Annotated in this window: 61 protein-coding genes (1 of these 61 running past the window's edge); 28 read left to right on the forward strand and 33 right to left on the reverse strand. The window is 34.6% G+C overall.

Translation table 11 applies throughout. The features are described from left to right. Window positions 1-219 precede the first annotated feature (219 nt). Entirely contained in the window at window positions 220-615 is a 396-nt protein-coding gene (locus tag Q0951_RS12700) for a DUF423 domain-containing protein (protein WP_299337393.1), read from the reverse strand. Window positions 616-694: 79 nt separating this feature from the next. Here Q0951_RS12700 and Q0951_RS12705 point away from each other — a divergent pair, with 79 nt between their 5' ends. After that, complete coding sequence (locus tag Q0951_RS12705) at window positions 695-2,059, forward strand: saccharopine dehydrogenase C-terminal domain-containing protein (protein WP_299337395.1); 1,365 nt, start codon at window positions 695-697, stop codon at window positions 2,057-2,059. A 51-nt stretch (window positions 2,060-2,110) separates the two neighbouring features. Continuing rightward, on the forward strand, window positions 2,111-2,581 hold the full coding sequence (locus Q0951_RS12710; protein WP_299337396.1) for an Lrp/AsnC ligand binding domain-containing protein: 471 nt from the start codon (window positions 2,111-2,113) through the stop codon (window positions 2,579-2,581). A 70-nt stretch (window positions 2,582-2,651) separates the two neighbouring features. Here Q0951_RS12710 and Q0951_RS12715 read toward each other — a convergent pair whose 3' ends face one another. From Q0951_RS12715 to Q0951_RS12730, 4 genes are all read right to left on the reverse strand, one after another. Continuing rightward, the gene (locus tag Q0951_RS12715) at window positions 2,652-3,677 is read right to left on the reverse strand and encodes a T9SS type A sorting domain-containing protein (RefSeq protein ID WP_299337398.1); all 1,026 of its coding nucleotides are present in this window, start codon (window positions 3,675-3,677) and stop codon (window positions 2,652-2,654) included. A gap of 171 nt (window positions 3,678-3,848) precedes the next feature. Further along, window positions 3,849-4,883 (reverse strand): T9SS type A sorting domain-containing protein, encoded by a 1,035-nt coding sequence (locus tag Q0951_RS12720; protein WP_299337400.1) that lies wholly within the window; start codon window positions 4,881-4,883, stop codon window positions 3,849-3,851. Window positions 4,884-4,973: 90 nt separating this feature from the next. Beyond that, the gene (locus tag Q0951_RS12725) at window positions 4,974-5,528 is read right to left on the reverse strand and encodes a phage tail protein (protein WP_299337401.1); all 555 of its coding nucleotides are present in this window, start codon (window positions 5,526-5,528) and stop codon (window positions 4,974-4,976) included. A gap of 98 nt (window positions 5,529-5,626) precedes the next feature. After that, a complete protein-coding gene (locus Q0951_RS12730) occupies window positions 5,627-6,181 on the reverse strand; it encodes a phage tail protein (protein ID WP_299337403.1) in 555 nt (184 codons plus the stop codon). A 181-nt stretch (window positions 6,182-6,362) separates the two neighbouring features. Here Q0951_RS12730 and Q0951_RS12735 point away from each other — a divergent pair, with 181 nt between their 5' ends. The 3 genes from Q0951_RS12735 (at window position 6,363) to Q0951_RS12745 (ending at window position 8,851) form a co-directional block, all read left to right on the forward strand. Further along, window positions 6,363-6,755: a hypothetical protein gene (locus Q0951_RS12735; protein WP_299337405.1), complete on the forward strand. Its 393-nt coding sequence runs from the start codon at window positions 6,363-6,365 to the stop codon at window positions 6,753-6,755. Window positions 6,756-7,377: 622 nt separating this feature from the next. Continuing rightward, window positions 7,378-8,184, forward strand: coding sequence for an ATP-binding protein (locus Q0951_RS12740; RefSeq protein ID WP_299337407.1), 807 nt, complete (start codon window positions 7,378-7,380; stop codon window positions 8,182-8,184). Next, the gene (locus Q0951_RS12745) at window positions 8,174-8,851 is read left to right on the forward strand and encodes a response regulator transcription factor (protein ID WP_299337409.1); all 678 of its coding nucleotides are present in this window, start codon (window positions 8,174-8,176) and stop codon (window positions 8,849-8,851) included. Before Q0951_RS12740 ends, Q0951_RS12745 begins: the two co-directional genes overlap by 11 nt. A 55-nt stretch (window positions 8,852-8,906) precedes the next feature. Here the strand turns inward: Q0951_RS12745 and Q0951_RS12750 are convergent, their stop codons facing one another. The 5 genes from Q0951_RS12750 to Q0951_RS12770 all read right to left on the reverse strand — a co-directional run bounded on the left by Q0951_RS12750 (window position 8,907) and on the right by Q0951_RS12770 (window position 15,264). Next, window positions 8,907-9,632 (reverse strand): Bax inhibitor-1 family protein, encoded by a 726-nt coding sequence (locus Q0951_RS12750; RefSeq protein WP_299337411.1) that lies wholly within the window; start codon window positions 9,630-9,632, stop codon window positions 8,907-8,909. Between the two features lie 82 nt (window positions 9,633-9,714). After that, window positions 9,715-10,413 (reverse strand): zinc metallopeptidase, encoded by a 699-nt coding sequence (locus Q0951_RS12755; RefSeq protein ID WP_299338006.1) that lies wholly within the window; start codon window positions 10,411-10,413, stop codon window positions 9,715-9,717. Between the two features lie 106 nt (window positions 10,414-10,519). After that, on the reverse strand, window positions 10,520-11,620 hold the full coding sequence (gene ald / locus Q0951_RS12760) for an alanine dehydrogenase (RefSeq protein ID WP_299337413.1): 1,101 nt from the start codon (window positions 11,618-11,620) through the stop codon (window positions 10,520-10,522). A 207-nt stretch (window positions 11,621-11,827) separates the two neighbouring features. After that, window positions 11,828-12,187, reverse strand: a complete 360-nt coding sequence (locus tag Q0951_RS12765; protein WP_299337415.1) for a hypothetical protein — start codon at window positions 12,185-12,187, stop codon at window positions 11,828-11,830. A gap of 5 nt (window positions 12,188-12,192) precedes the next feature. Further along, a complete protein-coding gene (locus Q0951_RS12770; protein ID WP_299337416.1) occupies window positions 12,193-15,264 on the reverse strand; it encodes a leucine--tRNA ligase in 3,072 nt (1,023 codons plus the stop codon). Window positions 15,265-15,501: 237 nt separating this feature from the next. On the opposite strand from Q0951_RS12770, the gene Q0951_RS12775 reads away from it, so the two are divergent. The 6 genes from Q0951_RS12775 (at window position 15,502) to Q0951_RS12800 (ending at window position 19,951) form a co-directional block, all read left to right on the forward strand. Then, window positions 15,502-16,380, forward strand: a complete 879-nt coding sequence (locus Q0951_RS12775) for a permease-like cell division protein FtsX (protein WP_299337417.1) — start codon at window positions 15,502-15,504, stop codon at window positions 16,378-16,380. Window positions 16,381-16,392: 12 nt separating this feature from the next. After that, window positions 16,393-17,049, forward strand: a complete 657-nt coding sequence (locus tag Q0951_RS12780; RefSeq protein ID WP_299337419.1) for a hypothetical protein — start codon at window positions 16,393-16,395, stop codon at window positions 17,047-17,049. Window positions 17,050-17,293: 244 nt separating this feature from the next. Continuing rightward, the gene (locus tag Q0951_RS12785; RefSeq protein WP_299337421.1) at window positions 17,294-17,557 is read left to right on the forward strand and encodes a DUF3098 domain-containing protein; all 264 of its coding nucleotides are present in this window, start codon (window positions 17,294-17,296) and stop codon (window positions 17,555-17,557) included. A gap of 63 nt (window positions 17,558-17,620) precedes the next feature. After that, on the forward strand, window positions 17,621-18,418 hold the full coding sequence (locus Q0951_RS12790) for an undecaprenyl-diphosphate phosphatase (RefSeq protein ID WP_299337423.1): 798 nt from the start codon (window positions 17,621-17,623) through the stop codon (window positions 18,416-18,418). 4 nt (window positions 18,419-18,422) lie between these two features. Next, the gene (gene truB, locus Q0951_RS12795) at window positions 18,423-19,121 is read left to right on the forward strand and encodes a tRNA pseudouridine(55) synthase TruB (protein ID WP_299337425.1); all 699 of its coding nucleotides are present in this window, start codon (window positions 18,423-18,425) and stop codon (window positions 19,119-19,121) included. Between the two features lie 74 nt (window positions 19,122-19,195). Continuing rightward, window positions 19,196-19,951 carry a hypothetical protein gene (locus Q0951_RS12800; RefSeq protein ID WP_299337427.1) on the forward strand — a complete coding sequence of 252 codons (756 nt, stop codon included), beginning with the start codon at window positions 19,196-19,198 and terminating at the stop codon, window positions 19,949-19,951. On the opposite strand, the gene Q0951_RS12805 is transcribed toward Q0951_RS12800, so the two are convergent. Continuing rightward, on the reverse strand, window positions 19,952-20,572 hold the full coding sequence (locus tag Q0951_RS12805) for a thioredoxin family protein (protein WP_299337429.1): 621 nt from the start codon (window positions 20,570-20,572) through the stop codon (window positions 19,952-19,954). Window positions 20,573-20,716: 144 nt separating this feature from the next. Here Q0951_RS12805 and Q0951_RS12810 point away from each other — a divergent pair, with 144 nt between their 5' ends. Genes Q0951_RS12810 through Q0951_RS12820 form a run of 3 tightly spaced genes read left to right on the forward strand, consistent with a single transcriptional unit; the run spans window position 20,717 to window position 22,518 of the window. Then, on the forward strand, window positions 20,717-21,280 hold the full coding sequence (locus Q0951_RS12810) for a DNA-3-methyladenine glycosylase I (protein WP_299337430.1): 564 nt from the start codon (window positions 20,717-20,719) through the stop codon (window positions 21,278-21,280). After that, a complete protein-coding gene (locus Q0951_RS12815) occupies window positions 21,267-21,854 on the forward strand; it encodes a hypothetical protein (RefSeq protein ID WP_299337432.1) in 588 nt (195 codons plus the stop codon). Before Q0951_RS12810 ends, Q0951_RS12815 begins: the two co-directional genes overlap by 14 nt. Beyond that, window positions 21,835-22,518 (forward strand): DUF2490 domain-containing protein, encoded by a 684-nt coding sequence (locus Q0951_RS12820; RefSeq protein ID WP_299337433.1) that lies wholly within the window; start codon window positions 21,835-21,837, stop codon window positions 22,516-22,518. The genes Q0951_RS12815 and Q0951_RS12820 overlap by 20 nt, the downstream gene beginning before the upstream one ends. On the opposite strand, the gene aat is transcribed toward Q0951_RS12820, so the two are convergent. From aat to Q0951_RS12835, 3 genes are all read right to left on the reverse strand, one after another. Beyond that, window positions 22,515-23,141, reverse strand: coding sequence for a leucyl/phenylalanyl-tRNA--protein transferase (gene aat, locus Q0951_RS12825; RefSeq protein WP_299337435.1), 627 nt, complete (start codon window positions 23,139-23,141; stop codon window positions 22,515-22,517). The genes Q0951_RS12820 and aat overlap by 4 nt on opposite strands. 252 nt (window positions 23,142-23,393) lie before the next feature. Further along, window positions 23,394-23,765 carry a DUF3127 domain-containing protein gene (locus Q0951_RS12830; RefSeq protein WP_299337437.1) on the reverse strand — a complete coding sequence of 124 codons (372 nt, stop codon included), beginning with the start codon at window positions 23,763-23,765 and terminating at the stop codon, window positions 23,394-23,396. A 40-nt stretch (window positions 23,766-23,805) separates the two neighbouring features. Next, complete coding sequence (locus tag Q0951_RS12835) at window positions 23,806-24,675, reverse strand: flavin reductase family protein (RefSeq protein ID WP_299337439.1); 870 nt, start codon at window positions 24,673-24,675, stop codon at window positions 23,806-23,808. 150 nt (window positions 24,676-24,825) lie between these two features. On the opposite strand from Q0951_RS12835, the gene Q0951_RS12840 reads away from it, so the two are divergent. Then, window positions 24,826-26,031, forward strand: coding sequence for a HAMP domain-containing sensor histidine kinase (locus Q0951_RS12840; protein WP_299337441.1), 1,206 nt, complete (start codon window positions 24,826-24,828; stop codon window positions 26,029-26,031). 9 nt (window positions 26,032-26,040) lie between these two features. Continuing rightward, window positions 26,041-26,397, forward strand: coding sequence for a hypothetical protein (locus Q0951_RS12845; protein ID WP_299337442.1), 357 nt, complete (start codon window positions 26,041-26,043; stop codon window positions 26,395-26,397). Here the strand turns inward: Q0951_RS12845 and Q0951_RS12850 are convergent, their stop codons facing one another. Together Q0951_RS12850 and greA are read right to left on the reverse strand one after the other, a co-directional pair. Beyond that, on the reverse strand, window positions 26,398-26,787 hold the full coding sequence (locus Q0951_RS12850) for an HIT family protein (protein ID WP_299337443.1): 390 nt from the start codon (window positions 26,785-26,787) through the stop codon (window positions 26,398-26,400). Between the two features lie 167 nt (window positions 26,788-26,954). Next, complete coding sequence (gene greA / locus Q0951_RS12855; protein WP_299337445.1) at window positions 26,955-27,428, reverse strand: transcription elongation factor GreA; 474 nt, start codon at window positions 27,426-27,428, stop codon at window positions 26,955-26,957. Window positions 27,429-27,630: 202 nt separating this feature from the next. On the opposite strand from greA, the gene Q0951_RS12860 reads away from it, so the two are divergent. After that, entirely contained in the window at window positions 27,631-28,056 is a 426-nt protein-coding gene (locus Q0951_RS12860; protein ID WP_299337447.1) for a hypothetical protein, read from the forward strand. Window positions 28,057-28,137: 81 nt separating this feature from the next. Here Q0951_RS12860 and Q0951_RS12865 read toward each other — a convergent pair whose 3' ends face one another. From Q0951_RS12865 to Q0951_RS12900, 8 genes are all read right to left on the reverse strand, one after another. Continuing rightward, entirely contained in the window at window positions 28,138-30,375 is a 2,238-nt protein-coding gene (locus tag Q0951_RS12865; RefSeq protein WP_299337449.1) for a TonB-dependent receptor, read from the reverse strand. 268 nt (window positions 30,376-30,643) lie between these two features. Beyond that, on the reverse strand, window positions 30,644-31,051 hold the full coding sequence (arfB, locus tag Q0951_RS12870; protein WP_299337450.1) for an alternative ribosome rescue aminoacyl-tRNA hydrolase ArfB: 408 nt from the start codon (window positions 31,049-31,051) through the stop codon (window positions 30,644-30,646). 2 nt (window positions 31,052-31,053) lie between these two features. Beyond that, complete coding sequence (locus Q0951_RS12875; protein ID WP_299337452.1) at window positions 31,054-32,610, reverse strand: DUF4301 family protein; 1,557 nt, start codon at window positions 32,608-32,610, stop codon at window positions 31,054-31,056. Next, on the reverse strand, window positions 32,607-33,182 hold the full coding sequence (locus Q0951_RS12880) for an ATP-binding protein (RefSeq protein ID WP_299337454.1): 576 nt from the start codon (window positions 33,180-33,182) through the stop codon (window positions 32,607-32,609). The genes Q0951_RS12875 and Q0951_RS12880 overlap by 4 nt, the downstream gene beginning before the upstream one ends. Further along, window positions 33,134-33,775 carry a nicotinamide riboside transporter PnuC gene (gene pnuC / locus Q0951_RS12885; protein ID WP_299337455.1) on the reverse strand — a complete coding sequence of 214 codons (642 nt, stop codon included), beginning with the start codon at window positions 33,773-33,775 and terminating at the stop codon, window positions 33,134-33,136. The genes Q0951_RS12880 and pnuC overlap by 49 nt, the downstream gene beginning before the upstream one ends. Further along, window positions 33,759-34,019: a hypothetical protein gene (locus Q0951_RS12890; protein ID WP_299337457.1), complete on the reverse strand. Its 261-nt coding sequence runs from the start codon at window positions 34,017-34,019 to the stop codon at window positions 33,759-33,761. The genes pnuC and Q0951_RS12890 overlap by 17 nt, the downstream gene beginning before the upstream one ends. After that, window positions 34,016-34,747: a geranylgeranylglyceryl/heptaprenylglyceryl phosphate synthase gene (locus tag Q0951_RS12895; protein ID WP_299337459.1), complete on the reverse strand. Its 732-nt coding sequence runs from the start codon at window positions 34,745-34,747 to the stop codon at window positions 34,016-34,018. The genes Q0951_RS12890 and Q0951_RS12895 overlap by 4 nt, the downstream gene beginning before the upstream one ends. Further along, window positions 34,748-35,374 carry a 4'-phosphopantetheinyl transferase superfamily protein gene (locus Q0951_RS12900; RefSeq protein ID WP_299337461.1) on the reverse strand — a complete coding sequence of 209 codons (627 nt, stop codon included), beginning with the start codon at window positions 35,372-35,374 and terminating at the stop codon, window positions 34,748-34,750. It lies immediately after the preceding gene. A 140-nt stretch (window positions 35,375-35,514) separates the two neighbouring features. Between Q0951_RS12900 and ahcY the strand changes: the two genes are divergently transcribed. Continuing rightward, a complete protein-coding gene (gene ahcY, locus Q0951_RS12905) occupies window positions 35,515-36,828 on the forward strand; it encodes an adenosylhomocysteinase (protein WP_299337464.1) in 1,314 nt (437 codons plus the stop codon). A 57-nt stretch (window positions 36,829-36,885) separates the two neighbouring features. On the opposite strand, the gene Q0951_RS12910 is transcribed toward ahcY, so the two are convergent. Both Q0951_RS12910 and Q0951_RS12915 read right to left on the reverse strand, forming a co-directional pair. Then, window positions 36,886-37,071, reverse strand: coding sequence for a hypothetical protein (locus Q0951_RS12910; RefSeq protein ID WP_299337467.1), 186 nt, complete (start codon window positions 37,069-37,071; stop codon window positions 36,886-36,888). Between the two features lie 12 nt (window positions 37,072-37,083). Further along, window positions 37,084-37,854, reverse strand: coding sequence for a hypothetical protein (locus tag Q0951_RS12915; RefSeq protein ID WP_299337469.1), 771 nt, complete (start codon window positions 37,852-37,854; stop codon window positions 37,084-37,086). Window positions 37,855-37,952: 98 nt separating this feature from the next. On the opposite strand from Q0951_RS12915, the gene Q0951_RS12920 reads away from it, so the two are divergent. Further along, a complete protein-coding gene (locus Q0951_RS12920; protein ID WP_299337472.1) occupies window positions 37,953-38,417 on the forward strand; it encodes a DUF1569 domain-containing protein in 465 nt (154 codons plus the stop codon). A gap of 51 nt (window positions 38,418-38,468) precedes the next feature. Here Q0951_RS12920 and Q0951_RS12925 read toward each other — a convergent pair whose 3' ends face one another. Continuing rightward, the gene (locus Q0951_RS12925; RefSeq protein ID WP_299337475.1) at window positions 38,469-40,556 is read right to left on the reverse strand and encodes a S46 family peptidase; all 2,088 of its coding nucleotides are present in this window, start codon (window positions 40,554-40,556) and stop codon (window positions 38,469-38,471) included. A 51-nt stretch (window positions 40,557-40,607) separates the two neighbouring features. Beyond that, complete coding sequence (locus Q0951_RS12930) at window positions 40,608-41,324, reverse strand: hypothetical protein (RefSeq protein ID WP_299337476.1); 717 nt, start codon at window positions 41,322-41,324, stop codon at window positions 40,608-40,610. Window positions 41,325-41,467: 143 nt separating this feature from the next. Between Q0951_RS12930 and Q0951_RS12935 the strand changes: the two genes are divergently transcribed. The 3 genes from Q0951_RS12935 to Q0951_RS12945 all read left to right on the forward strand — a co-directional run bounded on the left by Q0951_RS12935 (window position 41,468) and on the right by Q0951_RS12945 (window position 43,703). Then, window positions 41,468-42,610, forward strand: coding sequence for a methionine aminotransferase (locus Q0951_RS12935; protein WP_299337479.1), 1,143 nt, complete (start codon window positions 41,468-41,470; stop codon window positions 42,608-42,610). Window positions 42,611-42,672: 62 nt separating this feature from the next. Continuing rightward, the gene (locus Q0951_RS12940) at window positions 42,673-43,200 is read left to right on the forward strand and encodes a hypothetical protein (RefSeq protein ID WP_299337482.1); all 528 of its coding nucleotides are present in this window, start codon (window positions 42,673-42,675) and stop codon (window positions 43,198-43,200) included. An 11-nt stretch (window positions 43,201-43,211) separates the two neighbouring features. Beyond that, window positions 43,212-43,703, forward strand: a complete 492-nt coding sequence (locus tag Q0951_RS12945; RefSeq protein WP_299337485.1) for a hypothetical protein — start codon at window positions 43,212-43,214, stop codon at window positions 43,701-43,703. 74 nt (window positions 43,704-43,777) lie between these two features. Here the strand turns inward: Q0951_RS12945 and Q0951_RS12950 are convergent, their stop codons facing one another. Then, the gene (locus tag Q0951_RS12950; RefSeq protein ID WP_299337488.1) at window positions 43,778-44,935 is read right to left on the reverse strand and encodes a serine hydrolase; all 1,158 of its coding nucleotides are present in this window, start codon (window positions 44,933-44,935) and stop codon (window positions 43,778-43,780) included. 74 nt (window positions 44,936-45,009) lie between these two features. Between Q0951_RS12950 and Q0951_RS12955 the strand changes: the two genes are divergently transcribed. Continuing rightward, a complete protein-coding gene (locus Q0951_RS12955) occupies window positions 45,010-45,789 on the forward strand; it encodes an amidohydrolase (RefSeq protein ID WP_299337491.1) in 780 nt (259 codons plus the stop codon). Here the strand turns inward: Q0951_RS12955 and Q0951_RS12960 are convergent. Further along, entirely contained in the window at window positions 45,776-47,380 is a 1,605-nt protein-coding gene (locus Q0951_RS12960) for an Ig-like domain-containing protein (RefSeq protein WP_299337494.1), read from the reverse strand. The genes Q0951_RS12955 and Q0951_RS12960 overlap by 14 nt on opposite strands. 73 nt (window positions 47,381-47,453) lie before the next feature. Then, window positions 47,454-48,134: a ComF family protein gene (locus Q0951_RS12965; RefSeq protein WP_299337497.1), complete on the reverse strand. Its 681-nt coding sequence runs from the start codon at window positions 48,132-48,134 to the stop codon at window positions 47,454-47,456. Window positions 48,135-48,203: 69 nt separating this feature from the next. Between Q0951_RS12965 and Q0951_RS12970 the strand changes: the two genes are divergently transcribed. Then, entirely contained in the window at window positions 48,204-49,088 is an 885-nt protein-coding gene (locus Q0951_RS12970; protein WP_299337499.1) for a hypothetical protein, read from the forward strand. 63 nt (window positions 49,089-49,151) lie between these two features. Continuing rightward, window positions 49,152-50,693: a glycine--tRNA ligase gene (locus Q0951_RS12975; RefSeq protein ID WP_299337501.1), complete on the forward strand. Its 1,542-nt coding sequence runs from the start codon at window positions 49,152-49,154 to the stop codon at window positions 50,691-50,693. A 67-nt stretch (window positions 50,694-50,760) separates the two neighbouring features. Here Q0951_RS12975 and Q0951_RS12980 read toward each other — a convergent pair whose 3' ends face one another. Together Q0951_RS12980 and Q0951_RS12985 are read right to left on the reverse strand one after the other, a co-directional pair. Next, the gene (locus Q0951_RS12980; RefSeq protein WP_299337503.1) at window positions 50,761-51,315 is read right to left on the reverse strand and encodes a hypothetical protein; all 555 of its coding nucleotides are present in this window, start codon (window positions 51,313-51,315) and stop codon (window positions 50,761-50,763) included. Window positions 51,316-51,403: 88 nt separating this feature from the next. Further along, window positions 51,404-54,814 (reverse strand): hypothetical protein, encoded by a 3,411-nt coding sequence (locus Q0951_RS12985; RefSeq protein ID WP_299337506.1) that lies wholly within the window; start codon window positions 54,812-54,814, stop codon window positions 51,404-51,406. A gap of 111 nt (window positions 54,815-54,925) precedes the next feature. Here Q0951_RS12985 and Q0951_RS12990 point away from each other — a divergent pair, with 111 nt between their 5' ends. From Q0951_RS12990 to Q0951_RS13000, 3 genes are all read left to right on the forward strand, one after another. After that, window positions 54,926-55,684: an exodeoxyribonuclease III gene (locus Q0951_RS12990; RefSeq protein ID WP_299337509.1), complete on the forward strand. Its 759-nt coding sequence runs from the start codon at window positions 54,926-54,928 to the stop codon at window positions 55,682-55,684. A gap of 61 nt (window positions 55,685-55,745) precedes the next feature. After that, a complete protein-coding gene (locus Q0951_RS12995; RefSeq protein WP_299337511.1) occupies window positions 55,746-56,705 on the forward strand; it encodes an OmpA family protein in 960 nt (319 codons plus the stop codon). 239 nt (window positions 56,706-56,944) lie between these two features. Beyond that, on the forward strand, window positions 56,945-57,671 hold the 5' portion of the coding sequence (locus Q0951_RS13000; protein ID WP_299337513.1) for an aldo/keto reductase. 311 nt of this gene lie beyond the right edge of the window; the window shows 727 of its 1,038 coding nt (coding positions 1-727); the start codon lies at window positions 56,945-56,947; its stop codon lies beyond the right edge, outside the window.

Here is a 57,671-nt window from a genome sequence, read left to right on the forward strand (position 1 = left end):
ATTTATCGCCAGTGTGCCATTACTGGTCTCTTTTCCCATGCCTTTTTCAACAGTAATACGTTGAAGCTCTTCTGGAGATAATTGATACTTAACTTTAGCATTTTTAATGCCGTATGATTCTAACGAAATCGTTTTCGTAGTTTGTGTATGGTTTACCATAATTTGTTTGTGTTGTTTAAGATGCAAAATTACACATTATTTTAAAGTAGCCTGTTAATTTTAAGATTTATCGGTATTGATTTTTAAAAACTTTATTAACAATATTGCCCAAGCAATAATTAGCATGAGTCCGCCAATTGGTGTTACAAAACCAATGGTTTTGAAATCAAAACCTGAAAGCTCATTAGTTGCCAACCCATAGATAGAGCCTGAAAAAAATAAAACTCCAAAAACTGTTAGATAAAAAATAATTTGCTTGGACTTTATGTTAAGTGCCGAGTAACTTCCAACAAATAACAAAAATAGCGCATGATACATTTGATAACGTACACCTGTCTCAAAGGTTTGTTGTGATTCAACAGAAATCAAGGCCTTCAATCCATGAGCGCCAAAAGCACCGAGAGCAATTGCAGTAAGACCTAAAACACTTCCAGTAATGAGAATTTTTTTGTTCATATATTAATTTAATTTAGGTTTTTATAACCCATTGTATTTAGTAAATTCGTGAACACAAAACTACTCAACAAAACCCATTATGCGAAAGATTTTAGTTATTGGATCAGGAAAATCTGCTTCATACCTTATAAAGTATTTATTAGATAAATCTGTAGAAGAGGAATTACATATTATCGTTGGAGACATTAATATCTCAAATGCAAAAAAGCTCATTGGTGATCATGAGAATGCAAATGCAATTACGCTAGACGTTTTTGATAAATCATCAAGACAAGATGCTATTGAAAATTCAGATATTGTGATTTCGATGCTTCCTGCAAGATTTCATATTGAAGTTGCTAAAGACTGTATTACCTTCGGAAAAAACATGGTCACTGCGTCTTATGTAAGCGATGAAATGCAAAAATTAAACCATCGTGTTACCGAAAAAGGATTAGTCTTTATGAATGAAATTGGAGTAGACCCTGGAATAGATCATATGAGTGCTATGCAAGTTATAGACAAAATTCGTGATAAAGGAGGCAAAATGATTTTATTTGAATCGTTTACAGGTGGCTTAGTCGCTCCTGAAAGCGACAATAATTTATGGAATTATAAATTCACCTGGAATCCAAGAAATGTTGTGGTTGCCGGACAAGGTAGTGCCGCAAAGTTTTTGCAAGAAGGGGCTTATAAATATATTCCATACCACAGACTGTTTAGAAGAACAGAGTTTTTAGAAATTGATAATTTTGGCCGTTTTGAAGCCTATGCCAACAGAGATTCTCTTAAATATCAGTCGGTTTACGGATTAAATGATGTCAAAACCTTATATAGAGGTACAATGCGAAGAGTAGGTTTTAGTCGTGCTTGGAATATTTTTGTACAATTAGGAATGACAGATGACAGCTATACTATTGATGATAGTGAGAACATGAGTTATCGCGACTTCGTCAACTCCTTCTTATCGTATAGTCATACTGATTCTGTAGAATTAAAGTTTAGACATGCACTTAAAATCGACCAAGATGATATTGTTTGGGACAAGCTAGAGGAGTTAGATATTTTCAGTAAAACAAAAATGGTCGAACTTAAAAAAGCGACTCCAGCTCAAATTCTTCAAAAGATATTAATGGATAGCTGGACGCTTGAAACAGATGACAAAGACATGATTGTGATGTACCACAAATTTGGATACGAATTAGACGGTAAAAAGCATCAAATTGATTCAACTATGGTTACCATTGGTGAAGACCAAACCTACACTGCAATGGCGAAAACGGTTGGATTGCCTGTGGCTATGGCTACGCTAGATATCTTAAATGGAAAAATTACAACACCTGGTGTTCAAATCCCAATTACCAAAGAAGTGTATGAACCTATTCTTGACGAATTGAAAGATTATGGTATTGCGTTTACCGAAAAAGAAGTGCCTTATTTAGGTTATAATCCGTTGAATAACTAAATTCAAACCATTATTACTGAAATGAGCCAGGCATACATTATTTAAATCATCATGAAAATAGTTAACCAAAATATTCAAATTGACGGTATCGATAAAAAGATATTGCGCGCTTTGATGGCCGATGCCAGAACACCTATTTTAGAAATTGCCAGATTAGTTGGTATTTCTGGTGCTGCGATACATCAGCGACTTAGGAAATTGGAAAAATCGGGTCTCATCTCTGGTTCAAAATTTGTGATCAATCCAAAAGTATTAGGCTACACAACGATGGCTTTTATTGGCATATACTTAGACAAAGCCATTAGTAATCCGCAAGCTGTAAAACAATTACAAAAAATTCCTGAGGTCTTAGAATGTCATTATACTACTGGAAATTGGAGTATTTTCATAAAGGTCTTATGTAAAGACAATGAACACTTGATGTATGTTCTTAATCATGATATTCAATCCATAACAGGTGTCTCAAGAACTGAAACTTTTATTTCACTGGATCAACAAATTGAGCGTCAAATAAAGATCTAAAAATCGACAATAACAAAAAAAGGCAATCTCATAAGATTGCCTTTTTTTGTATTATATAATAAATATATTTTTATTGGATTACCAGCTTTTTAACAGTTGAAGCATTGTTGGAAGAAATGGTCATAAAATACATTCCTGTAGATAACACAGATCGTAAATCCAATTCTTTATCTACAGTTGTTCCTTCTAAATTAATAGACGATACTGTACGACCGTTAACATCAGTAACAGTAACCATTTCAAGCGCTACACCTGAATTTTTAATTGTAATTCTACCATTAGAGGGATTTGGAAATACCGAAACTGCAGCATTTAAATCAAACTCATTAGTTGATAAATTTGGAATATTCAATTTTAAGGGTATTGCTGCTACTAAAGCATCATAAGTAGCATCTAAACCTGGTGGATTAGGATCTGTACCATAATAATTAGCAGGATTTGTTAATGCTATTTTGGCCTCTTCTATTGTAGTAAATGTATAAGTTCCATTATAAATAGTATTATCAAATTCTACATCAACACCAGAACCAGCTCCAACACCTAAAGCCGTTCTAGGTAAACCTGTATCAGTCAAACCAAAAGGTAAAGATGTTTCATTACTATCATTTGGATCTCCAGCAAATTGAGTAGAGGCATTGTGAATCACAAAAATATAGGTCGGATTATTTGCCGCATTTGTTCCTCCAGCAGCATCAGTAGCATCTTGAAATACTACAACCTGATCTCCCGATGTTGCTAATCCAAAAGTGCCCGTAATTCTAGAATCAGTGTAAGGTGCAAAATTTGGATTTCCTTGAAACTTAATAATTTCACCAGCATCATGACCTCCAGCAGGTACTGTATATTTCTGTGCACCTTCTGTACAAGCAGGCGTTCTAAATCCGTCTGCTAAAGTTGTGGTACCGCAATCTGTAAAATAAATTCCTGTCCCTTCTGCCAAGTCGACATAAGTCACAAAAGCAAAATTGTCAGGTGTATCGGCTTGGTTCCATAATACACCAATATCACCTGCAGCTAATGTAGTTTGCGCATTTGTTTTCACACTAAACAATAGTGCACTAACACTAAATGTTAATAAAAGTAGTTTTGTTTTCATAATTCAATGGTTTAAGTTAGATACTAAATGTACTGTATATCAGCACATTATTGCTATTTTATTTGGTTTATTCTACGAATTACACAATTCGACGATAAAACCTTCCTTTGCTATTAAACAATTAAACTACATAACACAATTAGTTGCAGGTAATAGGAGATAGATTTAAGATTATTGTATAATTAATTTCTTAGTTATTGATGCGTCATTAGAACGAATTGTTACTAAATACAAACCAGACGTTAACGCATTGGTTAAATTGATTTCTTTATCTTGAGTTGCCCCTTCCAAATCAATAGTACTCACAATACGACCATTAATATCAGCTACTTGCATAGACTCTAAAGCTACTCCTTCACTTTTAATAGTTATAAGCCCGTTTGAAGGATTAGGGAATAAGGTCACACTGGCGTTTAAACCCAACTCATTAGTTGACAAAGTTGTAATAGTTAATGCTGCTGGTATAGCAGCTACAGCTGCATCATAAGTAGCATCTAAACCTGGTGGATTAGGGTTAGATCCGTAGTAATTAGCTGGATCTGTCAATGCTATTTTTGCATCTTCAATAGTTGTAAAGGTATAGCTTCCTGTATACACAGTGTTGTCAAACTCCACATCTACTCCTGGACCTGCACCAACTCCTAAAGCCGTTCTTGGCAATCCAGTATCGGTTAATCCAAATGGTAAAGAGGTTTCATTACTATCGCTAGGATCTCCCGTAAATAGTGTAGAAGCATTGTGGATTACAAAAAGATAAGTTGGAGTATTCCCTGCATTAGTTCCACCTGCTGCGCTTGTAGCATCTTGGAATACAACCACTTGATCTCCTGATGTCGCTAAGCCTAGGGATCCAGTAATTCTAGAATCGCTATATGGAGCAAAATCTGGACCAGCTGCTCCATCTACATACTGAATAATGTCACCTGCTGATAAACCTCCAGATGGTGCAGTATATTTTACGGCTCCTTCAGTGCAAGCAGGCATTCTAAACCCATCAGCTAATGTTGTAGTACCACAATCGGTAAAGTAGATTCCTGTCCCAGCTACAATATCTACAAAAGTCACAAAGGCAAAACTATCAGGCGTATCAGCTTGATTCCAGAATACAGCAATATCACCAGGCGCTAGTGTTGTTTGCGCATTGGTATTAGTGTTAAACATAAAAGCACTTACAATAAATGCTAAAGAGAGTAGTTTTGTTTTCATAATAATTAGTTTTTAAAAAGTTGAAAACCAAAGGTACTGAATGCGATTCCAGTACCTCAGGTATAATATGGATTTTCGATAAACGGTATCTTAGCTTCTCGAAGGATATATTCCCTGTAGTGCAATAATGTAGTTTACAGCCTGATACGGGTTTCTTATTGAAAACGGCTGACTTGCACCATTTATACTTGTTGCTCCAGACATACTAACCGTATTTCCTGTCATTGATTTATCAGGTGCATCAGTATTGAAATGCATTCCAGTAGTAGCCACACCAATAGTTTTACCTTGAGGATCCTCAGAAGTTCCATCCTCCTCATTTACACCAAGTGTTCCTTTCAACTGTCCTGCATCGTGACCATGATTAGCCATTTCTAAAGAGTTTAAGTAGTGTACTTCCGCTCCACCTTTTTGCCCTAATACTATTGGCGATAAACCTGGTCCATTTCCTGCACTAACAGCCTCACGCCCTCTCAAATCAGGTAATGCAAAAGTTGTTCTTCCATCACCTCCGTAAGTGGTTCCTAAGATTGAAAATAATGCTGTATATTGATTGATCGGTAATAATTGTCCTGCACATATTGCCCAACCGCGTGGTGCAAAATTACCTCCGAATATTTCAATTTGTCCTATCATTGGATTCATAATAATGTATGTTTTTAAATTGGTTATTTGTTTAATTTATATGGTACGTTCATCTAAATATTAATTCAATTTCGAACGTAACCAAAGCACACATCTATTTAGTTTCTTGATGGGAATGTTCCTTGAACTGCAATGATATAGTTAACAGCTAGATAAGGATTTCTTATAGAAAATGCTTGATTACCACCAGTATTCCCTGTATTTCCAGATACACTCACTGTGTTAGCTGTCATTGTTTTGTCAGGTGCATCAGTATTGTAAAGCAATCCATCTGTAGCAACACCAATCGTTTTTCCTTGTGGATCTTCAGAAGTTCCATCTTCTTCATTCACTCCTAATGTTCCTTTCAACTGACTTCCATCATGGCTATGAGCAGGTAATTCAGGTACAGTAAGCGTATGCGTTTCTGCTCCTCCTTTTGCGCCTAATCTAAAATCAGCTAATCCTGGTCCATGACCTGCACTAATAGGTGCACGACCTCTTAAATCTGGCAATCCAAAAGTAGTTCTACCATCACCTCCATAGGTTGTTCCTAAGATTGAGAATAATGCTGAGTTACTCGCGATTGATAGTAATTGTCCGTTACATAATGCCCACCCTCGTGGTGCAAAATTTCCACCGAACATGATAATTTCTCCTAAAAATTGATCCATAATAGTCTAATTATTTTGTGATTAATATGTTACAAATGTGAGATTATCACCTATGAAATTTTACCGCAAAATCACTATAACTTAAAAACACGTAGAAATACCTGTTTTTTCATATTCACACCTCTTATTTTCTACAATTTGAGTAGCTTTAAGGAATATTAATCAACTAAAACTAATTATTATGAGTACAACACCTTTAACTAGAACGCTTAAAGAAGGTACAGATTGGACAGAAAACTGGCAAAAAAATCACAAAACATTGCCTAAAGCTTTCAGAATCCCAGTAGATGATTTAGTAGCTTGTTTTAATGAGATGAACCTTAAGTTTTCTCTTGACACATCTACTAACAAGTTAACATTGATACCAGGTACTTTTAATCCTTCTTTGAGAGGATATCTTGCAACAGATGACAAAGGAGAAGATATGCTCCTAGTTGTAGGAACATCTACAACAGATGGAAAAAATTACAAAGACATCACATCGGTTGGGGGAAATTCTGCTATTTATGATTTCACAACTCCATGTCCAAGCGACTGTGATAAGGGAAGTATTCTTTATCATGACATAAAGTAATTAAAAAATTATTAATGAAATTAATAAATACCTTTTTTGAATACACAGGAATTATATTGATTTTCATTAATGCAATTCTATATGTTATAAGCTACAGAACTAATGAGAGGGCTGTAGCTTATAAATTTTTCACCTGGTATCTTATTATTTCATTTTTAACATCTTTATCTGTTTTTATTTTAAATAAATTTGTAATCAATAATCTATACCTGTCACATGTTTATTTCATAACACAATTCATTCTTCTAACCTATTTTTTTAGAGCTTTATTCAACCCTAAACAAAAAAAATACCCTCTATTTGTTCTAGCTATAGTATTAACAACTCTCGCTGTCAAATATGCCTATAATCCAAGTTTATTTTTCAAATTTAATCTTACTGAAATTTTTATCACTTCATTTCCCTTGGTAGTTTACTCTATAATACATTTGTATAATTCTCTTAATAAATCCTCTAGTTATATGTATATTAATGCTGGAATTTTGATTTACATATCTACAAGCACACTAATTTTTATTTTAGGAGACTATTTATCAATTTTCAGTAACAATCCAGCAGTAAAAAATATTTGGTTCATTAACAAAGTACTCTATGTTATATACATGATTTTAATATTAATCCAATGGAAAACGAAATTTCAGCAAGTCAAGAGCAAATCATAGGCGCACTTGTTTATGGTATTATATTTCTGGTCTTGGTAACACTGGGACTCATTCTGTTTTTCTACTATTCCAGAAAAAAAATCATTGAAAAAGAAGTGGAAAAAATCAATATCAAACTCGATCATCAGAAAAAAATATTACAAACCACAATTAAAGTTCAGGAGGAAGAACGAAATAGAATAGCACAGGACTTACATGATGCGATTAGCTCCAAACTCAACGTAGTAAGCTTAACAACAAATGTTTTAATTGATGATGATTCTATAAGTAATGAACATAAAGACGCTTTAAATCACATTCTGGATATCACAACAAGAACCTTAGAAAGCTCCAGAAAAATAGCACATGAACTCATGCCTCCAATATTAGATAAATTTGGTTTAAAAGTTGCTTTAGAGGAGTTATTTGACGAGTTTACATCCAATACATCTATTAAGATTAGTCACGATATTGACACCTTAGACCAGCTAGATAAACACAATGAATTACATGTGTTTAGAATAGCACAAGAGCTCATTAATAATGCGCTTAGACATGGAAAAGCAGATCAGCTTATAATGGAACTAAAAAAACAAAACCAGGGATTTGCACTAGTATTTAAAGATAACGGTATCGGTTTTGATGTTAAAGCCAATAATAAAAAATCTGGTATCGGATTACAAAATATAAAGAGCAGAGTTGCTATATTAAATGGGCAACTTTTTGTTGAGAGCTCAAAACATTCAGGAAGTACATTCACTATAAACTGTCAGACATATGGACACTAAAATCACCATTGCAATTGCAGATGACGAATTGTTATTTAGACAAGGACTCATCTCTATTTTAAGCAAAGAAAGTAACTTAGATATTCTTTTTGATGCTGAAGACGGAAATGATCTCATGACCCAATTAAGAGCAGCAGAACAACTTCCAGAGATTGTAATTACAGATCTAAAAATGCCTGGTCTTAATGGAGTAGAAACCACTAAATTGATACGGAAAGAATTTCCAGATATAAAAATCATTGCGCTCACCAGTTATTTCAGTAAACCCTTTATCATTAACATGATCTCTATTGGTGCTGTAGCCTATTTGGCAAAGAACAGTACTCCAAAGCTAATGCTAACAACCATTAAAGAGGTCGCCGAAAAAGGTTTTTACTATGATGAACAGGTTATGAAATTTATTCATGAAGGCTTACTCAATAGTAATGAGCAACTTAAAAAGTCAAATTTTGACACCACTTATTTTACCAAGCGTGAAAAAGAGGTGCTCGGATTGATTTGCGAACAATTCACCACTAATGAAATTGCCGAAAAGTTATTTATTAGTCCACGAACCGTTGATGGGCATCGCAATAACCTCCTACTAAAAACTGAATCCAAAAATCTCGCAGGACTTGTGGTATACGCTATTCAGAATAAGTTAGTTAATTTGGAAGAGAAGTTTTAAAATTAAAAAAGCATCCTGTTAAGAATGCTTTGATATATGATGTCTTCGGAAATCTTTAATCTCTTGACATAAAAATCTGTAAAACATACCAGAAGAGGAGCATTAATGATGCAAACAATCCTAATGATGCAGGAATATAATCCTCTTCAGAATATTTATGAATCAAATTTGATGTTTGATATAAAATTGAACCACCTGCTAACATACACATGGCTACTGAAAACCATAAGCCAAGACTAAATCCGAATAAAGATCCAGCTATTATTAGACCTAAAGCAATAAAAAAGGCAATAGTCAATCCCGTTTTCAAAAAAGAAAAATCCCGTTTTGTCACAAAGACTACTGCAGTAATTCCAGTAAAAAGCGCAAGAGTTACAATGGCTGCCTGATTCAGTATCTCTGGTCCTGATTCCATATAAAACGCAGCAATATAAATCATTGGCACAAAAATAAATGCTTGAGCAAAAACATAAAGTCCATAAGCCAAATATTGCTTGGTCTTGTCCTGAGTTTTCATTGTCATCCGCTCTGCATAGGTTGTCACCAACATAAAACCACCTAACATCAATAACCATCGCATACCTTGCGTCATTGACAAGGCAAAATTAACTATAGCATCACTTTGAAGAAGCAACCATTCAAATAGTATAAATACTAAAACACCACCTGCAACATGTGCATAGGTTTTTTTATAAAAGGCCACACGTGCCTCACTAGTCAAGTGACTGACTAATAATTTACCTTCAAAATTATCAAAAGAGTTTTCTGTTGAATTTTCCATATATAAAATTAGTTAAGTAAGATCCAAAATACTAAAAATGACAGTGATTCATGTGTAAAAAATCGAAAATTTCTAAATACACTTAATCTCTTCTTCCACCAAACACCTGAAGTCCCCAATATAACAGTGAGGCCAATGCACCAATGGCTGCCACAAGATAAGTTCTTGCTGCCCATTTTAGAGCATCTTGAGATCCCTTATACTCTTCTGGTGTCACCATGTTTTTATTTTTTAACCAGGCTAAAGCTCTATTACTGGCGTCGTACTCTACTGGTAAGGTTATAAAACTAAATAAGGTTGCTGCTCCCATAAATACTAATCCTGCAACAGCTACCCAATAGCCAAGACCAACACCTGCTCCAGCACCTAAAACCAATCCACCAATAACCAACCAAGTTGACATTCCTGAAGTTACAGAAACTACAGGCACTAAAGCTGATCGCATTTGTAGTGCACTATAAGCTTGAGCATGCTGAATGGCATGACCACATTCATGTGCTGCAACAGCAGCAGCAGCAGCATTTCTCTGGTTATAAACAGCTTCACTTAAATTTACCGTTTTATTTTTCGGATTGTAATGATCTGTTAACTGGCCTCTAACCGAGATGACCTCAACATCACTAATACCATGATCCATAAGCATTTTCTCAGCAATCTCTTTTCCGCTCATACCATTGCGCAATTGTACTCTTGAATATTGAGCAAATTTTCGTTTTAACTGACCGCTTACTAGTGCACTAACTAAAGCTATAGCTCCAATTAGTACATAATATCCCATCATTCCACTCATAACATTTTATATTATAATTATTGTAGATATATCAACAAAAAGTAAGCCAATTTTAGCTTAGGAAATTTTGTCAGTAAACTGCATCTCAAAATCTATTTCATATAGCAGACACAGACCAATTAAATGCTTCGGCAATTTCTTCATAGACAACTTTACCATTGACAATATTTAATCCCTTGGCTAAAACCTCGTCGTTAGCGCAAGCTATTTCCCAGCCTTGATTGGCTAATTTCAAAACATATGGCAAAGTAACATTTGTTAAGGCAAGTGTTGACGTATAAGGAACAGCTCCAGGCATATTTGCCACACAATAATGTACAACATCATCAATTATATAGGTAGGATTTTCGTGTGTTGTGGGTTTTGTGGTTTCTATACAACCTCCTTGATCAACGGCAACATCAACAATGACAGTACCTGGTCGCATATCTCTTAACATGTCTCTTGTTATTAATTTAGGTGCTTTTGCTCCTTTAATTAAGACACCTCCAATAATTAAATCATGGTCTCTTATACGTTTTCTAATAGTATATTCGCTTGAAAACTCAGTTACAACATGATTAGGCATTACATCATTAACGTAACGTAATTGCTTCATATTAATATCCATAATGGTCACATGAGCTCCTAAACCAGCAGCCATTTTAGCAGCTTGAATACCCACAACTCCAGCACCTAAAACTAAAACTTTTCCCGGAGGAACACCAGGCACTCCTCCCAAGAGTACACCTCGACCTTTAATAGGTTTTTCTAAATACTTAGCGCCTTGCTGAACTGCCATTCGACCTGCAACCTCAGACATTGGCGTTAGCAATGGCAAAGAACCGTCTTTATCTTCTACTGTTTCATAGGCAATACAAACAGCTTTACTTTGAAGCATTGCTTTGGTAAGAGCTTCACTTGACGCAAAATGAAAATAGGTGAAAATGACGTGATCAGAGGTAATCAAAGGATACTCTTCTTCAATAGGTTCCTTTACCTTAACAATCATCTTACTTGATGCATAAACTTCTTTTATAGTCTCAAGTACATGAGCTCCAACATCAATATAATCCTGATCAAAAAAACCACTACCAAAACCAGCATTTTTCTGGACAAATACAGTATGACCGCTTTTTGTTAACTCAAAAACACCAGAAGGAGTCATACCTACACGACTTTCATTATTTTTAATTTCTTTCGGAACACCTATAATCATTGACTACATATTTAATGGTTTCAGAAAGAAAAATACAATGAATATTAAAAGAGAAGCCAAGCAAGTATAACTTCTTAAATATTTTTATGAATTTCTCAAATTTGAGAGCTCATATTATGAAATTTTCAATTTGTACTCGCTTGATGTATTTTCTAATTGTTGATACATAATTTATTGTTTCAATAAATACCGTGAAAGTTATGGCTATCAGTCTTCAGCATAAATTGCTTTTACGACTCTGCTGTTCTCAAAGATCACTATGAGTTGGTCTTCTTCAGATTCAAAAAAGCTCGGTCCTTTTCCAACTTCATAAATCATTTGAAAGTTCTGTTCTGAACTAAAAAGATCTGGTTCGCCTAAAAGTGAAATGACTTCAACATCGGTTTTCCCTAAAAGCAATTCATTATCAACAATATCCTCGCACATTTTATACCGCATGGTAGGATTTGAACGCCATTCCTTTTCATTGAATCGCTCCTCAAATAACCAAATTAGAGAGCTTGCAGAGATAAATGCCACAAAAAAGAACAATAACACCTTGTCATATTTTTTGAAGCCAAAATTCATGTATCCTATCCTACAATATTTACAATTTTCCCAGGTACGATAATCACTTTTTTAGGAGTACGACCATCTAATTGAGCAATAGTTTTCTCATGAGCCATCACTGCTTTTTCAATATCCTCCTTACTCAAATCCAATGACAACTCTATGGTAAATCGCATTTTACCATTAAACGAAATTGGATAATTCTTGCTACTCTCTACTAAATGTTTCTCTTCAAACTTCGGAAATGGAGCTGTGGAGATTGATTGGTCATTACCAAGTCTGTTCCATAACTCTTCAGCAATATGAGGTGCATAAGGTGAAATCAAAACAAGTAACGGTTCTAGTATTGCTTTACTAGTACATTTTTGCGCTGTCAATTCATTTACTGCGATCATAAAGGTAGACACAGACGTATTGAAAGAGAAGTTTTCAATATCCTCTTCAACTTTTTTAATAGTTTTATGAAGTGTTTTCAGATTGTCTTTTGTCGGTTCAACATCATTCACTTTTAAGCCATTGTCATCTACAAATAGCTTCCATAACTTTTTAAGAAAACCATGCACACCTGTAATACCAGCCGTATTCCAAGGCTTGGCTTGTTCTAAAGGCCCAAGGAACATTTCATAAAGACGAAGGCTATCGGCTCCGTATTGCTCGCAAATGGAATCTGGATTAACAACGTTGTATTTGGACTTGGACATCTTTTCAACTTCACGACCAACCTTGTAAACGTCATTATTATTTTCAATGATTTCTCCGTTTTCTCCAATAAAAATTGCATCATTAAATTCTTCTCTCCAATTTTTAAAAGCTTCAATATCTAACTCATCCGATGCATTTATAAAAGAAACATCAGAATACAGGTTTTGAAAGCTATTCATTCCAATAGAAATTTGAGTTGTATTCTCAGTGGTTATACTAAATAATAAATCACTTAAATTATTAAGAATATTAGTATTAGAATGTGATAATCCATTATTTAATTTACTTCTTCGAAGTGTTAATCTAAATTCCTTATCAAGTTTATTTTCAGAAAATATTCTTTCTATTTCATCAATATATTTTGAAGAAAGAAATACTTTATTCAAATTGTCTCCAACAGTATCTTTTCCATATTTATTTCTTTGGCCTTGACAACCATAAAAGCTTAACCTATATACTATAGCACTCGTACCTAAAATCATGCCTTGGTTAATCAGCTTCTTAAACGGCTCATCCACTCCAACAAAACCTCTGTCGTGCATAAACTTCACCCAAAAACGCGAGTACAATAAATGTCCTGTAGCGTGCTCGCTTCCTCCAATATAAAGATCAACATTCTCCCAGTATTTTAATGCGTCTTCCGTAGCAAAAGCACCATCTCTATTAGCAACCTCTTCCATGTATCTAAAGAAATACCAAGAGCTTCCTGCCCAACCAGGCATGGTGTTGAGTTCTAAAGGAAAGACATTTTCATTGTCTATCAACTCATTTGAAACGACTTTGTTATTTTTTTTGTCCCACGCCCAAACATCTGCACGACCTAAAGGTGGTTCACCTTCTTCGGTTGGTAAATATTTTTCAACTTCTGGCAATAGAATTGGTAGGTGTTTCTGCTCGATCATTTGCGGCATCCCGTTCACATAATACACAGGAAAGGGTTCTCCCCAATAGCGTTGTCGGCTAAACACCGCATCACGCAATCTATAGTTTGTTTTTCCTTCGCCCTGACCTAATTGTTCTAATTCATAAATGGCGCGTTTTGTAGCTTTCTTGTAGTTCATTCCGTTAAGGAAATCGCTATTAGCAATAATGGTGTTGTCTTTATCTCCAAAGGCTTCTTCGGAAATATCTACACCTTCAAAAATGTTAGGAATAGGAATATTGAAATGTTTAGCAAAATCATAATCACGTTGATCTCCACATGGTACAGACATCACTGCACCTGTTCCGTAGCCAGCCAACACATAATCACCAATCCAAATTGGAATCGGTTCTTTAGTAAATGGATGTTCTGCATAAGCACCCGTAAACACACCAGAAATGGTTTTTACATCTGCCATACGATCGCGTTCGCTTCGTTTTGCTGTAGCTTCAATATAGGCATCAACCTCAGCTTTTTGATCCTCAGTAGTAATTTTTGATACTAAGTCGTGCTCTGGAGCTAAGGTCATAAATGACACACCAAAAATGGTGTCAGGTCGTGTGGTGAACACTTCAATAACCTCGTCGTGATCATTAACATTGAACGACACAGAAGCACCAACCGATTTCCCAATCCAGTTACGCTGACTTTCCTTGAGCGAATCGGTCCAGTCAATAGTATCTAATCCTTGAAGTAAGCGTTCAGCATAGGCAGAAATCCGCATACTCCATTGGGTCATTTTTTTTCTGATTACAGGATGACCACCACGTTCAGATACGCCATTAACAATCTCGTCGTTAGCCAAAACAGTTCCCAATGCAGGACACCAATTCACTTCAGTTTCGGCAAGATATGCCAATCTATAATTTAAAAGAATCTCTTGTTGCTTTTCAGAAGAATAACTGTTCCATTCTTCCGCAGAAAATAAATCAACACTCTCATTACAAGACTCATTTAAGGTATAATTTCCTTGTTCTTCAAACAAAGCTATCAGTTCCGAAATTGGAAATGCTTTTTCATGAACTTTACAATACCAAGACTCAAATAGCTGAATAAAGATCCATTGGGTCCACTTGTAATACTCAGGATTACTGGTACGTACTTCTCTACTCCAATCAAATGAAAACCCGATTTGATCTAATTGTCTTCTATAGGTTTTTATATTGGTTTCGGTAGTAATTGCTGGATGCTGACCTGTTTGAATGGCATACTGCTCGGCAGGCAAACCAAAACTATCATAACCTTGAGGATGTAACACATTAAACCCTTTGTGGCGTTTGTAGCGCGCATAGATATCACTGGCAATATAACCTAGTGGGTGACCAACGTGTAATCCTGCTCCACTGGGATAAGGGAACATATCTAATACGTAATATTTAGGCTTATCACTATTGTTTTCAGCTTTGAATGTCTGATGCTCTGCCCAATAATTTTGCCACTTGGCTTCTATCTCGTTGAAATTGTATTTCATAACTTATATAAACAATCGTTGTTTTATGTCATTTCTAGCGCAGTCGAGACATCTTATTATTTTCTTCACTAACATCTCGACTACGCTCGATGTGACAGTTGAAAAGACTGATCTGTTCTAAATGACATTTAAAGTTCGCAAATTTACAGGTATTGCAACACAATTAAAAGTTTAAGCGTTGTAAACCTTATACAAACAAATTGTTTTTTATTTTTACAGCATTAATCCAGCACTTTTATGAGTACATCTTTTGACAGATATCAAAAACGAAAATTAATTTCTTCATACTTTTCTGTGGTGATCAGCATTGCATTGGTCTTGTTTTTATTGGGATGTCTTGGATTATTAGTTCTTAATGCTAAAAAAGTAGCCGATCATTTTAGAGAGCAGGTAGTTGTAACCATTTACTTAAACGATTCTGCAAAGGAAGTGGAAGTAAATCAACTACAAAAAAGTTTGGCTATGGCTGAATATACTAAAGACGCCAAATATGTGTCAAAAGAGGAAGCTGCTCAAATTGTCAAATCTGATATTGGTGAAGATTTCATGGAGTTTTTAGGAGCTAATCCACTTCAAAATTCTATTGATGTCTACCTAAAAGCAGATTATGTCACCAACGAAACTTTAGATGGTATCACATCCGAACTCGCTAATAAAGCCTTTATTGAAGATATTAAATACGATAATGATCTGGTTGAGATCATGAATAACAATGTGAAAAAGATCACGTTTTGGGTGCTTATTTTAAGTGCACTGTTTACATTAATAGCAGTATTATTAATTAATAGTTCTATCAGATTAGCAGTTTATTCAAAGCGATTTATCATTAAAACTATGCAAATGGTTGGAGCTACCAAACGCTTTATTAGAAGACCATTTGTGTTTAAAAGTATTCAGTTAGGAATTATTGGAGCTATCGTTGCTTTGATTGGAATGGGTGTTGTATTGTACTATCTGAATATAACGTTCCCAGAATTAGAGCTTTTACAAAAACCAGTATTGATTGGCGCCTTATTTATTGGAGTTTTTCTTCTTGGTATTTTGATTACTTGGATTAGTACATTCATTGCCACACAACGTTTCTTAAATTTGAAGACCGACCAATTGTATTATTAAACTCAACATATTTTGAAAAAACTCTTATTCCTTTTTTTAGCGCTGTCTACTTTTGCTTGCAAGACTGAACCTCAAATGCCTGAAAATTTTGATTATGGCTCTATTGAAAATAGCGTCTATACAAACAATTATTTCAATATGCGCTTCCCTTTTGATGAATCATGGGATGTACAGTCAAAAGATGAGATCCAAAATATTATGGATTCAGGCGAGGATATTATTACCGATGATAGGATAAAACGCGCCATCAAAGCTTCAGAAGTTAATACTGCTAATTTGTTTGTTGCCTATTTCTACGAATTGGGAAGTGTCTTTACCTATAATCCTTCAATAATAATTGTTGCCGAAAACATTAAGATGTTTCCACAAGTCACAAGAGGAAGTGATTATTTAGTTGAGGCTAAAAAAATACTAAAAGGCACTTCTTTAGGGTACGAGTTTGAAATGGGAACAGAACCTAAAATTATCGATGGAAAAAGTTTTGACATCATGAACGTTACTGGTAATTACATGGGAAATCAGTTTAGTCAAAAATATATGTCAACCATAACGAAGGGATTTAGCCTGTCATTTATTTTATCTTATAACTCTGATGACCAATTAAACCAATTAATGGAAGCCATAAATAAGATGTCTTTTACAGATGGAAAATCTAAAAAGAAAAATTAAATAGTATAATAACATCTACTTTTAAACGATAGTATTTATATCCTCCAACCATAACCAGTTGTGAAAACGCTAACTAAATTTAGATACTCTTAACGCTAAAGTTTTAAATAAAACCGTTACTTTGCATTTACCAAAATTGTTTTTCGGTACTTCAGAACATATTGTACAACTGGCAATTTGTGATGAAATTATATTTACAGAATTCCCCTCTAACGCAAAAGCCACAGAGGATTAAGTTAACATTATGGGAGAACAGAAACGAAAAGAAACAACTAAAGACGATTTTATCTTCGGAAAGAAAAACTACAAGTTTATGCTTATTGGTTTAGCTTGTATTGTACTTGGTTTTATTTTGATGTCTGGTGGTGGTAGCGACGACCCAAATGTCTGGAATCCTGATGTATTTAGCTGGAGACGCATCAGACTAGCTCCTACTTTGGTCCTTATAGGTTTTGGTATTCAGGTGTATGCTATTCTACTAAATCCTAACAAGGATTCTAAATCTTAAAACTTCTATATAAATTCTAATTCTTTTTATCAATTGGTAACTCTATTTTGATATTTTTGCCTCATGGATATCATCGATTCAATTGTATTAGGAATTGTTCAAGGACTTACCGAGTTTTTACCTGTGTCTTCCAGTGGTCATCTGGAGCTAGGAAAAGCTATTCTTGGTGATAAATCTGTTCCTAAAGAAAGCCTTTTATTTACTGTAGTTCTACATTTTGCTACTGCACTAAGTACAATGGTCGTGTTCAGAAAAGATATTCTGGACATCATTAAAGGTATTTTGAAATTTGAGTGGAATGAAGATCTTCAATTTATTTCAAAAATTGCCTTATCTATGATTCCTGCAGTTATTGTAGGTCTTTTTTTTGAAGAACAATTAGAACAACTATTTGGTGGAAACATTCTACTCGTTGGCTGTATGCTTATCGTTACTGCTTTATTGTTATTCTTAGCCGACAGAGCTAAAGACACTAATAAAAAAGTAAGTTTTGCCAATGCTTTTGTAATTGGTATTTCTCAAGCTGTCGCCATGTTACCAGGAATTTCAAGATCTGGAGCTACAATTTCAACATCTGTATTACTTGGAAATGATAAAACTAAAGCTGCTCGATTTTCTTTTTTAATGGTAGTTCCTCTAATCTTTGGAAAAATTGCTAAAGACGTTTTAAGCGGAGATATTACTTACGAAAGCTCAAACTTTACGAGCTTAGGCGTTGGCTTTATAGCGGCATTTGTGGCTGGATTATTTGCTTGCACTTGGATGATTGCTCTGGTTAAAAAAAGTAAGCTATCCTATTTTGCATTTTACTGTGTTATTGTTGGTCTTATTACCATTGTTTTTTCGCTTTTAAATACCTAATTCCATGACTGCTGAAGACTTCAAGAATGGTCAGACCTTACTCATAGACAAACCTCTTACTTGGACCTCTTTTCAAGCGGTTAACAAATTGCGTTGGGAAATACGGCAAGCCTTTAACATAAAAAAAATAAAAGTGGGTCATGCAGGCACACTAGATCCTTTAGCTACAGGATTACTTATTATTTGCACAGGCAAAATGACCAAACAGATTAATACGTTTCAAGGTCAGGACAAAGAATATACAGGTACTTTTATTTTAGGAAGTACCACACCTTCATACGATCTGGAAACTGAAATAGACCAAACGTTTCCAACTGAGCACATTTCCGAGGCAATGCTACATAATGTCACTAAACAATTTATTGGTGATATTGAACAATTTCCTCCTGTATTCTCAGCCTTAAAAAAAGACGGAAAACGCTTATATGAATATGCCAGAGCTGGCGAACACGTGGAGATCAAATCGCGTACAGTTCACATTTCAGAATTTGAAATCACGAAAATTGATGGTCTAAACATTTATTTTAGAGTAGTGTGCAGTAAAGGAACCTACATTCGTTCTTTGGCTCACGACTTCGGAAAGGCATTACAATCTGGTGCTCACCTTTCGGTATTACGACGTACAAAAATTGGCGATTTTGATGTAAAAAATGCCATATCTCCTCAGGATTTTATTGCTAATTTAAGTACTGACAATAGCTAGTTTTCACTCAATTTGATCCAATTTGTGTATCTTAACGTATATAATAGACCAACTTTAATTAAAATTACGCCTACTTGACCTTTATTGAAAAACATAAAGCACTTCTAATAACGTCCTTAATAACAGGCACGTTGCTTCTTGCGATGTTTAGTTTTCACATTAAGAAAAAAACCGAATTTATTGCTGAAAGTTATTACGAGATCGAACCTCAAACCATTGAAGAGCTTGAGAAACTTGAACGTTTGAAAGCCCTTGAAGAACAAGAAAACACGTCTCCAAAAACCAATCAGGCATTTAATGAAGATGAAGAGTTTAAAAAAATTATGCGAAACTTCAAATCGGTGAGCAATGACATTGAAGATGCTTCGGAAACACCCGAAACGCCTTCAGAAGACACCTCTGAAAATCCAGAAGATGTATTGACATCTAATGAAACTATTGGCACATCAAAACGCTATGCCTTAAATGACGAGGAGCGAAAAACTTTCAATAAAGCTAATGATATTTTGGCCATGCATTCTTCAGAAAAAGACGATAAAAACACCAAAGGAAATTCCAGTAGTAGCGTTTCTTTTTCATTGAGTAATAGAACAAAAATTAGTCTGCCTCCTCCTGTTTACCTTTGTGAGGAAAATGGGAAAATTATAGTAAATATTACAGTGAATGCTAAGGGTATTGTGACCAACACCTATATTAATTCGTCATCGTCTTCAAAAAACCAATGCTTGATTGATCATGCCTTAGAATATGCAAAAAATGCCCGATTCTCCTCTGCTGAGCGTAAAAGCCAGATTGGTTCAATCACCTATTATTTTCAAGGCAAAAGGTAGTTACAGTTCTAAAAGCTGTAAGACATCACTAATAATATTCTGTCCTTTATTTTTATTATACCAGCCTTGCAGCGCTTCTTTAAACTCAGGAGTTAATGTGCCATGCTTAGCTTTGAAATCATTGACCATTTGGGTTGCTTCACTTGGTCTTGGACCAAAGGTATTTAATACCTCTCCAGTTGTATTATCGATCATGATCAGTTTAGCAATAGCACGTCCACCATTGGTAAGAAACTGGCCCATTAATGCTTCATTTTCATCTCTAAATACCAGTTTCAAATCGATGTTTTCAGAAAGTTCAGCTATTTTATTTAATACGGGAATCACATGAGCCGCATCACCACACCAACTTTCGGTGATGACCAACCAAGTTACATTTCCACTGAAATTTGATACTTTTTCCTCAATGTCTTCGGAAATTTTAACGGTTTTATCCCAACGCTTCATTCTACGGTCGTTAAGCATGGTGTAGTTGGCTAATGCTTCTGTTTTATCTAAACCTGAAGTAGACCCTTGCTCAACTAATTCGCTTACTAATGCGCGATAATCATCATAAGAGATGGCTTTTTTTAAGCTATCTGAAATGATGTTCTGTACTGATATGTGTTCCAATGTTATCATAGTTTTAAAAACTCAAAATTACATCAAAACAGATCAAAATCATGTAATTTAAGTTACAAACTATAGACCTGTTTTGACAGTGCTTCATTATAAGACGGATTCTTTGTGAAAAACTTACTATTTTTAGTTTTCAATAGAATACTTATGACAAAACATAAATGTGGCTGGTGTCTTGGTGATGATCTTTATGAGGCTTATCACGATACAGAATGGGGTGTTCCTGTTAAGGACGATGACACCTTGTTTGAGTTTTTAATTTTAGAGACCTTTCAAGCGGGTTTAAGCTGGATAACTGTTTTAAAAAAACGAGAAAACTTCAGAAAAGCTTTTGATCAATTTGATTACAAAAAAATTGCAGCATATGATCAAAAAAAGATTGACCGCTTATTGCAAAATGAAGGCATTATAAGAAACAAACTCAAAGTAAATGCTACTATTACTAATGCGCAGGCTTTTATGGCTATTCAAGATGAATTTGGTTCTTTTTCGAAATATATCTGGGGCTTTGTTGATGACAAACCTATTAAAAATGCTTTTAAAGACTACAAACATGCACCTGCCAACACACCTTTGAGTGATGTCATAAGTAAAGATCTAAAAAAACGCGGATTTAAGTTTGTGGGTTCTACAGTTGTATATGCACATATGCAAGCTACAGGAATGGTCAATGATCATGAGATTAATTGTTTTAGATATGATGAAGTATAAACTAGTAAGTACGATATTTGGTTTCTTTTTTTTTGTAAGTCTTACAGCACAAACGAAAAATGAAAAGGAGCTGAGAATAGATATTTCTAATTTTCCAGAGCATGCCCAAAGCATTTTGAGAACACTTCCTGAAAAAGCAAAACGGGTAAAATTTTATAAAGAAACGGATAGCATAAAGGAAAGTTTTGAAAGTAAATTCAAGTATAAGCATCATTGGCACAGTGTTGAATTTGATAGTGATGGAAATCTGGAAGACATCGAAGTAAATATAAAAAAGAAACAAATTCCTAATCCTGTTCTTGATGCTATTAACATGCATTTAAAGAACAATTCTGATAAATACGACATTATAAAAATACAAGAGCAATATGTTTATGAGGCTAAAATTTCCGAAGCAGAATTATTAAGTGCTGTACTCGAAAAAAGAGAAAAAATGGCGTCTAACTATGAAATTATGATTGCATTAAAAAAAGATAAAATCTGGAACTTACGCGAAATCACTTTTAACAGTCAAGGTCATTTTTTAAGCACCCGAAATATACAACAAGATAGCTATGAATATATCATGTACTAGAGTTCTAGTCGTGCTTTTTATGTTTGTAGCTACAACCAGCAAGGCACAAGATAACACTGAAGCTTTTCATGAACATGAATTTGCATTCCGACATAAATTTAGCAAGAACTACAGTGCTAATTTCGGACTGGGTTCTCGAGCCTTTATTTACACAGATGATGCGCTTTCTTATAGAATGCGTCAAATACAAATTAGTCATTTTTCTACAGTAAAACTAGACTTAAAACACAGTATTGCCTTAGGTGTAATGTTCAGAAACAGAGCTCTTTTTGAAGACTCCAGCAATGAAATCAGACTCACACAACAGTTTAATAAAAAAACCATTTCTCGAACTTTACGTCTCGGACACCGAATTAGAAGTGAACAACGTTTTTTTGAACATTACACTGCTTTTAGGTTTCGATATCGATTGGCTTTAGATCTACCATTGCAAGGTTTAAAATTAGATGTTGGCGAAACCTATCTCGTCGTATCTAATGAAGGTTTGCTAACCAATTCTAAGATTGATAAACCCGAAATTGAATATCGCTTATCTCCCTCTATTGGTATGCTGTTATCAGAGGGTTTAAATATCGAATTTGGTCTGGAATTACGTCTGGACAAATTAAACATAAACACCGAAGAGACTTTATTTTTTAATACCTCAATTGAGTATGACCTTTAGTCTAAATAGCTTAAAAACTCTGCTCTTGAAATATCCTCTGCTCCTAAACTCTCTAGGTGGTTAGTGTAGATCTGGCAATCTATGAGCTTGTAATCAGACTGCTGAACAAATGAGATAAAACCCACTTTACTGGCATTACTAACAGTACTAAACATACTCTCACCACAAAAAATACCATTTCCAACATCCACGCCATATAATCCACCAACTAACTGATCATCTAACCAAACTTCAACAGATTTAGCATATCCCAATTTATACATTTGTACGTAAGCCGCTTTCATACTTTTAGTAATCCAGGTGCCTTGTTGACCATCTCGCTTAATTTTGGAACACTGCTCAATAACAGCCTCAAAATCTTTGTTTAGAGTAACTATAAAATCAGTATTCCTGAGGACTTGCTTCATACTCTTAGACACTTTTAGTTTCTCTGGAAACAAAACAAATCTTGGATCTGGAGACCACCAAACAATGGGCTCTTCCTGATCAAACCATGGAAAGATGCCTTTTTTATAGGCAAGACATAACCTTCTGGGCGACAAATCACCTCCAATAGCTACTATACCCTCTTTTGAAGCAGTTGATACATCTGGAAATTCTATGTCTTTATTAAGAAAATGCATATGATACTACAACGTTATAGTTGATAAATTGTGTGTTAAATCTAGCAATTAACTTTGAAAATTTTTCATTTTTTGTCATCTTTGATATGACCTTTGTGAATTAAATTTTGTTCATCATTGCTTTTTTTTGAGTTTGTTTGTAAAGGTCAAACCTAAAACCACAATACTAAGTCCCAAAGAAATTTGGGACTTTTTACATAAAAAAAAGCCTCAATGATCATTGAAGCTTTTCTATTTAATTTTTTAAGGTCTTTAAAACGGTAGATCATCGTGATCTTCTTCATTTAAATTTGTTGCTGGTTCAAAAGCTTCTGTTGGAGCTACTGGTGGCATATTTTCTGCCTCAGATTGTAAAGCTTCAATTCTCCATCCTTGTACAGAATTAAAATATTTAGTTTCCCCTTGAGGGTTAACCCATTCTCTTCCCCTTAAGTTGATATTTACTTTTACAGCCTGTCCTACTTGATAGTTATTTAATAGATCGGTTTTATCTTGAACAAATTCAACCAAAATATGTTGTGGATATTGTTCTTCTGTCGTTACTACCAATTCTCTCTTTCTAAACCCATTGCTTCCAAACGTTTGAGTTTCTCCAATCATTTTGATTTTTCCTTGTACTTCCATTTTTGTATTACTTATATTTAATTTAGATTGTTTTTAATTCCTAAGATAGGAGCAATTTCCATGCACTATCTACATCGCCATAGCTCAAATAGTTTCTGGCAATTTTATGTTTTTCGTGATGAGACATATCTTTAATGTTTGGATAACGTTCACTTACATTAGTTATGAATTCATCAATTTCTTGTTGTTCTGGCAAGCTCTCAACATTACCTAACATGCCTAAATCATTTCCTGTTAGCACCATGCTGTTTTTAACTTGACTTGGCATGGCATCTACTCCAATACCTAGAGTTGACAAAGGCTTAGGGATTTCAAAAAATCCTTTCTTAGCACGATTATAATAACTACCACCAGCTCTGGCCACTAAATCTAATTTCTCTTGCACTATAACTTCTTTGTCATCAAGTACCTCATCAGAAATGTGTAGTTTAACCACTTCACAGATCACTAAGTTTCCTGCACCACCTTCGGTTCCTAAATGCACAATTTCATTTACTTTACATTCAAACTGAACAGGAGATTCAGCCACTCTAAACGGTTTTACAATATCAGACGCTAACATGGTTAGTCCTGCTTTTTCAAACTCATTTACGCCTTTAGCATACTCTGTACTACTCAAAGACATTTGCTGAACAATATCGTAATTAACAACGTTGATAACAACTTCTTTGGTAGCCTCAGCATTTTCTAATGTGTGTTTCGTAGTATTGTTTCTAACACGACGTGCTGGAGAAAAAATCATAATAGGCGGATTGGCACTAAACACATTAAAAAAGCTGTAAGGTGACAAGTTAGGTTTTCCATCTGCATCTACAGTACTTGCAAAGGCTATAGGTCTTGGCGCTACTGCACTAAGCAAATAACCATGTAATCGTGCTGTCGAAATGTCTTTTGGATCAAAAGATGCCATTTGTTGTTGTTTTCCCCTTAAAGATAACCGCTTCAAGATATTGAAATGCAAATGTAACCATATTGTCAATGTTATAAAAATGAATTCAAGTATCTCAACACAATATTATTAACATAAATCCTTTATATTTAAAATTCAAAATTATAGTTAATGGCTTTAACCATAAACCGAAATATGACACGATGGATTATCATCGTCTCCTCCTTTATTATTATCTCATTGATTCTATGGAATACCTACGTGTTTTTTCAGTATTTTAAGTCTGAAGAGCAAGCAAAAATGAAGATATGGACAAATGCATATGTAGAGTTTTCGAATAATTTAAACGACATACAATCTGGAACAGATGATGTTGAAATAAATATTGTAGCAGAAGGTATTGTTACCGATTCTACACTTACTACGCCTCTTCTTCTACTTGGAGAAAATAATAAAATTCTCAGCTCGAGGAATATCTCTCCCTACAGCAATAGTGGCAAGGCAGAAGACATTAAAAAAGATTCTGCTTATGTTGCCCAGAATTTTGATAAACTGATTGCAAAGTTTAGCGCAGAGAATGAACCTGTTGTTCTTGAGAACCTAAACAGAACCTTGTACTACGGAAATTCACCTCTACTAAATAAACTGAAGTACTATCCACTGGCACTATTACTAATCATTTTTCTATTTGCTGCAGTTGCATATTTCTTTTATAAAAGTTCAAAAACTGCCGATCAAAATAAACTCTGGACTGGTATGGCAAAAGAGACAGCACATCAAATTGGCACACCCTTATCGTCTCTTGTGGGTTGGACCGAAATATTAAGAAATGAAAAAGTTAACCCAGAATATCTTGTAGAAATTGAAAAGGACATTTCAAGATTACAAACCATTACAGATCGATTTAGTAAGATTGGTTCGGTGCCTACTCTAGCAGAAACTGATATTGTAAAAGAAACACTAGATACCTACGAATATCTAAAAGCACGTTCTTCTAAATTAATAGATTTTGAAATCATTGCACCTGAAAAAACATTACAGGTCAACCTCAATAAACAATTGTATAGTTGGACCATTGAAAATCTGGTGAAAAATGCCATTGATGCCATGAAAGGTAAAGGAAACTTAAAATTGGCTATCACTCATGATGATAAATTTGTGAAAGTAACTATCAAAGACACAGGCAAAGGAATTTCTAAACAAAATTTCAGCTCAGTCTTTCAACCAGGCTATACCACTAAAAAACGAGGCTGGGGATTAGGATTATCTCTAGCAAAACGTATAATTGAAGACTATCATAATGGAAAAATTAAAGTGCTTCAATCTGAAATAGGAAAAGGGACAACCATGCAAATTTCATTGAAATTACTATCTTAGAGTTCGATCATGAAACAACAGCAATACTTTACATTAAAAGAAGTTCAGCTTAATAATAACTGTCCGGAATGTTATTCTAATGAGGGTTTAGAGTTGACATTCAAACAGCGATTTGTTGAAAATGCTTTTTACAAAGCTATTACTACTGATACTATTAATGAAATGCATTGTAAGACCTGTAATACTGATATTTTCCCTGTACGATGGACCAACGATATTGAGCAAGTTGTAGCCTATCAACAACGTGCCGCTACTCCTAAACCGAAATCGATTAAACTGAAGAAATTAGCATGGATTCTAATCATTGCTGATGTTATACTATTGATTGTAGTCATTTTGTTTATGACTGGAATTATATCGATCTAATTACAAAAACGAGGCTATCTTTTGAGCCGTTGCTTCAAACGCCTCTTTATCCATTTGAGTTTTACTTGTAAATCGAGCGTCCTCCATAGTAGTTAATGGTATAAGGTGCACATGCACATGAGGAACTTCCAGACCAATAACCGACATTCCAACACGTTTGCAATCCACAGCTTTTTCAATGGCAATAGCAACCTGTCTTGAGAATTCCATAAGACCATGATATGTTGTTTCGTCTAGATCAAATAGTTTGTTCACTTCCTTTTTTGGAATGCATAAAGTATGACCCTTAGCGTTTGGATTGATATCTAGAAATGCCAGATAATTTTCGGTCTCTGCTACTTTATAACATGGTATGTCACCACTGATAATTTTTGTGAAGATTGATGCCATAATTTAGTGCTTTGTGTCACCTTGAGCAAAGTCGAAAGTTGATGTATTTAAAAACTTATATAGGTTCCGACTTCGCTTAACCTGACAATAGATTATAAATATAAAAAGATTCCTAATGATTAGGAATCTTTTCTCATATTTTAATCTGTTTAACAGGTCCAATAGGACTATCTGGTTATTTCTAAAACATCAAATTTTATTACACCATTTGGAACTTGCACTTCGGCAACTTCACCAACCGATTTTCCTAAAAGCCCTTTCCCAATAGGAGAATTCACTGAAATCTTTCCTGAGGCAAGATCTGCTTCACCATCGGCAACAAGTGTATAGGTCATTTCCATACCATTGGTTTGGTTCTTTATTCTCACCTTTGACAAAACTAGTGCTTTTGAGGTATCCATTTGTGATTCATCAATTACACGAGCACCTGCTAAAGTCTCCTCTAACTTCGCAATTTTCATCTCCAGCATTCCTTGAGCTTCCTTTGCTGCATCATATTCGGCATTTTCACTCAAATCCCCTTTGTCTCTAGCTTCAGCAATAGCTTGCGAGGCTCTTGGACGCTCTATATCTTTCAAGTGTTGTAACTCGTCTCTTAACTTTTTTAACCCTTCGGCAGTGTAATAAGATACTTTACTCATAATTCAATCGTTTATTAATAAAATATACTGAAATCTTTGTTGTGGCCATAGCTAAACCTGTTCAGCATAAAAAAAATCCCGCTATCACGAGATTTGAAATACAAAGATACAAAATATTTATTTCAACATTTAAATTATTGTAAATTGCGACCCAAAAATGGGCATTTAGCTAAAACCACTCATTTCTATTAAAAGTCTACTCATGAAAAGAATATTCCTTATCGTATCACTCTTATTTTTAACTAATTGCGGAAATGACGACACTATCAATAATTGTAATTTCTTGCTCAATGTTGGTGTGAATGCCTCACTTAATTTGAACCTGCCGGAATATAGTCAGTTGATGTTTATTAGTAATTCGGTATACATCCCAAATCAGGGAAATGGTGGCGTTTATGTGATTAATGTAGGTAATAACAGTTACAGAGCCTGGGATGCTTATGATCCTAATCACGTGCCTTCAAGTTGTTCCTTTTTAGAACGAGATGGCGTTAATGTCACTTGTGGTTGTGAAGACCAAAATGAATATAGCCTCTTTACAGGTCAATCTCTTGGAGATCCTTTGCCATGTGGACTTAAAGAATATCGCGTTACGGTTTCTGGTTCTGATATTGTAATTAGTAATTAATACAGCTTGAATTGAAAAAAATTAAAAAACCTCTTAATTGATCAATTAAGAGGTTTTTTAATTTTTATAAGCTTTAATTCACTAGAACTTTAGGGTTACGCCCAACAAAAAATTAGTAGTAGCTTGCGGATAAAATCCTGCAAAGTACCCTGTTGTGGTTCCTGTAGGGCTCGAACTATCGTCAAAGTCAAAAGATCCAAAATAACCGTTTGATACATATTTCTCATTGAAGATATTATTCACCAAGCCAGAAAATACTACAGATTTAAAAATGGATTTTGGTGTCCACTCATAAGTAATATTAAAATCGTTTACAAAGTAGCTCTCTAACTTAGAGTCTGGATTTTCTGTATTTCCCATAAATTGTTCGCCCACATATTTGCTTAACAATGACATCTGAAATCCCTCTCTTGGCTGAAACACAAAAGCATTGGCAGCTACGAATTCTGGCGAGAACGAAATATCAGTTGACCCCAGATCTTGTAATACGCCATTAACCGACTCAAATGTTTGTTTATTCTTATTAGAACTGATGGTAAAATTAGGTTGTACAGAAAACTGATTGGTAATAGCAACTGCGGCATCTACTTCCAATCCTAATCGGTAGCTATCTCCATTATTAGCTCGTATTGGATCTCCTGTAGTATCAATTTGACCTGTTAATACCAATTGCTCGTTATATAACATATAATAGGCATTGATATTTAACCTGAGCTTTTGTTGATTGTGTCTCCAACCCAACTCGAAATCGTTAAGTTGCTCTGGTTTTACAGTGGCATTATTCTCAAAATCACTCCGGTTTGGTTCTCGGTTGGCTCTGGCATATGAAAAATATAAACTATTGTTTGAATTCACTTTATATGTAATTCCTGCTTTAGGGTTGAAGAAATTATAGCTTTCATCAACATTAAACGGGATACGATCTGAGGTTAATCCCGAAGTTTCATAACCTACCATACGCAATTGCAAATCACCGTATAAACTAATCTTATCATTTAGGCGATATGTGGCTTTTGAAAAGAAACTCAAATCTGTTTTTTGTCCGTTACCTTCATAATAACGATCTCTTATTTCACTATCACTGGCAAACTCTGACCATATGATTTCACCAAAATGGTCACCATCATAAAAACTATATGAACTTCCAAAGATCAAATTCACTTCATTATTTTTATAGTTGGCACTAGCATTCAACACATAAAAATCATTATCAAGCCAACGACGTCTAATCAAATCGGTTGTGTTCACAGTTTCTCCTCCAATTTCGATTGGTGTCAAATCGTAATCGGCAAAATCTTCATCCTCTTTATATTGCTCAAAATATCCTCTTCCATAAGTATAATTTAAGCCTAAATTTGTAGACCATCTATTGTTGTAACGTTGGTTCCAATGTAACTGATAGTGATTTTGGTTGTAATTATCAACTTCATTGTCATAAAAACGTGTATTACCATCAGCATCTGTATATATACCTGAAGGATTAAACGTACGATCATTAGCTAAAGTTTCGGCATCAATACCATTCCATGCCTGATAAGTAACTTCCTTTCCACCAAAAGTAATTGCTTTGATTAAGGTATTATCGTCAATATAAGCAGCTTGTAAGAAATAGGATTTTAAATCGGTTCTTGCTCTGTCTATATAACCATCAGAAGAAATATTTGACAACCGACCAGCAATTTCAATATGATCATTAATTAAACCTGTACTGAACTTTACTGTATGTTTTCTCGTGTTAAAACTTCCGAAGGAATTTGAAATTTCTCCATTAGATTCTTTTGAAACAGCATCGGTTAATACATTGATACTTGCGCCAAAAGCTCCAGAACCATTAGTTGATGTTCCAACACCACGTTGTAATTGTAAGCTTTCTACGGAAGATGCAAAATCGCCTAAGTTTACCCAAAACGTACCGAGAGATTCAGCATCATTATATGGAATTCCATTAATAGTAACATTGGTAGATTGTGCATTGATACCACGAACTCTAATTCCAGTATAACCAACTCCGGCACCAGCATCGGTTGTGGTAACTACAGAAGGCAGATAGTTTAATAACACAGGAATATCCTGTCCTAAATTACGTTTAGCCAGTTCCTTTTTAGTCACATTAGTATGCGTAATTGGAGAGGTAGCTTCAACTCTTACAGCTTTGACTAAGACTTCATCTAGCTTTTCAGTTTTGGTTGAGTCTTGTTGTTTTTGATTGTCTTGTGCAAAACTCAGGATTGATAAAAAAAGAAAAAAAGAAAAAATACATTGTTTTTTGAGACTTCTCGACGCAGCTCGAATTGACAATCTCGGGAATAAATTTTTCATTACGATTAAAAAAATATAATCGAATAAAAAGAGGTCATTATTCTTGGTTAATAATATTGAACATTTGTTACGTGAAGCTCTGCTTCACTTTTGCACTCGCTAAAAAGGTCTACTAGACCTTTTCTTTACGCTCGCTTCCTAAACAGCATTACCTGTTCCAGGTTCAATGGGTATGATCTCAGCCGATAATAGGCACCCCTTTTTTGAGAACGTTGCAAAGATAAACCAGATTTATGATTTGAGCATCAAGAATTTTTGATTTTTTCAATCAATCGATTTCTGGTGGTTTACGATTGGCTTTTTTCTCAGAGTTTCTGCGCTTATTAGAGAGTCGTTTTTTTACAACAGCTTTAGGTATTTTGGTAGGAATACGAGATTTCTCTTCGACCAGATTAGTTTTTAGTAGTTCCAAAAACCGTTGAATAATAATGGATTTATTTCTGAACTGACTCCTACTCTCTCCACATTGCATAATGAGTAACCCTTCTTTGGATAATCTGTTTTGAATAGTCTTTTGAAGTAACTTTTTTTGTTCTTCAGACAACATCTGAGAATTGAGCAAGTCAAAAGTAAGTTCAATTTTAGAAGCTGTTTTATTAACATGTTGACCACCAGAACCAGAACTTCTAATGGCTTTAAATTGTACTTCTTTTAATATGAGCTCCTCATCAAACATTACTATTTTATCTGATGTGGTGGTTTAAGTAAGTCATTAACTGTTTTGACGGGATTGAAGGTTAATAAAGGGACTTCAACAAAAATAGTATTCCAGTTGGCCATACTTCCATTCCAAAGGCCAGGCAGTTCAAGTGCTTTTAAATCCTTTCCTGTTTTCGTTTTCATGGTGATGAATGCTGCTTTGGCATCTACAAATTTTTTGAGGTCAAACTTTTCACCTTTATAATTTTTAATCCCACAAACCAGATCTACAGGATTAAAATGTGTTGCTCCTTTTAATATCTCTTTTTGATGCTTGCTCTTTTTATTAATCTGTGCAGACTCTACAATTTGCAATGACGAATGACCAGCTTCATCTTTAATCCAAAATGGTCCTCCACCTGGTTCTCCCTCATTCTTTACCATTCCGCAGACACGAATTGGACGATTCAATTTTTCAAACAGATATTCGATTTGATATTTAAGCGAATATTTCTCAAATTCTGAACTGATACGTACATTCATTTTCTTAGAGAGAAACTCAGCAATTTCAATCAGCATAGCCTCAGACAAACCGCCATTATCAAGTAATCTGAGGTACTTAAATGCTTGAGTTTGGATGTCTAATAAAATCCCAGCGAGCATTTTTTTATACTTTGCAACGTCAGTCTTGTATTTATAAGTAACTACATTGTCAATATTTTTTATGAAAATAATATCAGCAGCAAGATCGTTTAAGTTTTCAAGCAAAGCACCATGACCTGAAGGTCTGAATAATAAAGAGCCATCATCATTTCTGAATGGTTTATTATTAGGTGTTACCGCTATGGTATCTGTAGATTCTTTCTGATAAGAGAAAGAAATATCAAATTTAGACCCTGTTTTTTCTTCTACTTTTTTTTCAATTCTTGCAAACTCACTATCGAATCTGTGGTTATGCCTTTCTGAAATTGTAAAATGCAATTTAGTAGATTCATTAGTTGAAGAATATAATGCAGATTCATACAGGTGTTCTTCAAAAGCAGTGGATAGTACATTGTTTTTGTATTCATGAAATGGAAACAATCCTTTAGGATAATTACCATAATCCAATTTATCACTTTCCAACATCATTTGAACAAACCTCAAACGTTGTTCGTTTATGGATAGAGTATCAAACTCTGGATACAGCGCTTTTAGTTTTTCATTAACTGTATTGTAGAATGGAAATTTCTCTAAACCAATAAAAAAGATATATAAATCCTTATTGTTATATCTATTAATATATGAGTTGATACTTTCCTTTTGAATATTATACTCTTCTAAAAACTTAAACAGAAATTTAAACATTCTGGTTGCAGCTCCAGATGCAGGGACAAACTTTAAAATAGAAACCTCATCTTTTTTGTCTTCAAACAGAGCAATGAAGTTTGATATTTCATCATTTGCTAAGCTTATGATACCATCTCCAATTGTGGCCTCAGAGACTAAATTAACGTAAGGTAAGCCATTCTCGAAAAGTTGTATTTGCTGCTCAACCTGTTTTAAGGTGATGTCTTTATTTTGTATTTGCTGTATGTCTTTTTCAGAAAAATTCAATGTGCCTCTTTTAAAAGTTCATCTATATGTTTTTTGCAGGTATTTAATCGTTCTTCAAACCGACCTTTAACCAAAATGTATGGCTTTTTAAAATCGATCAATGCTTGTTCAAACCTATTGAACAACTGCAACCTATTGTTTGGTTGATCACGTATTCCATCTGCTTCCCAAACCGTGTCAATATAAGTTAAAAAATACAAATCATAAGTGTTTTCTTGCGCATATTTTTTAACCTGTTCTGGACAAAATTCATTGTAGTAAAATTCAGAATACACTTTGGTCTCTAACAAATCTGTATCACAAATCAAAAGTCTATTTACCTTTTTTAATTGCTCATTTTCAGATTTCATTTGTCCTATAGCAATTGGCAAGACATCTTCTTTAGTAAGCAATTCATTATTTTTCTTTTTTGAATTTGCATAACTACGAGAAAACTCCTCTACATAAACCGTATCATAATAATTAGCCAGCTCTTTTGCTAGAGAACTCTTCCCTGTAGATTCCGGACCATACAATACAACTTTTATACAGTTTGGGTTAATGTGACCGATTTGTTTAAGTGTTTCTTCCATGCTAAATAACCAAAAATGGCAATAATGGTAAATCCTAAATATTGAAAACTCGTAAAGGTAAACCCTTTATAGAAATATAATGGTACTGAGATAACATCTCCAACGATCCAAAAAATCCAGTTTTCTATTTTTCTTCGAGCCATCAACCACATTCCAACAAAAAATATAGCTGTGGTTATTGTATCTACATAAGCTACCCAACTGGTCCATTTATCAAAGGTGTTATAGACTGCATACACAAAAAGTAATGTGGCAATAAAGATAAACCCACTAATTTGCTTTTCTTTTACAGTGGTTCTTGTAATTGGAGTTACATGTGTATCATCTACTTTAAGCGTCCAAATATACCAGCCATAAATACTCATTATAAAGTAATATGCATTGATCATCATATCACCTAACAACTCCCATTTTACAAGCAGGTATACAAAAATAGCTGTGCTAATCATTCCTGTTGGGAATACCCAAATCTTGTTAAGTTTTGAGAACCAAACAGATAGAAATCCAAAAATAACAGCAATAATTTCTAATGCAATGTCTGTATTAGAATACGTATCATACTGACCAAAAAAAAACTCAAAAATGGGGTTCATAGTCGTAGCGATCAGTTTTAACAATTTTCATGTGCAATAAGCCATTTTCAATAAGTTCAAAAGCACCTTTGATCTCGGTGGTTAAGACAGACATCACTTCACTATATTCTCCATATACCTGAGTACTTAAAGGATTTTCAAGCACTTTCAAATTTGAAGCTCGTAGCTGTTTTATAAAATGAATAATTGCAGGTTCATAATTGTCATGCAATGGTGTTAATGTCAATTCTACAGATATATTCATAGATTGGTTTTTAATTCATCAAAAAAGTTGTCGTCGTTTTCGAATGCTGTGCCTATCACTACCAGATCAGCTCCAGAATTATAAGCTGCTTCTAATTGCTGCTTGCTTCGTATTCCGCCTCCAACTATAAGCGGTATATTTAAATCTTGCTTAACAAAACTAATAATTTCCTCTGGTACTGGATGCAGTGCTCCACTTCCCGCTTCAAGATATATGAGTTGCATTCCTAATAGTTCTCCAGCCTTAGCCGTATCAACAATTAATTGAGACTGATCTCTGGGTAAAGGTTGAGTTTGCGTTACTTTTTCTACTGAAGTTGGCTTCCCGTTTTCTATCAATATATAACCTGTTGGAATTACCTCTAGATTTGAACCTCTAAGCTTTGAAATTGCTTCAACATGTTTTCCAATAAGAAAATTAGCATTATCACCAGAGATCAGTGATAAAAACAAAAGCGCATTTGCATTATCAGTGATCTGTGTCACATCACCTGGAAATAAAACTACAGGTAAATTAGTATGTCTATTAATTTCAGAAACTAAATGATCGGTCACATGATCAGCTACAGTACTTCCACCAACAAAAATATGTGTCGCAATAGATCTATTAACTTTACTAATAAAATCATCCACCATTTCAATGGACATTTTATCAGGATCAATTAAAACTGCTAACAACTTTTTTTTATCTGAAATAGAACGCAGTATGTTATTATAAATCTCTTTCATCTAAGTTGTAACAAAAGCGCATGTAAATCCTTCAAATTCTAAAAAATGCGTCTTATATCTATATTTTTTTCCTTCATAATCAATCCATGCAACAGTCTCTCCATCAGCTAACATAAAAGGAATGACCAAAAAGTGCTCTCTAAACAACATACCAGGTGTGGCAAACAACTTATAAAGCGACTCTTTAACACCCCAAATCACTGTTAGCTTTTTTATGTATTCTGTATCGTGTTCAGATAAATAATTAAACTCGTAATCAATAAACTTCTTAGCTATGATAGCAATTTTTGAGCGTTGTTTTTCTATATCAATACCTACTTCAGAATCGCTTATAATCACTCCCGAAAACGTAAATGAATGCGTAATCGAAATATACTTTCCATCTTTTAAATGTGGCTTACCATTATCATCATAATACAGATCCTGATCAGTATATCCAAAATCTCTAAGCAGATGTCTAACACTTAAAAACCCACGTTGATGTAACTCGCTTTTCATTCCTGATACGCGTTCTAAACTATTCGGTTTTAAATCTAAAGGTTCTAGAAGATCATTATAAGACTCTGTAATCTTCCAGATTTTAACAGTAGTTTGTGAGTTAGGATGAAGGGTTTTATAAAGTGGCATTTAATTATCTGAAACTTAATGGTTATCTTTGCAGCGCCTTAGGCGAAATAAACAATTTAGACAGGCGAATTTAACCAATTTTAAGCTCTAAAGCCAAAGGTCTCGTACATTTAAAATTTAGAAAGACAAAAAATAGACAAATGAGTAAAACTATGACTTACGTACCATACAAAGTAAAAGACATGTCTCTTGCTGCTTGGGGAAGAAAGGAAATTGAATTAGCTGAAGCAGAAATGCCAGGATTGATGAGCCTTCGTGAAGAATACAAAGATTCTCAACCACTTAAAGGAGCACGTATTGCCGGATGTCTTCATATGACCATCCAAACTGCTGTTCTTATAGAAACGCTTCAGGCTTTAGGTGCTGAAGTAACATGGAGTTCATGTAATATTTTCTCGACACAAGATCAAGCTGCTGCTGCTATTGCAGACGCTGGAACTGCTGTTTATGCATGGAAAGACATGACCGAAGAAGAGTTTGACTGGTGTATTGAGCAAACCTTATTCTTTGGTGAAGATCGTCAACCACTTAATATGATTCTTGATGATGGTGGTGATCTTACTAATATGGTTTTAGATAAATATCCAGAATTAGCCTCTGGAATTAAAGGATTATCTGAAGAAACAACAACTGGTGTTCACCGTTTATATGAGCGTGTAAAGAACGGAACTTTACCTATGCCAGCAATTAACGTTAATGACTCTGTGACTAAATCAAAGTTTGACAATAAATATGGTTGTAAAGAAAGTGCAGTAGATGCCATTCGTCGTGCTACAGATGTAATGCTTGCTGGAAAGCGTGTAACAGTTTGTGGTTATGGAGATGTTGGTAAAGGAACTGCTGCTTCTTTCAAAGGAGCTGGAAGTATTGTTACTGTAACTGAGATTGATCCAATTTGTGCATTACAAGCTGCAATGGATGGTTTTGAAGTAAAACGTTTAGAGACCGTTGTAGGTAATTCTGATATTGTGATTACTACTACAGGAAATAAAGACATTGTTCGTGCAGAGCACTTCAAAGCAATGAAAGATAAAACCATAGTTTGTAACATCGGACATTTTGATAACGAAATTCAAATGGCCTGGTTAAATGAGAACTACGGAAATACGAAAAATACCATCAAGCCACAAGTTGATAAATATACCGTAGACGGAAAAGACATCATCATATTAGCTGAAGGTCGTTTAGTAAATTTAGGTTGTGCCACTGGTCATCCAAGTTTTGTAATGAGTAATTCATTTACCAACCAAACCTTAGCACAAATTGAACTTTGGAACAATAGTGATAACTATGGCAACGAGGTATATATGTTACCAAAACACCTAGATGAAAAAGTTGCTAAATTACATTTAGAAAAGATTGGTGTTGAGTTAACAGAACTTAAAGAATACCAAGCTGAGTATATTGGTGTAACTGTTGAAGGTCCTTATAAACCTGAGCATTACAGATACTAATACAATTTTAGATGTCACACTGAGCGGAGTCGAAGTGTAACCAAAGAATCTCAATATTTATTTGAAGACCCTTACAGCAATGTGAGGGTTTTTTATTTGGGCAATTCCAACTCCACTAAAGCGTCGTTGCACCACGCTTTCCGTTGTATCTTTTTTTCGTGCCTCAAAAAAGGATGCCACTGCAATCATTATTGCAATAACAAATACCATCGTCACTTCGAGTAATGACGAAGTACGAGGCATTGTATCGAGAAGTTAATACCCCGTCACCAACAAACCTCTTGCACCTTTAAGTCCACATTTTTGATACTGGTTATAAGCTTTGGCAGCACGCTCTCTAATTTGTGCATCTGTTTCATTTAAAATCCAGCCATCAATAGCCCATTTCAGAGTGTAGGCCTCTGGAGCCATCAATCCCGTTGACCATACTAATGGATTTACTTTAGTCTGCTCCAAATAAGATTTAAAATAATCTTTACTAATACAAGCCAAAATTATTGCATCACGTTTATCATTATTTAAAGAACTGAAGTTTCCTTGAACATTAAATTCCATTAATCCGTTATGACCAATATAAGCTTGTAATTGCGATGCACCACCAAAACTTAAAGTACTATTTTTATGTGCGATATTAACCGGATTTCTACCTGCAGAAGCTTCTAAAAAATCTTTTATAGTTTGCTTGATGTATTTTCCGTCATAAGCATCAGCCAAAAGATATGTATTACTCCTTTTATGTTTGAATAATATACGTTCTAAAATAGGATGTCCAGTATTCTTTTCCGAAGAGATAAACGTCCAATCCTTGCTATTCTTAAAATGTGTTTTTACACCATACAAAGCAGACCAATACAGATTGCCTTTTATGTCCTGACCATTCCCCAGCTTAGATGGAACAGGAACAATACCTTGGTTGATATTATCGCATAACGCAACAAATACGTGAATGGTCTTTACAGGTTTAATCTGTTGTGAAAATCCTGTGGCATAAAAAAGATACAATGTAAAAAATAATATTCGATTCATAATTATAGAACGACCAATTCATTACAAATAGTATTAAATTGTAAAAGTCTCACACATCGAAAAGTAATTTAGTACTTTTAGATATCAAACAGTATTTTTTGAAATTAGTTACCAATATACAAAACCTCTTAACTGAGATTGAACGACGAATTCCTGATGCTCAAAAAGCAGATTTAAATATTTCCAAATCTAATATAGCCTGGCATTTAGATCATAGTCTAAAAGTAGTTAATGGTGTGACTGGAATGCTGGTCAAATCTGATGTTAAAGATTATAAGAGCAACTTTAATAAATGGCGCTTGATTTGTTTTGGGTTTAACTTTATTCCAAGAGGGAGAGGCAAAGCTCCTAAAGTGGTTCGTCCTCCTGAAATTGTAAAGGTTGAAGATATCAAACAACAACTGGAACAAGCGAAAAGCAACATTGATCCTTTGAAAGATGTACCGAAACATGCAAATTTCAAACATCCAGTTTTTGGTGTTTTAAATAAGAAACAAACGCTAAAGTTTATCAAATTACACACCCAACACCACCTTAAAATAATTGATGATATATGTCGCTAAAAAAACCTCTCTATCTCTAGAAAGGTTTTTTAGTTAACGTTTTTAATTATTCTATTTCTTCGGATGAACCAACTTCATCTCATCAATCAAATGGGTTGCACCAGCATACTTATCTACAATGAAAAGTACATAACGCAAATCGACCATAATGTTTCGGCAAATTTCAGGATCGTAGTAGATATCACTCATAGTACCTTCCCAAACACGATCAAAATTTAATCCTACTAAATTTCCTTCAGCATCAATCGCTGGGCTTCCAGAGTTTCCTCCTGTAGTATGGTTAGTTCCTAAGAAACAAATTGGTAGTTTTCCGTTTGAGTCTGCATATTGTCCGTAATCTTTCGCTTCATATAAATCTCTTAATTTTTGAGGCACATCAAATTCGTAGTCACCTGGTACATATTTCTCGATAACACCATCCAGATAAGTTACAGGGTTATAATACACTGCATCTCTGGGTGCATAACCGTTCACTTTTCCGTAGGTCACACGAAGTGTACTATTAGCGTCTGGAAAATAACGTTCTTCAGGCATCACTTCCATTAAAGCTTTCATGTATGTGGTTTGAAGCGCATTAATCTCTGTATTAATTTGTTGAAACTGTGGCTCTAGAGTGTTGTAAAATTCTTGAACCATAGGCTTTGCATATGTATACGCTGCATCTTCATTTAATCTTTTAATCACAGTAGCTGCATCGCCTTCGAGTAACTTTAAGGCACTATCTAAATTAGTAAATGCTGTTTGGTCATAGATAGAAGCATCATAGGTTTTTGCATATAACGGCATTACTGATTCAAATACACCTCGATCTACTTTCGCGTTGTAGTTCTTATGAATACCCTTTAAACGACTTACCATAGATCCCCGAGCCTTTTCAAATGCAGCATCTCCTCTACTACCAGCCATTTCCATTTGTGCAAGACGAAACATCATTTGCATCAATTCATTTGTTCTGATAAATACTTCAATAAAGTTGTTTCGCTTTACATTTACAGATTCAAACTCAGCATACAAACGATCAAATTCTGGCAGGAGATTTCCATATTCTTCTGTTTTTCCTTGAGCTTTTAGAGCTTTGACAAACTCACTTTCAAACTCACGTTTAATAGCTACAGCGCCACTTTTTTCGATTCCAAGATTTTCTCCAATCCATTTTTTCCAAGCGTTAGCAATTCTAGCTTGCTTTGAGGCATACTGAATACGAATCTGATCATCAGCCTTCATATTGGCATCGATTACTTTTAGAGCTGCTTCTCTAATAGCAATATTTGACGGATTCAATTTTTGAGTGATCTGCTCTACAGCAACGGCAGGAAGATACTCATTGGTACGACCTGGAAACCCAAAAACCATTGTAAAATCACCTTCAGCTATGCCATCTAGAGACACTGGCAAGAAATGTTTTGGTGTATAAGGCACATTGTCTTTACTGTATTTTGCAGGACGATTATTTTTATCGGCATAGATTCTAAACATCGAAAAATCGCCAGTATGTCTTGGCCAAACCCAGTTATCGGTATCGCTACCAAACTTACCAATACTACTTGGAGGTGCGCCAACCAATCGTACATCATCAAAACGCTCTGTAACAAATAGGTAGTACTGATTTCCTTTATAGAATGGTCTTATTTTTATGCCTTGCCATGCTTCTTTTTGAGTTGCTTTTACAACACCGTTTCTATTGATATCAATTTTTGATTGCTTCTCTCTCGGACTCATAGCGTCTGTTACACCTGCAAGCATAGCATCAGTTACATCTTCAATTCTAACGATGAATTCTACGTATAATCCCTCATTTGGAATTTCCTCCTCCAGAGACATGGCCCAAAATCCATCCTTCAAATAATCATTCTCTAGTGATGAATGAGATTGTATTTGACTAAAACCACAGTGATGGTTAGTCAATAATAGTCCTTTTGGAGAAATCACTTCACTGGTGCAACCACCATTAAAATGACCGATTGCATCTTTAAGACTAGAGTTATTGACATCATAAATATCTTGAGCTGTAAGTTTGCTTCCAAGACTTTGCATTTCGTCTTCATTCATACCTTCTAGTAACGAAGGAATCCACATGCCACCTTGTTGAGCTGACAGTTGAAGAACAATAAAAAAGAGGATAAATTTTAAGAATCGCATAGTGTGTTTAATTTAATGTGCATAAAGATAAAAAAGATACTGAAAGTTCACTTAATTAGCTGGCACATTCAATCGTTTGTTTACAATCCAACTTGAAATAAGATTTTTATTAGTTGTAATTTCTGCAAAAACATAAATATTTGAAGAAAAGCAAGGTGAAGTTTTAGCCAATTCAATTACCACTTTGTCATCACAATAACTAGAATGTAAAAAGTAAAGTTCTTTATCTTTTAAAAGCACATAACCTACGTGATTATCAAGGCCAACAAAATAAATCCCGTTAGCGTATACCGAATTTATGTTCTGCTTTAAGGATTCAAAAGAGAGTCCAGAATAGATCTTTAATTCATCTCTGGATTGAAGCATACGAGCTTCTGTGAGACCAGCTTGCTGAGCCATTTTGTAACGATTTAGATTAAATCCTAAATGCTTCAAGGTGGTAGACACAAAATAACCACAAGCTATTTCACCATCATTAGGTGTATTGGTATGACCGTTGAAATCCCACTCTGTACCATACCAATGTGGTACAATATCATTTAACAATTTTGAGTACACATAATGAGATGCACTATCAATAGCTTTAGTGCTATTGGTTTGAAATACCCTTTTGAAATAGGCTTTATCTCTTGCAATAGTATTTTTTATAGAGTTATAATTCCCTTTTGGTTTAAAATTAATATGGAGTTTTAATGAATCTAGAGAAGGTGCCTCTTCTCCATCAATATCAAATTCTATCTGTGGTTCTTCCGTAATATTTTGATTCACGACAATAGAATTTTCAGTCTTTATTTGACATGAAAAAACTAAGACAAGCAGCAAAGGCAGAAGTGTTTTGATAGTTAAGCGTATTAGTTACTAACAGTACAACTCTTTTTTCTTTTAAATATTATCATTAGTATATTTACAATATGCAAGTAAAGCCAAAACTTACCAACGTCGAAACATCTATATTTTCAGTCATGAGTGCTTTAGCTAATAAGCACGATGCCATCAATTTATCTCAAGGGTTTCCAAATTTTAAAAGTGATCAAAAACTTATAGATGCCGTCTCAAAAGCTATGAATTCTGGTTATAATCAATATGCACCAATGCCTGGACATTTTGAGTTGCGGCAAGCCATATCAAAAAAATTTGAACATCTATACAGTTCTAGTTATCATCCTGAAACGGAAATCACAATAACAGCTGGTGCTACTCAGGCTATTTTCACTATAATTTCAACGTTTGTAAGTCCTGGTGATGAAGTGATTATTTTTAAACCTGCCTATGATTGTTACCAACCAGCTATAGAACTCAATGGTGGAAAAACAAGAGCTATTGCTCTCAAAGCACCTACCTATCAAATTGATTGGAATGTGGTTAAAAAAAACATCAACAGCAACACAAAACTGATTATCATAAATACACCTCACAACCCGAGTGGCACAGTGATGAGCACATCTGATATGCTTAAACTTGAAGAACTTACCAATGGGACAGATATAATTGTTTTAAGTGATGAAGTGTATGAACATATTATTTTTGATGGCAAGCAACATCAAAGCGTATGTCGGTTTAAAAACCTGAAACAACGCAGTTTTATTACAGCTTCTTTTGGTAAAACATTTCACAATACAGGATGGAAAATAGGCTATTGTTGTGCTCCAAAAACACTAATGGAAGCGTTTAGAAATGTACATCAGTTTAATGTCTTTTCAGTACATCATCCCACTCAAAAAGCATTATCAGACTACCTAAAAGAACCGAGTCATTATTTAGGTCTTTCTGATTTTTATCAAAAAAAGCGAGACATATTTCTGAATTTAATAAAAGATTCGAAGTTTAAATTCACACCCTCAAAAGGCACCTATTTCCAAGTATTGGACTATTCTGATATATCAAACGAGTATGATGTAGATATGGCAAAACGTTTAACCATAGAAAAGGGGATCGCATCTATACCATTATCTGTATTTAATGATGAGCAACGTGACGATAAAGTATTGCGTTTCTGCTTTGCTAAAACCGATGACACATTGAAACAAGCTTCAGAAATTTTGAATAAAATTTAACGAATGTTTAAGTGACTTTTTTAACAATTATGTGTTTATTAATTAGAACACAAAATAAATTAATGATGACATATAAAACATTACTATTGAGCCTATTTATCGGACTCTTAACCTCTTGTGGTTCTTCCGAACGCGTAATTTTAGATGATGGTAGCATCTACGAGGTTAAAGGAAATATCATCAAAAGCGATGGCAAAGATGTTTCAGAAAGCTTATCAAGGGAAAGAAGAGATGAAGTTGAAGATGCATTGAAAGAAAAGATAGCTGCCAGAAAAGCTGCTGAAGAACGTCAGAAGGCTTTAGAAGATGAACAAGCTGAATTACGAAAAATTCAGAAAGAGGCAAGAAAAAAAGAAAAAGAGCTTGAAAAGAAGCAAGAGCAGTTAGAGGATAAAAGAAAAGCTTTGAAAGAAGCTAAAGACAACTATGGCAAGGCAAAAAATAAACTAAAAAAAGAGCGCAAAGCTTACAAAAAATTAAAAGAAAACGGTAAATTAAATGCTTCTGAACAAGAGGATTGGATCAAAAAAATCGAAGATCTCGAGACAGAAGTAAAAAAAGCTAAGGAAACTTTAGATAAATTAAGATAATCAGATTAAATATGAAAAGAATTTTTACAGTACTTATAGCACTCGTTTGTAGTATTAATTTCTATGCTCAAGAAGTTCAAAAAGATGGAAAGACCTATGAGGTTAAAAAAGAAAAAATCTTTCTTGATGGAAAAGATATCACTGAAACGTTAAATGTTGAAGACAGAGCAATCATTTTGAAGCAAGCTGCACTAATTTCTGAAAAAATTAAACTGCAGGAAAAAAGCAAAAAAGAGGTCGAAAAAGCTGAAAAACAACAGAAAAAAGCCGAAAAAGCTCAAAAAAAGGCAGAAAAAGAGCAAAAACGCGCAGAGAAAGCTTTAAAGAAAAAACAAAAAGCTCAGGATAAATTTGATAGAGCCACGAAAAAGCTAAAGAACAGCCAAAAGAAATATGACAAACTAAAACGCAAAGGCAAATTATCTCCTCAGGACGAAGCAAAATGGCTAGAAAAATTAGAAAAACTTAGAGAGGATATAGCCAAGGCAAAGAAGAAACTCTAGAGTTCATCATTTGCGATATAATTTAATCTATTTCAGGCTAACTTTTTTTAGACTGAAATAGATTTTTTCTTTAACTACTTATCCATAGCCTTAGTTAATTTCTGCATGAACTCACCCACTTTAGACGGTTCCAACCAACGCGTAACTACAACGACATTGTGCGCCTTGTCTACAACTATAAAATTACCTCCAAAACCTGCTGCGTAATAAATATCTTCAGAAACGTTTTTCCAGTGTCTTGGTCCTTTGTTATTCAGCCACCACATATACCCATAATTAACATTTGGCTTAGAAGGGCTAATTGCATTCTCTATCCAATATTTGCTAATAATTTGTTCACCTTTCCATTTTCCATCATTTAAAAAAAGTAGACCAAATCTAGCCATATCTTCAGTGGAAATAAATAATCCCGCACCTGAGTGCCCTCCACCAGTAACCGATTTCATTTTAACACCGTCTATGACTGTCCATGCGTTATCGTAGCCAAACCACCTCCAAGTTGTAGAAGCTCCAATTTTGTCCATAACCTCTTCTTTTAAAACCTGAGGCAATGGTTTTCTCCAGACTTGAAGCAATGCATAGGCCAGAACATTAACACGAACATCGTTATATTCCATAACAGTACCAGGTTCCTTAAAATCTCTGTTTTTCCAATCATCTAAACCACCTTCTCTTGGTGGTCGATCTGCCCAATCTTTACCTCCCCAAAGTTCTCCAGACCAATCTGAGTTTTGTTGTAACAAATGCTGCCAGGTGATCTTTGAATTGTGCTGGCCATCAAAGGTTCCATCCCAAACATAATCTTTTACTTGATCTGTTTCATTTTTAATTAAAGAGCGATCAACCGCCAAACCAGTAACCGTCGATAAGAAACTTTTGGTAACACTAAAAGTCATATCTACACGCTTGATATCTCCCCATTTAGCAATGAGGTAACCATCCTTTAGAATCATTCCTGCTGGACCTCCTCGTTTTTTTGTCGGACCCAAAACCTCATGAAAAGGCTCTCTAGCAAAACCTTTAAGAATTGCTATTCGTAAATCCCTCGAACCGGTATATTCATTAGATTTGGCAAATTCAACAGCATCGTTTAAAAGAGCCATGTCATAACTTGTCGCCTGACGCTCTTCCCAGTTGGCATGTCGCTCAGGAAAATAGGAAACTTGCGCAATAGCATGATATGAAAAAGTAAGCATTAAAAATCCTAATAAATACAGTGTAAAAGTTCTCATAGACTAACAAAAATTAGTGATGTTTAAAATTACTCAATTAATTTTAATAGACTTAAAATTTGTAATTTTAGGACATGAAAGATCAATTAAATATTGCACTTATTCAAACCCATTTAGTTTGGGAAAACCCGGAACAAAATCGTTCAAATTTAACAAAAACTATGGCATCTATCGAACAACAGATAGACCTGATTGTACTTCCAGAAATGTTTACATCTGGGTTTACCATGAACCCAAAAACTGTTGCTGAAACTATGAATGGGGACACCATTAGCTGGATGCTAAAGCAAGCTAAAGAGAAAAATGCAGCCCTAACTGGAAGTTTAGTAATCCAAGACAATGGCTTATATTACAACAGACTCCTCTTCGTTTTTCCTAATGGTGAAATTCAATATTATGATAAAAAACACACCTTCACTTTAGCTGGAGAACACAAAGCTTATACTGCTGGTACAGATACCTTGATTGTTGATTACAAAGGCTGGAAAATTAAACCCTTGATATGCTACGATCTTCGCTTTCCTGTTTGGGCAAGAAATACCGAAGATTATGATTTACTAATTTATGTAGCTAATTGGCCAAAGGTTAGAATTTCGGCATGGGATACACTTTTAAAAGCACGTGCTATTGAAAATATGAGTTATTGTATTGGAGTAAATCGCGTAGGTTTAGATGGAAACAACTATGAGTATACTGGACATTCTGCAGCTTATGATGTTTTAGGTGAGCGTTTAGACGATATTCCTTATAGTCATGAAACTGTAGGTATTGTTACCCTTCATAAAGATCATATTATCAAATACAGAGAAAAGCTTGGGTTTTTAAAGGACAGGGACCACTTTATTCTAAAATAAATTCAATGACAGGATCCCAATTGGCTCTAGCATCAATAAGTTCTGGATAATAACTAATTCGCTCAGGCTGGAGTTTTTTCAGGTAGTTTCCTGAATCCCACTTTTGATTGCCGTTGGTATCAAAAATAACTCTTAGATAATAGTTTCCCGGACTTATATTTCTAAAATCAAACAATCGTTTTTCAGTAGCAAACTGTTCGTATTTAATTTCCCCTCTTTCGGTCATCAATTGTACAATTATTGGATAAGATTCATTTCTTAGTGTAACTCGCACATTAGAAAAATCGGCATAAGATTTAGTTCTAGCGCTATAATTTAGCGTGTCATTTATAGTTCCGAAGAAATCTTCTAAAGCACCAGGAAGCATCTGAATAGTATATTTTTGAGACTCTTCTTTTTTAAACTGAAGACCATATATGTTGGTCAATTTATCATAGCTACTCTCAAATGGCACATTAACCGAATCTCTGTCTAAAACAGTGATTTTTTCTTTATCGAATTTTTCAAAAGGAATATTTGCTGAAATACTGTAATCCTGATCAAAATTTAAGGTCACAGATGATACTGGTTTGATGATCAAAGAATCTTTATCAATAGACCTAAACCGATGTTTGAGTGTGTCTATATACGTTTTATTTTTAACTACAAACTTAGCTGAATCTAACTCTATTTTGGGTTTGTACCAATAGTATAAGGTATCGGTTTTCTCATCTTTTGTAATTCTGGTTTGATAGCCTTCAGGTTTGTCACCTAAGAGCTCTATTTGCATGTCTTTATAATCACCTTCATATCCAAACGCAATTTTTTGACCTGCAACTTGTTTTGGTCGTTTAACCTCAAAATCTAACTCTTCTTTAAACAATTTTATGGTATAAAGTGAGTCTGTTGGTACTGAAATAAAACCTTCATAAAACCCTATTTTATCACTTTTTTGCTGATACGTAAAATTACCATTCTCATCCTTTAAAGCCATTAACTTGTATGATCCTGGTTTTATATTATCAATACTGAATGTCGTCAAGCTATCTAATGTATTGGTAATATATTTTGGCTTTTGTTTGTAAACAATAGAATCTGAATAGGTCGAATCTCTCTCATATAGCATTACTGAGACAAAGCTGTCAGGCTTTCGATTTTCGGCATCCAGTATTTGTCCTTTTACAGATAATGAATCGATATAATCTCCTGTTGACAATACATATCTGTAATACTCGTATGGATTCTCCTCGTTGTTATCAACAATACTTTGCCCAAAATTAAAGGCATAGGTTGTATTCTCTTCAAGAGTGTCATTAATAATTATCTTAATGTATTTACTAGCAGTTCCCAAAGGTGTTATTGTAGGCTCAGGATCCATTGGAGGCGAAATAATAAGTTGCTTCTGCAGATTCTTTACTTTAACATACTCATTAAAATAAATTCGTATTTCTTTCCCTTTGAAGTTAGTGGTAAAGTTTTCAGGTGATGATCTCACTATTAAAGGTGCCTCTACGTCCTTTGGACCACCAGAAGGATTACCTCTATTAGCACAGCTAGCTATCATAATCATCATAGCTATTAGAACTAAGCCTTGTAAAACTTTTTTATGCATTGGTGTTTCAAATTTCGACAAATTAACAACAAACCACCTTATCCTCAAAACAATTAACGTCGTTTTGACAACCCTAATCAGTAATTGCCATTGTGGCAAGACTTAATTTCACGCCTTCAACCTCAAGCAATCTGTTAGCACAATCTTCTACAGTTGCTCCAGTAGTAATGATATCGTCAACTAAAAGAACATGTTTATGCTGTAGAGATGCTCCATTAATGATTTGAAAATTACTTTTTTCGCTTGCATTTCGTTTCAATCTATCCTTAAAAACCTGAGTTTTAGTATTGGTTGTCTTAATTAAGACTTCGGTATTGAATTCAGCATTTAAAGCAAGAGCTAAAGCCATTCCAAATTTATCAACTTGATTATAACCTCGGGATTTAAGTTTCGTTTTATGCAAAGGCACAGGGACCACAACATCTATGGTATGATACGATGGAATAGCCTTTAGTTCTTCACCCAGCCATTCTCCTAAAAACTTACCAATATCCTCTTGTCCTCTGTATTTTAAGTTGTGCATGAGTTGCTGAACGATTCCCTTTTTAGAAAAATGAACCAAAGCTGTAGCATGTTCTAGTTTTACTCTTCCGTAGAGTATCTTATGAACTGCATTGTCCCGATCCTCATGAAAATTGGTTAATGGTAATTGATGTCGACACGTTGTACAAATATGCAATTCATTATCAGACAAATGATTACTGCAAGCGCTACAAACTTGAGGAAAAAATAAGTTTAACAAGTTTTTTATCATTTCAACGATTAAAATCAATTATCGAATACATATTCTTTAGTTTCGCAAGATAAAATAACGATATTAATAATGATAGTTAACCCTCAATCATTTAACTACAGATTAATTATTGGTTCTTTAATTATTGCGGTAGCCGTTTTAACTGTTTACAGTTTTACAAGTTATAAATCCATTGTAGCGCATCAGCAATTTATAGAACAGGAAAAGAAGCTAGTTGAAAGTGAACTCTCCCAAATGATCACCCGCTATGATGACGTTTCAATTTCAAATGATCTAATCTCTTCTCAACTGGAAGACGCTAAAAGAAACACCAAATTAGCTTTGGATTCGCTTAGGATGCTTCGTGGCGACTTGTCTATACTTAGTAAGTTCAAACAGCAGCTATTCAATCTTAAACTTAAAAATAAGGCTTTATTTAAAACTGTTGACTCTTTAGACGAAGTCAATAAGAATTTAGAACAACAAAAACTACTGGCCTACAACGAATTAAGAAAACAAAAACGTGAAAATTCTTCACTACTAAAGGAAAACGAAAACCTAGAGAAAAGTATTGAAAAAGGCGCAAAGCTTACAGCTAATTCGTTTCGTGCTAAAGGTTTTGAGAAATTCTTTGGTGCCAGACGTTCCAGTTCTAAAGCCAAACGTGTATCAAGTATAGAAGTTTGTTTTACTTTGGCTGAAAATTCATTAACCGAAGCAGGTGAAAAAGAACTGTACGTTCAAATTCTCAATCCGAAAAATAATGTTGTTGCAGATAAAGGGGCAATCAATTTTGAAAGCTCTTCTCTGATTTACAGTGCAAAAAAAGTCATCAATTATAACAACCAGGTCACTGAAGTTTGTCTCGATGTTGATGCTGATATAGATGAACAACCATTAGTGAGTGGCACATATTACATCTCCATATTTCATAAAGACAGAAAACTAGGAAGTACCGAAGTAAAATTAAAATAACCAACACGATATAATTTCTTGAAAACCGTTCTGTTAATTGGAGCGGTTTTTTATTTTTGCATCATGGCAAATGAAGATCAATTTAAAAAAGTAATCTCTCACGCAAAGGAGTATGGTTACGTATTCCAAAGTAGTGAAATCTACGATGGATTAAGTGCAGTCTATGACTATGCTCAAAATGGAGCAGAACTAAAGAAAAACATTCGTGACTATTGGTGGAGAGCCATGGTACAAATGAATGAAAATATTGTAGGTATTGATGCGGCAATATTCATGCATCCAACGACCTGGAAAGCTTCTGGTCACGTGGATGCCTTTAACGACCCGCTTATTGATAATAAAGATTCTAAAAAAAGATATCGTGCTGATGTTTTAGTGGAAGACTATTGTGCTAAAATTGAAAATAAGATTGATAAAGAAGTCAAAAAAGCTGCAAAACGCTTTGGTGATGCTTTTAATAAAGAAGAATTTATAAGTACAAACGGAAGAGTTCTAGGCTATCAGGAAAAGATAGATACAATTTTAAAACGTTTGGGACAGTCTTTAGAAAAAGAGGACTTGGCTGATGTTAAAGCACTTATAGAAGAGTTAGAAATTGCAGATCCTATGACTGGTTCCAGAAACTGGACAGATGTAAAGCAATTCAATTTGATGTTTGGCACCAAATTAGGTGCTTCTGCAGAACACGCCATGGATTTGTATTTACGTCCGGAAACAGCTCAAGGTATATTTGTGAATTTCTTAAACGTTCAAAAAACAGGACGTATGAAGATTCCATTCGGAATTGCTCAAACAGGAAAAGCCTTCAGAAATGAAATCGTTGCCAGACAATTCATTTTTAGAATGCGCGAGTTTGAACAGATGGAAATGCAATTCTTTATCAAACCAGGAACACAAGGCGAATGGTTTAAGCACTGGAAAGACACACGTATGAAATGGCATTTATCCCTAGGAATGGGAGATGACAATTACCGCTTCCACGACCATGAGAAATTAGCTCATTATGCTGATGCAGCCACAGATATCGAGTTTAAATTTCCATTTGGATTTAAAGAATTGGAAGGGATTCATTCTCGTACCGATTTTGACCTCAAACAACACGAAGAATTCTCAGGAAAGAAATTACAGTATTTTGACCATGAAGATAATGCAAGCTACACACCATATGTGCTAGAGACTTCTATTGGTTTAGACCGAATGTTCTTAGCTGTGTTCTCAAATGCCTTAGAAGACGAAACTTTAGAGGATGGAAGTGTGAGAACTGTTTTAAAATTACCAGCAGTTCTGGCACCAACAAAAGCGGCTGTATTGCCTTTAGTAAAAAAAGACGGCTTGCCAGAAATCGCAAGACAAATTATAAATGACCTGAAATGGGACTTCAATGTGATATACGACGAGAAAGATGCTGTAGGTAGACGATACAGGCGTCAGGATGCTGCAGGAACACCGTTTTGTATTACTGTAGATCATGATACTTTAGAAGACAACACTGTAACCATTCGTCATCGTGATACAATGGAACAGCAACGTGTAAAGATTGAAAACCTAAGAGAGATTATCAAAAAAGAAGTTGATGTTAAGCATTGGCTTCAGAAAATGACATAGAGCAATCTTTTCAATAAAAAAACTCCTAAGTGTCTGCTTAGGAGTTTTTCATTTATAACTTTAATTATCAAAAACGATAACCTACTGTAATTCCTATTTTACCAACAAAATCATCTCCACCCTCATCTTCGCCTCTAAATAGATTTCGACCAAAACCAATGTTGAGTTCTCCAATAAATCCATTATTGGTCACCCATTTTCCACCTAATCCTATTCCCAGTGCGAAATCAACAATATCTTCGTTTACCACCTCAATAACATCACCACCTCCAAAAAAACCATTACGTACCACATTGTTGACTGAATTTAACATCCCAAAACCTTCCAAGAAAAATCCTGCGGCATATTTCTTACCAAAATACAATCGGTAATAAGGTGATACAAAATAATTAATATCGTCATTAATATCACCATCAAAAGGAATAAAGATATTAAGGCCAATACCTGACTCCTCATTGAGTAAATGTTCGTAAGTCACATCAAAAGCACCTATAATCATAAAAAGGGCATTGAGTTTTACCTCATTGCTAGTGTGGTCATTGTCGTTTGTTTCCTCGATTGTTTGGGCACTTAAGTTGAAAGTGCATATCAGAAATAGTGCACATAAAATAGGTGTTTTCATAATAAAATAGTTGTTAAGGTTAATGTGTAAACGTATTACAAGTATACCATAATGATGGTAATATGTTTTAAAGGTTGCGTTAAAAAAATTAAAAATAAGCTTTGAGCTGAACAGTTCCTGTGTGAATGGTTTTACTTGTTTCTGTTTTTCTTCCGAAGTAATTCAGATTTAAATCTAAAAACTTGGTCAGTTTTTTTTGAGCTAACAGGGTCCAGGTAAAATTATTTCCTGGTTGTAAACCTTCTAATATCTGATAGGATACAGGTGTATTGGCGTTTCCTGTGAAATCATTTTTAAAGAAATTCACTTCACCAGTGAGCGCTATTTTATTTGCATTATTATAGGTGAATGACAATCCGTAATTATTTTGTAGCAATTGCTCCATCTCGCCTATTGTATTATCTTTTGACGTGTACTGATAAAATATATCAAAACGTGCATTTTCGTTAAAAATATATGAGAGTTTAGGCTGAAATCTAATTTCATCTAGTTTAAAATTTCGTGTTGGAAAATTTTCACTGGTGCTTTCATTAATATCCAAACTAGACTGTAAATTGATCAACCAACTCTTTGCAAATTTATGATTGAATTGTAACTGATGACTATGCAAAGTATTCTCTTGAAAGCCTATAGATAATGTAGTTCTATTGGTATTTGATAGAAACGTGTAAGATGTGGTGTAGTTCTGTTTCCCTCGATTAAAAAATAAGACATTTCTAATACTATTATTCAATGCTAGCTGATTCTCTTCCTCAGAAGAGAAGGGATTAAGATTAAAGTCATTTCCAACTCTTCTGTTTTTTCTATCTACTAAAAGTGAGGTCTGATTGTAAAAATGCGACAAGAATTTTCTGAATTTATTTTCGGAAGTTGACCATTGTTTAGGATTAATAGTCAAAGTCTGACTAAATCTATTTTGGTGTGTTTTTACAAATACCTGATTAGGTAACAACACTCTAATATAACTCCCTTGATCTGCAAATTGGGCGACTTCAAACTCATTCAATTCTTGTATCCCATTCTCATTGTAATCAATCCAAGTGTATGCACCTTGACCAGGTTCTACCTCAACATAGGTAAAATCCTGTTGAGGCAAGGTTCCGGAGTTGGTTTCAAAAACGGTGTTCCAAAGTACAAGGTTATTCCAGAGTTTTTGATTATAATTCAATCTAGAATTTAAAGAGTTCTCATCAGCTACAGTTTCATCTTCACTTTTTAAAGTTCGGTAGTTGGCATAAACCCCTAAATTAGTTTTAGTGTTTTGAATAATCATCGACTTTAAATAGTAGGTATTAGACCTATTGACACGCTTCACTTGATTATTACGTAAACTATCATTCACTCTGTATTTATAACCAACCTCAACAAAAACACCTGTGCTATCTCCATAACCTGTAAAGGCTTCGTAGGAATTAAATCGCTGACTCAAATTAGTTAACAAATCTGTATCTCTCTCACGTTGTTCACTATCTTCCAAAGCAATTTTAGCACCAACCCATTGTTTTTTAAAATTATAGGTCACCCGATTAAAAGAACGGACAAACGTGGAGGTTGATACGCTACTGGTATTATTCAAGACACTAGAATTCGAAAAGATATTAAATTTATTAAGCTGAAGATTTGCCAGCATATTATGACGATTTCCGTTGAAATTTTCAGAGTAATTCAAATGCTCAAACTTATAAGAGGCTGTACCTTTTTTTGAATGTAATAGATCTACTCCAGAAGCAAATAGAATTTGATTTCCCAATGGATCATCCAGATTCCAATCCCGATTAAACTCGGCTCTATATAAACGCTGAATGGTTTTAAAATTCTTATTAATGATGTCTGTGTCTACATAGGCATTTAAATTCCAGAGACTATCGGTTTTGATTAGGCTTTGATTAACACGAAGTTTAGCAGCAAAACCATCATTATTTCCATCATCAAGACTTGAAAACAGGTTGAGATCATTTTTACTTCCAGCCAATTCAAAATAAACATCTGTTTTGTCTGATGGCGTATAGCTTCCATTAAGAACAGCCACCTGTAATTTCTCTGGTGGAATTAATCGCACTATAGGCTCATAATTTCCTTGAGGCACACCATTTAGAGGTTCTACATATTCATAAATATTCTCAACTGCATTACTATTGATAAGTACATAATTTCCCAGGTTAGCTCCAACAAGTGTAAATCGAACACTAAACAATTCGTCATCTGGATTATTAGAGAACACAAATATATCAACACCATTAACAACATCTTTCCGATATAAAATTCGGTTATCATCAAAAGCCTGAGCCACATCAGAAGGTGCAACCATCAAGGATTGATCATCTCCTGCATTAGATAGAATCTCTACCTGCTCTGAAGATAGATTTTGCTGTAAAGGTTGATTTTTAGCATCTGCTTCGGAATAGACCGAAACCCCTAATTTTAATTTTTCAGATTCATAAGCACCACCTCCAAAAACCGTAAAACGAGAAAAATTTCGATCACTAAACTGATAGTCTACAGTAATTCTCATTTCCGAAGTAATAGGATAGGTAGAATTAAAAATAATCTCTCCAGCGTTATAATCGATGATATAATCTTTATTTTCACCACGTTCTATAGGAATTCCATTAACGTAAACTGTTTCACTTCCAGAAACAATTAGTACAAATAACTCATTGTTTGGTCCAGTAAGCTTGTAAGGTCCTTGATTACCTTCCTGAGCAATAAACCGACTTGTAGTAAACTGTCCTCTAACCAAAGCTCCAGAAGCAAATAAATTAGTTTGAGATTCCTCACCATCAAGATTAGCGCTTACTTGTAGACCTTGAACACGTTTGGTGAAATTAGCAAAATAACTATTGGTATTGGTCAGGTCAATATCACCTGCTCTTATATTCCAATTATCACTAAACAGCTCTATAAATACCTGATCAAACTCGTCCAGACGTTGAGAATACCCACTTTCCTGTAGTGGAATATTTGCATCTTGAATAGATGCTCTAAGTGACACTTTATCACTTAATTTCCCCGAAATTTGTAAATCCAATTCACTATTTAAAACCGAGTTTTGATTATTACCAAGGGTTACACCTCTTGAGATACTTCCGGAAGTACTCAAGCCATCAAATGGTTTAAAAGTTTTGTCAAGTGTGGATTGATTAAGCTTATAAAGACGTTGTAAGTTGTCGGTGTTTTCTACAATGATCTTATCGTCTAGTTGGAAATATTTCCGTGTTAAAAAATCGGGATATCGCAAATAGCTCACTTCAACAGAATCAAGAGCTATAGGTTTTTTGAAGGTCAACAGGGCTTTTGAAAAATCGACTTTATAGTAAGACGAATCGATAGTTGTTTTATCTTTTCGTTTTAGAATAAAAAAACTGGAATTGATACTCACTGTATCTATTTTGATAGCATCTCTAACTGCTACGGTTTTAGTTTTATAATTAGAGCTATCCTCTTGCGCATAGGCACAAAAAGACATCATAAAACAAATAAGTGAAATAGCAATTTTCATTCCTTATATAAACTTCTAAAGACAGAAATTATTTTATGGTTAAAATGCCCTTAAAATAATAGTGTAAAAGTACCATATTATTTAAATTAGCTGAAATCTTAACTATTCAGAATGAAAATCATCTCATACAACGTAAATGGTATTCGAGCTGCCATGAATAAAGGCTTTATCGATTGGCTTCAAAGTGCTGATCCTGACGTGATTTGTTTACAGGAAATCAAAGCTATGAAAGAGCAAGTGGATATTGAAGCCATAGAAAATGCTGGTTACAACTATCATTATTGGTTTAGTGCTCAAAAAAAAGGATACAGTGGTGTTGCTATTTTAAGCAAGACAGAACCAGACCATGTAGAATATGGAACTGGAATAGAATCTATGGATTTTGAAGGTCGCAATCTAAGAGTAGATTTTAACGGACTCTCCATTATGAGTATGTATTTACCTTCGGGAACTAATGATGCTAGATTAGCGCACAAGTTTGAATACATGGATCTCATTCATGAGTATTTAAATAACTTACGACAAGACAAACCGAATTTAGTTGTCCTTGGCGATTATAATATTTGTCATGAACCTATTGATATCCACAATCCAAAAATGAAAGGTGTTTCTGGGTTTTTACCTGAAGAACGTGAATGGCTTGGCAATTTTATCAATAGCGGGTTTATAGATTCATTCAGATATTTACATCCTGAAAAACAAGAATACAGCTGGTGGAGCTATAGAGCCAATGCCAGAGCAAATAATAAAGGATGGCGTTTAGATTACGGCATGGTAAGTGAGCCATTACAAGAAAACATTAAACGTAGCGTTATTCTCTCGGAAGCGGTCCACAGTGATCATTGTCCGATCTTAGTAGAAATTGAATAGTAATTATAATAACAACCTGTCCACTATAAATTAACTAAAGGTGGAACTTAACCTAAACAATATGATTAAAAAATTGTCATTAATAGCACTTAGCTTAGTATTAACAACTTCTTGTGTTTCCAAAAAAATATATACAGATCTGGAAGATAAGTATGCCAATTTAAAAAAGGAAAACCGCAAACTTGCTGATCAAAATCAAGATCTCGAAACAGCTTTAAATACAGCTGAAAATGATCTGGCGAGATTACAAAAAGAGTATGATACCACTGTAGCCCAACGCAACAAATTACAGAGTGATTATGATGCTACGAAGTCTAATTTAGACAATTTAAAAGCCTCTTATGACGCATTAGAAAAAAACAGTAGTGCTTCAATTGCAGAAAACTCAAAGAAAAACAGAGAGTTGTTAGCTCAGCTGGAAGCTAAAGAGCAAGCACTAGCTGCGGAGAATGCACGACTTGAAAAACTTAAAAAAGAACTGGAAGCCAGATCACAACGTGTTGCTGAATTAGAAAATGTAATTGCCTCTAAAGATGCAGCCATGACCAAACTTAAAAATGCCATCTCAAAAGCACTGACCAACTTTGAAGGCAAAGGATTAACTGTAGAACAACGTAATGGAAAAGTATATGTATCTATGGAAAATAAACTCCTTTTCCAATCTGGAAGTTGGGCTGTTGGCACACAAGGAAAGCAAGCTGTAAAACAACTTGGTGATGTCTTAGCCGATAATCCTGAAATTGCAATCTTGATTGAGGGCCACACAGATAATGTACCTTACAAAGGTAATGCACAATTAAGTGGGAACTGGGATCTATCTGCAAAGCGTGCTACTGCTATAGTTAATATCCTAAGAGAGAACGAATCTATTAATCCAGAAAATTTAACTGCAGCAGGCCGAGGAGAATTTGCACCAATTGCAAGTAATGATACTGCCGAAGGTAAAGCCCAAAACCGTCGAATAGAAGTGATTCTAACACCAAAACTAGATGAGATTTCTAAATTATTAAATGATATATAAATCTGCTATTTCAGACAGTAAAGGAGATTATGAGATTTCTCGACTGCGCTCGAAATGACATAGTCAAAAATGAAGTCTCAATTGTCAAACTGAAAAGATGTCACACTGAGCGCAGTCGAAGTGTAGATAAAAACTCACATTTCGAAAGTAAAAACCTTAACATAGTTTTAGATGGTTCTGCTTAATAAAAACAGAACCATCTTCTTATCTTTGCACTTTTGTAATATTAAACCACACTCATGAGATATACCACCTTACCAAAAACCGATATAAAAGTCAGTAAAATATGTTTAGGAACCATGACTTGGGGAAATCAAAACACCCAAGACGAAGGCTTTGCTCAAATGGATATGGCGTTGGATAAAGGCGTCAATTTTTTTGATGTTGCCGAATTATATCCAGTTCCTGCTACTGCAGAGACTTATGCTGAAACCGAACGCATTATTGGTAATTGGTTTGAAAAAACAGGCAATAGAGATAAGGTTGTATTGGCTACAAAAATTGCTGGCACAGGTGATTACACAGCTCATATTAGAACTACAGGGTTTAGTAAAGATGCGCTTAATGAAGCTGTGAATAATAGTTTAAAGCGACTTAAGACCGATTATATAGATTTATATCAGTTGCATTGGCCAGAGCGCCAAACGAACACTTTTGGCGTAAGAGATTATCATCATAATCCTAATGATCCATGGACAGATAACTTTAATGAGATCTTACACAATCTCGATGAGATCATCAAGTCTGGAAAAATACGTCAAGTAGGTATTTCTAATGAAAAAGCTTGGGGAACGATGCGTTACTTAGAAGAATCTAATGCACACGATTTACCTCGAATGATTACTATTCAGAATGCATATTCACTGCTCAACAGAGTCTTTGAAGGCGATATGGCTGAAGTCGCTATTCGTGAAGAGATAGGTTTATTAGCCTATTCGCCAATGGCATTTGGTGTATTATCAGGTA

It is taken from the genome of uncultured Psychroserpens sp. (assembly GCF_947501425.1).
GTDB lineage: Bacteria > Bacteroidota > Bacteroidia > Flavobacteriales > Flavobacteriaceae > Psychroserpens.

Bases quoted from the DNA above. Each gene is read 5' to 3' on its own strand.
- Q0951_RS12700 (WP_299337393.1), bottom strand. From the start codon at position 615: ATGAACAAAAAAATTCTCATTACTGGAAGTGTTTTAGGTCTTACTGCA.
- Q0951_RS12705 (WP_299337395.1), top strand. From the start codon at position 695: ATGCGAAAGATTTTAGTTATTGGATCAGGAAAATCTGCTTCATACCTT.
- Q0951_RS12710 (WP_299337396.1), top strand. From the start codon at position 2,111: ATGAAAATAGTTAACCAAAATATTCAAATTGACGGTATCGATAAAAAG.
- Q0951_RS12715 (WP_299337398.1), bottom strand. From the start codon at position 3,677: ATGAAAACAAAACTACTTTTATTAACATTTAGTGTTAGTGCACTATTG.
- Q0951_RS12720 (WP_299337400.1), bottom strand. From the start codon at position 4,883: ATGAAAACAAAACTACTCTCTTTAGCATTTATTGTAAGTGCTTTTATG.
- Q0951_RS12725 (WP_299337401.1), bottom strand. From the start codon at position 5,528: ATGAATCCAATGATAGGACAAATTGAAATATTCGGAGGTAATTTTGCA.
- Q0951_RS12730 (WP_299337403.1), bottom strand. From the start codon at position 6,181: ATGGATCAATTTTTAGGAGAAATTATCATGTTCGGTGGAAATTTTGCA.
- Q0951_RS12735 (WP_299337405.1), top strand. From the start codon at position 6,363: ATGAGTACAACACCTTTAACTAGAACGCTTAAAGAAGGTACAGATTGG.
- Q0951_RS12740 (WP_299337407.1), top strand. From the start codon at position 7,378: ATGGAAAACGAAATTTCAGCAAGTCAAGAGCAAATCATAGGCGCACTT.
- Q0951_RS12745 (WP_299337409.1), top strand. From the start codon at position 8,174: ATGGACACTAAAATCACCATTGCAATTGCAGATGACGAATTGTTATTT.
- Q0951_RS12750 (WP_299337411.1), bottom strand. From the start codon at position 9,632: ATGGAAAATTCAACAGAAAACTCTTTTGATAATTTTGAAGGTAAATTA.
- Q0951_RS12755 (WP_299338006.1), bottom strand. From the start codon at position 10,413: ATGATGGGATATTATGTACTAATTGGAGCTATAGCTTTAGTTAGTGCA.
- ald (WP_299337413.1), bottom strand. From the start codon at position 11,620: ATGATTATAGGTGTTCCGAAAGAAATTAAAAATAATGAAAGTCGTGTA.
- Q0951_RS12765 (WP_299337415.1), bottom strand. From the start codon at position 12,187: ATGAATTTTGGCTTCAAAAAATATGACAAGGTGTTATTGTTCTTTTTT.
- Q0951_RS12770 (WP_299337416.1), bottom strand. From the start codon at position 15,264: ATGAAATACAATTTCAACGAGATAGAAGCCAAGTGGCAAAATTATTGG.
- Q0951_RS12775 (WP_299337417.1), top strand. From the start codon at position 15,502: ATGAGTACATCTTTTGACAGATATCAAAAACGAAAATTAATTTCTTCA.
- Q0951_RS12785 (WP_299337421.1), top strand. From the start codon at position 17,294: ATGGGAGAACAGAAACGAAAAGAAACAACTAAAGACGATTTTATCTTC.
- Q0951_RS12790 (WP_299337423.1), top strand. From the start codon at position 17,621: ATGGATATCATCGATTCAATTGTATTAGGAATTGTTCAAGGACTTACC.
- truB (WP_299337425.1), top strand. From the start codon at position 18,423: ATGACTGCTGAAGACTTCAAGAATGGTCAGACCTTACTCATAGACAAA.
- Q0951_RS12805 (WP_299337429.1), bottom strand. From the start codon at position 20,572: ATGATAACATTGGAACACATATCAGTACAGAACATCATTTCAGATAGC.
- Q0951_RS12810 (WP_299337430.1), top strand. From the start codon at position 20,717: ATGACAAAACATAAATGTGGCTGGTGTCTTGGTGATGATCTTTATGAG.
- Q0951_RS12815 (WP_299337432.1), top strand. From the start codon at position 21,267: ATGATGAAGTATAAACTAGTAAGTACGATATTTGGTTTCTTTTTTTTT.
- Q0951_RS12820 (WP_299337433.1), top strand. From the start codon at position 21,835: ATGAATATATCATGTACTAGAGTTCTAGTCGTGCTTTTTATGTTTGTA.
- aat (WP_299337435.1), bottom strand. From the start codon at position 23,141: ATGCATTTTCTTAATAAAGACATAGAATTTCCAGATGTATCAACTGCT.
- Q0951_RS12830 (WP_299337437.1), bottom strand. From the start codon at position 23,765: ATGGAAGTACAAGGAAAAATCAAAATGATTGGAGAAACTCAAACGTTT.
- Q0951_RS12835 (WP_299337439.1), bottom strand. From the start codon at position 24,675: ATGGCATCTTTTGATCCAAAAGACATTTCGACAGCACGATTACATGGT.
- Q0951_RS12840 (WP_299337441.1), top strand. From the start codon at position 24,826: ATGGCTTTAACCATAAACCGAAATATGACACGATGGATTATCATCGTC.
- Q0951_RS12845 (WP_299337442.1), top strand. From the start codon at position 26,041: ATGAAACAACAGCAATACTTTACATTAAAAGAAGTTCAGCTTAATAAT.
- Q0951_RS12850 (WP_299337443.1), bottom strand. From the start codon at position 26,787: ATGGCATCAATCTTCACAAAAATTATCAGTGGTGACATACCATGTTAT.
- greA (WP_299337445.1), bottom strand. From the start codon at position 27,428: ATGAGTAAAGTATCTTATTACACTGCCGAAGGGTTAAAAAAGTTAAGA.
- Q0951_RS12860 (WP_299337447.1), top strand. From the start codon at position 27,631: ATGAAAAGAATATTCCTTATCGTATCACTCTTATTTTTAACTAATTGC.
- Q0951_RS12865 (WP_299337449.1), bottom strand. From the start codon at position 30,375: ATGAAAAATTTATTCCCGAGATTGTCAATTCGAGCTGCGTCGAGAAGT.
- arfB (WP_299337450.1), bottom strand. From the start codon at position 31,051: ATGTTTGATGAGGAGCTCATATTAAAAGAAGTACAATTTAAAGCCATT.
- Q0951_RS12880 (WP_299337454.1), bottom strand. From the start codon at position 33,182: ATGGAAGAAACACTTAAACAAATCGGTCACATTAACCCAAACTGTATA.
- pnuC (WP_299337455.1), bottom strand. From the start codon at position 33,775: ATGAACCCCATTTTTGAGTTTTTTTTTGGTCAGTATGATACGTATTCT.
- Q0951_RS12890 (WP_299337457.1), bottom strand. From the start codon at position 34,019: ATGAATATATCTGTAGAATTGACATTAACACCATTGCATGACAATTAT.
- Q0951_RS12895 (WP_299337459.1), bottom strand. From the start codon at position 34,747: ATGAAAGAGATTTATAATAACATACTGCGTTCTATTTCAGATAAAAAA.
- Q0951_RS12900 (WP_299337461.1), bottom strand. From the start codon at position 35,374: ATGCCACTTTATAAAACCCTTCATCCTAACTCACAAACTACTGTTAAA.
- ahcY (WP_299337464.1), top strand. From the start codon at position 35,515: ATGAGTAAAACTATGACTTACGTACCATACAAAGTAAAAGACATGTCT.
- Q0951_RS12910 (WP_299337467.1), bottom strand. From the start codon at position 37,071: ATGCCTCGTACTTCGTCATTACTCGAAGTGACGATGGTATTTGTTATT.
- Q0951_RS12915 (WP_299337469.1), bottom strand. From the start codon at position 37,854: ATGAATCGAATATTATTTTTTACATTGTATCTTTTTTATGCCACAGGA.
- Q0951_RS12925 (WP_299337475.1), bottom strand. From the start codon at position 40,556: ATGCGATTCTTAAAATTTATCCTCTTTTTTATTGTTCTTCAACTGTCA.
- Q0951_RS12935 (WP_299337479.1), top strand. From the start codon at position 41,468: ATGCAAGTAAAGCCAAAACTTACCAACGTCGAAACATCTATATTTTCA.
- Q0951_RS12940 (WP_299337482.1), top strand. From the start codon at position 42,673: ATGATGACATATAAAACATTACTATTGAGCCTATTTATCGGACTCTTA.
- Q0951_RS12945 (WP_299337485.1), top strand. From the start codon at position 43,212: ATGAAAAGAATTTTTACAGTACTTATAGCACTCGTTTGTAGTATTAAT.
- Q0951_RS12950 (WP_299337488.1), bottom strand. From the start codon at position 44,935: ATGAGAACTTTTACACTGTATTTATTAGGATTTTTAATGCTTACTTTT.
- Q0951_RS12955 (WP_299337491.1), top strand. From the start codon at position 45,010: ATGAAAGATCAATTAAATATTGCACTTATTCAAACCCATTTAGTTTGG.
- Q0951_RS12960 (WP_299337494.1), bottom strand. From the start codon at position 47,380: ATGCATAAAAAAGTTTTACAAGGCTTAGTTCTAATAGCTATGATGATT.
- Q0951_RS12965 (WP_299337497.1), bottom strand. From the start codon at position 48,134: ATGATAAAAAACTTGTTAAACTTATTTTTTCCTCAAGTTTGTAGCGCT.
- Q0951_RS12970 (WP_299337499.1), top strand. From the start codon at position 48,204: ATGATAGTTAACCCTCAATCATTTAACTACAGATTAATTATTGGTTCT.
- Q0951_RS12975 (WP_299337501.1), top strand. From the start codon at position 49,152: ATGGCAAATGAAGATCAATTTAAAAAAGTAATCTCTCACGCAAAGGAG.
- Q0951_RS12980 (WP_299337503.1), bottom strand. From the start codon at position 51,315: ATGAAAACACCTATTTTATGTGCACTATTTCTGATATGCACTTTCAAC.
- Q0951_RS12985 (WP_299337506.1), bottom strand. From the start codon at position 54,814: ATGAAAATTGCTATTTCACTTATTTGTTTTATGATGTCTTTTTGTGCC.
- Q0951_RS12990 (WP_299337509.1), top strand. From the start codon at position 54,926: ATGAAAATCATCTCATACAACGTAAATGGTATTCGAGCTGCCATGAAT.
- Q0951_RS12995 (WP_299337511.1), top strand. From the start codon at position 55,746: ATGATTAAAAAATTGTCATTAATAGCACTTAGCTTAGTATTAACAACT.